General features: G+C 46.6%; 43 protein-coding genes (2 of these 43 running past the window's edge). 36 read left to right on the forward strand and 7 right to left on the reverse strand.

All coding sequences use genetic code 11. From position 1 onward, the window contains the following. Positions 1-1,165 carry the 3' portion of a VWA domain-containing protein gene (locus MHI55_RS05280; protein WP_339189638.1) on the forward strand. It extends 524 nt beyond the left edge of the window, so only the last 1,165 of its 1,689 coding nucleotides appear in the window; its start codon lies off the left edge, out of view; it ends in the stop codon at positions 1,163-1,165. Positions 1,166-1,184: 19 nt separating this feature from the next. After that, entirely contained in the window at positions 1,185-2,324 is a 1,140-nt protein-coding gene (locus MHI55_RS05285; protein ID WP_047841746.1) for a toxic anion resistance protein, read from the forward strand. 121 nt (positions 2,325-2,445) lie between these two features. Here MHI55_RS05285 and MHI55_RS05290 read toward each other — a convergent pair whose 3' ends face one another. Then, positions 2,446-2,985: a hypothetical protein gene (locus tag MHI55_RS05290; RefSeq protein WP_101314634.1), complete on the reverse strand. Its 540-nt coding sequence runs from the start codon at positions 2,983-2,985 to the stop codon at positions 2,446-2,448. Positions 2,986-3,142: 157 nt separating this feature from the next. After that, on the reverse strand, positions 3,143-3,736 hold the full coding sequence (locus MHI55_RS05295) for a TetR/AcrR family transcriptional regulator (RefSeq protein ID WP_340389189.1): 594 nt from the start codon (positions 3,734-3,736) through the stop codon (positions 3,143-3,145). Between the two features lie 411 nt (positions 3,737-4,147). Here MHI55_RS05295 and MHI55_RS05300 point away from each other — a divergent pair, with 411 nt between their 5' ends. Next, positions 4,148-4,906 (forward strand): SDR family oxidoreductase, encoded by a 759-nt coding sequence (locus MHI55_RS05300; protein WP_340389191.1) that lies wholly within the window; start codon positions 4,148-4,150, stop codon positions 4,904-4,906. Positions 4,907-5,078: 172 nt separating this feature from the next. Here MHI55_RS05300 and MHI55_RS05305 read toward each other — a convergent pair whose 3' ends face one another. After that, positions 5,079-6,113, reverse strand: coding sequence for a LacI family DNA-binding transcriptional regulator (locus tag MHI55_RS05305; protein WP_340389193.1), 1,035 nt, complete (start codon positions 6,111-6,113; stop codon positions 5,079-5,081). 446 nt (positions 6,114-6,559) lie between these two features. Here MHI55_RS05305 and MHI55_RS05310 point away from each other — a divergent pair, with 446 nt between their 5' ends. The 4 genes from MHI55_RS05310 (at position 6,560) to MHI55_RS05325 (ending at position 11,768) form a co-directional block, all read left to right on the forward strand. Further along, the gene (locus MHI55_RS05310; RefSeq protein WP_340389195.1) at positions 6,560-7,846 is read left to right on the forward strand and encodes a maltose ABC transporter substrate-binding protein; all 1,287 of its coding nucleotides are present in this window, start codon (positions 6,560-6,562) and stop codon (positions 7,844-7,846) included. Positions 7,847-8,094: 248 nt separating this feature from the next. Then, complete coding sequence (locus MHI55_RS05315; RefSeq protein WP_047841752.1) at positions 8,095-9,450, forward strand: sugar ABC transporter permease; 1,356 nt, start codon at positions 8,095-8,097, stop codon at positions 9,448-9,450. Then, the gene (locus MHI55_RS05320) at positions 9,447-10,283 is read left to right on the forward strand and encodes a sugar ABC transporter permease (RefSeq protein WP_036672604.1); all 837 of its coding nucleotides are present in this window, start codon (positions 9,447-9,449) and stop codon (positions 10,281-10,283) included. The genes MHI55_RS05315 and MHI55_RS05320 overlap by 4 nt, the downstream gene beginning before the upstream one ends. Positions 10,284-10,481: 198 nt before the next feature. Next, positions 10,482-11,768, forward strand: a complete 1,287-nt coding sequence (locus tag MHI55_RS05325) for an MFS transporter (RefSeq protein WP_340389197.1) — start codon at positions 10,482-10,484, stop codon at positions 11,766-11,768. A gap of 148 nt (positions 11,769-11,916) precedes the next feature. Here MHI55_RS05325 and MHI55_RS05330 read toward each other — a convergent pair whose 3' ends face one another. Next, positions 11,917-14,073, reverse strand: a complete 2,157-nt coding sequence (locus MHI55_RS05330) for an alpha-amylase family glycosyl hydrolase (protein ID WP_340389199.1) — start codon at positions 14,071-14,073, stop codon at positions 11,917-11,919. A gap of 446 nt (positions 14,074-14,519) precedes the next feature. Here MHI55_RS05330 and MHI55_RS05335 point away from each other — a divergent pair, with 446 nt between their 5' ends. Genes MHI55_RS05335 through MHI55_RS05345 form a run of 3 tightly spaced genes read left to right on the forward strand, consistent with a single transcriptional unit; the run spans position 14,520 to position 18,687 of the window. After that, on the forward strand, positions 14,520-15,899 hold the full coding sequence (locus MHI55_RS05335) for an alpha/beta hydrolase-fold protein (RefSeq protein WP_340389201.1): 1,380 nt from the start codon (positions 14,520-14,522) through the stop codon (positions 15,897-15,899). Beyond that, the gene (locus MHI55_RS05340) at positions 15,896-17,314 is read left to right on the forward strand and encodes a hypothetical protein (RefSeq protein WP_340389204.1); all 1,419 of its coding nucleotides are present in this window, start codon (positions 15,896-15,898) and stop codon (positions 17,312-17,314) included. Before MHI55_RS05335 ends, MHI55_RS05340 begins: the two co-directional genes overlap by 4 nt. Beyond that, positions 17,308-18,687 (forward strand): fatty acid--CoA ligase family protein, encoded by a 1,380-nt coding sequence (locus MHI55_RS05345; protein WP_340389206.1) that lies wholly within the window; start codon positions 17,308-17,310, stop codon positions 18,685-18,687. Before MHI55_RS05340 ends, MHI55_RS05345 begins: the two co-directional genes overlap by 7 nt. A 394-nt stretch (positions 18,688-19,081) precedes the next feature. Here MHI55_RS05345 and MHI55_RS05350 read toward each other — a convergent pair whose 3' ends face one another. Both MHI55_RS05350 and MHI55_RS05355 read right to left on the reverse strand, forming a co-directional pair. Continuing rightward, positions 19,082-20,854: an alpha-glycosidase gene (locus MHI55_RS05350; protein ID WP_340389208.1), complete on the reverse strand. Its 1,773-nt coding sequence runs from the start codon at positions 20,852-20,854 to the stop codon at positions 19,082-19,084. Positions 20,855-21,076: 222 nt separating this feature from the next. Next, complete coding sequence (locus MHI55_RS05355) at positions 21,077-21,658, reverse strand: hypothetical protein (RefSeq protein ID WP_340019343.1); 582 nt, start codon at positions 21,656-21,658, stop codon at positions 21,077-21,079. 425 nt (positions 21,659-22,083) lie between these two features. Between MHI55_RS05355 and MHI55_RS05360 the strand changes: the two genes are divergently transcribed. The 23 genes from MHI55_RS05360 (at position 22,084) to MHI55_RS05470 (ending at position 54,610) form a co-directional block, all read left to right on the forward strand. Continuing rightward, the gene (locus MHI55_RS05360) at positions 22,084-23,097 is read left to right on the forward strand and encodes an iron-siderophore ABC transporter substrate-binding protein (RefSeq protein WP_036672595.1); all 1,014 of its coding nucleotides are present in this window, start codon (positions 22,084-22,086) and stop codon (positions 23,095-23,097) included. Positions 23,098-23,194: 97 nt separating this feature from the next. Next, positions 23,195-24,208 (forward strand): iron ABC transporter permease, encoded by a 1,014-nt coding sequence (locus MHI55_RS05365; protein ID WP_340389210.1) that lies wholly within the window; start codon positions 23,195-23,197, stop codon positions 24,206-24,208. Further along, on the forward strand, positions 24,205-25,248 hold the full coding sequence (locus MHI55_RS05370; RefSeq protein ID WP_340389212.1) for an iron ABC transporter permease: 1,044 nt from the start codon (positions 24,205-24,207) through the stop codon (positions 25,246-25,248). Before MHI55_RS05365 ends, MHI55_RS05370 begins: the two co-directional genes overlap by 4 nt. 13 nt (positions 25,249-25,261) lie before the next feature. Further along, entirely contained in the window at positions 25,262-26,083 is an 822-nt protein-coding gene (locus MHI55_RS05375) for an ABC transporter ATP-binding protein (RefSeq protein ID WP_076329382.1), read from the forward strand. Between the two features lie 542 nt (positions 26,084-26,625). Then, positions 26,626-27,648 (forward strand): hypothetical protein, encoded by a 1,023-nt coding sequence (locus MHI55_RS05380; protein ID WP_340389214.1) that lies wholly within the window; start codon positions 26,626-26,628, stop codon positions 27,646-27,648. A 166-nt stretch (positions 27,649-27,814) separates the two neighbouring features. Beyond that, a complete protein-coding gene (locus MHI55_RS05385) occupies positions 27,815-29,170 on the forward strand; it encodes a diaminobutyrate--2-oxoglutarate transaminase (RefSeq protein ID WP_340389216.1) in 1,356 nt (451 codons plus the stop codon). Between the two features lie 11 nt (positions 29,171-29,181). Next, a complete protein-coding gene (locus tag MHI55_RS05390) occupies positions 29,182-30,597 on the forward strand; it encodes an MFS transporter (RefSeq protein WP_340389218.1) in 1,416 nt (471 codons plus the stop codon). Beyond that, positions 30,575-32,362 carry an IucA/IucC family protein gene (locus MHI55_RS05395; protein ID WP_340390575.1) on the forward strand — a complete coding sequence of 596 codons (1,788 nt, stop codon included), beginning with the start codon at positions 30,575-30,577 and terminating at the stop codon, positions 32,360-32,362. Before MHI55_RS05390 ends, MHI55_RS05395 begins: the two co-directional genes overlap by 23 nt. Beyond that, positions 32,337-34,349 carry an IucA/IucC family protein gene (locus MHI55_RS05400; protein WP_340389220.1) on the forward strand — a complete coding sequence of 671 codons (2,013 nt, stop codon included), beginning with the start codon at positions 32,337-32,339 and terminating at the stop codon, positions 34,347-34,349. The genes MHI55_RS05395 and MHI55_RS05400 overlap by 26 nt, the downstream gene beginning before the upstream one ends. Further along, positions 34,346-35,122, forward strand: coding sequence for an aldolase/citrate lyase family protein (locus MHI55_RS05405; RefSeq protein ID WP_340389222.1), 777 nt, complete (start codon positions 34,346-34,348; stop codon positions 35,120-35,122). Before MHI55_RS05400 ends, MHI55_RS05405 begins: the two co-directional genes overlap by 4 nt. Continuing rightward, on the forward strand, positions 35,119-36,546 hold the full coding sequence (locus MHI55_RS05410) for a type III PLP-dependent enzyme (protein ID WP_051446969.1): 1,428 nt from the start codon (positions 35,119-35,121) through the stop codon (positions 36,544-36,546). The genes MHI55_RS05405 and MHI55_RS05410 overlap by 4 nt, the downstream gene beginning before the upstream one ends. After that, positions 36,506-38,353 (forward strand): IucA/IucC family protein, encoded by a 1,848-nt coding sequence (locus MHI55_RS05415; RefSeq protein WP_036606216.1) that lies wholly within the window; start codon positions 36,506-36,508, stop codon positions 38,351-38,353. The genes MHI55_RS05410 and MHI55_RS05415 overlap by 41 nt, the downstream gene beginning before the upstream one ends. A 210-nt stretch (positions 38,354-38,563) precedes the next feature. Beyond that, positions 38,564-39,571: a restriction endonuclease gene (locus MHI55_RS05420; protein WP_036606217.1), complete on the forward strand. Its 1,008-nt coding sequence runs from the start codon at positions 38,564-38,566 to the stop codon at positions 39,569-39,571. 256 nt (positions 39,572-39,827) lie between these two features. Continuing rightward, positions 39,828-43,310 carry a glycoside hydrolase family 2 TIM barrel-domain containing protein gene (locus MHI55_RS05425; RefSeq protein WP_036606218.1) on the forward strand — a complete coding sequence of 1,161 codons (3,483 nt, stop codon included), beginning with the start codon at positions 39,828-39,830 and terminating at the stop codon, positions 43,308-43,310. Between the two features lie 200 nt (positions 43,311-43,510). Next, positions 43,511-43,984 carry a DUF4362 domain-containing protein gene (locus MHI55_RS05430; protein WP_051446970.1) on the forward strand — a complete coding sequence of 158 codons (474 nt, stop codon included), beginning with the start codon at positions 43,511-43,513 and terminating at the stop codon, positions 43,982-43,984. Positions 43,985-44,422: 438 nt separating this feature from the next. After that, a complete protein-coding gene (locus MHI55_RS05435; RefSeq protein ID WP_036606219.1) occupies positions 44,423-44,803 on the forward strand; it encodes a hypothetical protein in 381 nt (126 codons plus the stop codon). A 407-nt stretch (positions 44,804-45,210) separates the two neighbouring features. After that, positions 45,211-46,149, forward strand: coding sequence for a DUF4183 domain-containing protein (locus MHI55_RS05440; RefSeq protein WP_162158946.1), 939 nt, complete (start codon positions 45,211-45,213; stop codon positions 46,147-46,149). 82 nt (positions 46,150-46,231) lie between these two features. Then, entirely contained in the window at positions 46,232-46,516 is a 285-nt protein-coding gene (locus tag MHI55_RS05445) for a DUF4183 domain-containing protein (RefSeq protein ID WP_036606220.1), read from the forward strand. A gap of 256 nt (positions 46,517-46,772) precedes the next feature. Further along, positions 46,773-47,948 carry a WXG100 family type VII secretion target gene (locus MHI55_RS05450; RefSeq protein ID WP_051446972.1) on the forward strand — a complete coding sequence of 392 codons (1,176 nt, stop codon included), beginning with the start codon at positions 46,773-46,775 and terminating at the stop codon, positions 47,946-47,948. A gap of 15 nt (positions 47,949-47,963) precedes the next feature. Further along, positions 47,964-48,443 (forward strand): hypothetical protein, encoded by a 480-nt coding sequence (locus MHI55_RS05455; RefSeq protein ID WP_036606221.1) that lies wholly within the window; start codon positions 47,964-47,966, stop codon positions 48,441-48,443. Between the two features lie 257 nt (positions 48,444-48,700). Beyond that, positions 48,701-51,838 carry a DUF3427 domain-containing protein gene (locus MHI55_RS05460; RefSeq protein ID WP_340389224.1) on the forward strand — a complete coding sequence of 1,046 codons (3,138 nt, stop codon included), beginning with the start codon at positions 48,701-48,703 and terminating at the stop codon, positions 51,836-51,838. Positions 51,839-51,891: 53 nt separating this feature from the next. After that, the gene (locus tag MHI55_RS05465) at positions 51,892-52,713 is read left to right on the forward strand and encodes a hypothetical protein (RefSeq protein ID WP_036606223.1); all 822 of its coding nucleotides are present in this window, start codon (positions 51,892-51,894) and stop codon (positions 52,711-52,713) included. Positions 52,714-52,750: 37 nt separating this feature from the next. After that, positions 52,751-54,610: a DUF2075 domain-containing protein gene (locus MHI55_RS05470; RefSeq protein ID WP_036606224.1), complete on the forward strand. Its 1,860-nt coding sequence runs from the start codon at positions 52,751-52,753 to the stop codon at positions 54,608-54,610. Between the two features lie 72 nt (positions 54,611-54,682). On the opposite strand, the gene MHI55_RS05475 is transcribed toward MHI55_RS05470, so the two are convergent. Continuing rightward, the gene (locus MHI55_RS05475) at positions 54,683-55,024 is read right to left on the reverse strand and encodes a helix-turn-helix transcriptional regulator (protein WP_036606225.1); all 342 of its coding nucleotides are present in this window, start codon (positions 55,022-55,024) and stop codon (positions 54,683-54,685) included. Between the two features lie 141 nt (positions 55,025-55,165). Here MHI55_RS05475 and MHI55_RS05480 point away from each other — a divergent pair, with 141 nt between their 5' ends. The 3 genes from MHI55_RS05480 to MHI55_RS05490 all read left to right on the forward strand — a co-directional run. Continuing rightward, entirely contained in the window at positions 55,166-55,681 is a 516-nt protein-coding gene (locus tag MHI55_RS05480) for a hypothetical protein (protein ID WP_051446973.1), read from the forward strand. Between the two features lie 578 nt (positions 55,682-56,259). Beyond that, entirely contained in the window at positions 56,260-57,384 is a 1,125-nt protein-coding gene (locus tag MHI55_RS05485; protein ID WP_051446974.1) for a WXG100 family type VII secretion target, read from the forward strand. Positions 57,385-57,412: 28 nt separating this feature from the next. Then, positions 57,413-57,671: the 5' portion of a hypothetical protein gene (locus MHI55_RS05490; RefSeq protein WP_143781108.1), read on the forward strand. It continues 191 nt past the right edge of the window; only the first 259 of its 450 coding nucleotides appear in the window; it begins with the start codon at positions 57,413-57,415; the stop codon falls past the right edge of the window.

The raw sequence follows: 57,671 nt of genomic DNA on the forward strand, positions 1-57,671 counted from the left end.
GACAGAGATGGTATCCGAGCGATTGGTCGGGAACGTTCCGGGTATTGTTATTTCCAAAGCGAAATATGATGCACTGGTTGATACGTACGGCTCCGTTAATGTAAAAACCGTAACCGAAGCCATTGCTAACAATGAACTCGCGATGGGATATACCGATCCATTTGCCAGCTCCACAGGACTGAATTTCCTGGTGACTGCACTGAATACGTATGACAGCGCCAACCCGCTTGGCGAGAAGGCTATTGAAGGGTTCGAAAAGTTCCAGACGAATGTACCGTTTACAGCGTCAACAACGATTCAGATGCGGGAAGCTGCCAAGTCAGGCAGACTGGATGCCTTTGTACTCGAATACCAGACGTATGTGAATACCGCTGATCTGAAGAGTGGATACGTCTTTACACCGTTTGGTGTGAGACATGATAGCCCGCTGTATGCATTGGGACAATTGCCACAGAACAAACAGGAAATCATCCAAAAGTTTGCGGAATTCGTAACCCAGGCGAAGTACCAACAATCGGCGGAGGAGTTCGGTTTCAACGGGCTACAGGATTACAAATCCGAACTGGCTACCGTGGATGGCGGCACGTTGCTGTCCGCACAGAAAGTATGGAAAGAGAAGAAGAACGGCAGCAAACCCATTGCCGCCGTGTTCGTGACAGACGTGTCCGGAAGCATGGACGGCGAACCGCTTAACCGACTGAAGGAATCCCTGCGCAAAGGTCAGAAGTATCTGGGCACAGACAACAGTATTGGCCTGGTCTCTTACTCCAGCGGGGTAACCGTGAATCTGCCGATTGCCAAGTATGATACGAACCAGCAGTCCATGTTTGTCGGAACAGTTGATAGTCTGCAAGCTGGCGGTGGTACGGCGACCTTTGACGGGATCGTGGTGGCGATGAAGATGCTGGAAGATTATATGGCTGCTGATCCAAACGTGAAGCCGCTGATCTTTGTCCTGAGTGATGGCGAGACCAACGAAGGCCATACCCTGAAGGATATTCGTGATCTGGTCGAAACGTACAAAGTGCCAATCTATACGATTGGATACAACGCGGACATCAAGGCTTTGGAGAGCATCTCCAGCATTAACGAGGCTGCAAGCATCAATGCCGATACTGACGATGTCGTGTACAAGATCGGAAACCTGTTTAACGTACAGATGTAATCAAAAGGGGGAACTGTAGATGTCATTTTCAATGGAAATACCGAGCCAGAAGGAAATTCAGAAGGTGATCGAAGAAGAGGTGAAACCCGTGCCCGCCGAGGTCGCGGAGCTTCAACAAGTGGCAAATGCCAACGTAGAGATGATCATGACACTGGATCTCGAATCCCTGGAGAAGCGCAAAGAGATTTTGCAATCCATTGACGGCTTTGGCATGAACACGATGAGATCCTCTTCTGAGAAAAACGCCTTGCTTCAAGTCTCCGTTGGACATCTGTCCAAGACAGGAGACGAGGGCGGTCAGGTCGCCAAAGGCTTGACCGAGCTGCATATGCAACTGAAGGATCTCGACCCGAGTGTGGTCGACTTTGCCAAGACCGGTTTCCTTGGGAAATTGTTCAATCCGCTTCGCGCCTATTTCCTGAAATACCAGAAGGCTGACGCAGTCATCGCTGACATCGTAACCTCTTTGGATAAAGGCAGATCCACCCTGCGTAACGATAATACAACGCTGGAGATCGAACAACAGAACCTGCGAGAACTCACAAAGCGATTGCAAAAGGAAATCCAGCTTGGCATGCTCATGGATGAGTCCATCGACGCGCAGATTGAAGCCGCCAAGGTCCGTAATGAAGACCCTGAGAAAGTCCGCTTTATTACGGAAGAAGTGCTGTTTCCGCTCCGTCAGCGGGTGATGGATCTGCAGCAGATGTTAGTCGTGAACCAGCAGGGTATCATGGCGATTGAAGTAGTCATCCGCAATAATAAGGAACTGATCCGAGGCGTAGACCGTGCGAAGAATGTAACCATCTCTGCATTGAAAATTGCCGTAACTGTAGCGAGTGCTTTGTATAATCAGAAGATTGTATTGCAGAAAATTGAGTTGCTGAACCAGACGACCAATGATCTGATCGCCGGAACATCCAAGATGCTCAAGGATCAGGGGATTGCCATCCAGAAGCAGGCGTATGAAGCCAGCATCTCCGTGGATACGATGAAACAGGCGTTCACCGATGTGTTGTCAGCACTGGATTCGATCAGTCTTTATAAGCAGGAAGCTCTGCCAAGAATGCGCGAGACGATTAACCAGTTCCGTGAACTTGCGGATACCGGAGAGCAGCAGATTCAGCGGTTGGAGAAAGGGCAGAAGCTGGGGCTGTGATCAGAAGAGTGCAATAAATTTTACGTATTAGATTGTTATCATAATTCATAATTAGAAAAAGCGACCGTTCCTCATTAAATATGAGGAACGGTCGCTTTTTGGGCTTCTATGAAGATTGGTACTAACTGTCATACCCCAAGCTTCTTGCATAGGCGTATAACTGTTGTTCGCATTGATCCATTAGAACACTAGCGGTGTTTACTTTGGCATTACCCTGTTTTAGTAACGTGTAATTCACTTTGTTCTTGGATACTGCCTTTTGGTACAACAGGTACCCTTCGAGCTGAGTGTAACTTGCCTTGATAAATGTGGCGTGGATTTTCTTGATTTGCGGGTTGGCAGGCTTGATTTGTTTTGCCTTGGATACCAATTTCGTATAATTGGGGATCACCGTATTCGTAAGTTTAAGGTACATGGACTTGCGATTGGTTGAAGTTACCTGGGTGTCGATACTTTCCAAAGCGGTAAAGGCTTTGGCCTCATAAGTTTCAAGAGCAAATAACTGATTAGTGTACTCTTTAAATTCTGCATAACTCTGATCTGAATCTGAATATGTAGAGTTTACTACTTTGGCTGTATCAGCAGAAGCGGGTGGAGAAAGAAGCATCCCACCAAGCAAAACAAAACTGGTAATCAATGATATAATCCACGACTTCTTCAAATGTAATCTCATCCTCCTTTTGTTTGTATTCCATTGGATAACCTAACATATCATTACCAGAAATTACAGGAATACATTTACATAATTTTGGTGGGAAGCTTTCTTGAAATTAATCTCAATCACCCTACTAAAGGGAAGTAAGACGATTCAAAAAATCTCAGTTTTTTAACACGACATTATCCGGCTTGTAATGGATGATCTTGAACAACTCCTCGGCCATGTAGGCGGGGCTATGATTGAAATCCTGTCTGATCCACTCCATGATCATGCCAAATATCGCATGAGATTGGTAGCTTGCCAATATTTCATGGTTGATGTGCGGAGGGAAGATATGATTCAGATCCTGTAAAGCGAGATCCCGAAGAACATCACAGATCATGCGCTGGAAGTTGGAGGAGGCCTCAGATTTCACAACCAGTGTGTAGAATTGTGCGTGTTGGTGTACATGCTCAAATATAGTGATCGCCGAAGAGGGCATCAGATTGACTTCGAACTCTTCCTCATCCTGATAAGGTTTGCGGAAAGAAGTTACCAGATCCTGAATCACATCATCGATAATTTCGTTGAACAGGTCTTCTTTGTACTGATAATGCCTGTAGAAAGTTCCCCGATTCAGGTCGGCTCGCTGCACAATATCCGTAATCGATATTTCTTTAAAGGGATGTTTTTGCATCAAATGGATGAGTGCATCCTTCAGTGCAACCTTTGATTTCTTGATTCTTCGGTCCATCGAATTCATAGTTTCAGACATCTATTTCCTCCTCGCTATATAAGTTGAACTAAAGAATATTTACACTGGCCACTTCGATGACAGAACAACCTTCCGATCGCTGTTATCCCCAGATTTTTTGATTCCTATTATAAATGGTAAATCCGGGGATAGCATATGCTTCCGATGCAGCTTTCTTCCAGAAAGCTTTTAGGCGAACGCTTACGCTTCTTCAGGTTATTTCTGTCCTCTCCGTTTTGTGTAAATGTTTAGTTCAATTTATATCGTTCACTTTAAAGTACATTCGGGCTTATAAGTGTTGTTTAACGTACAACTGGACAAGCTTTTACTGATTGAAGTGAAACGCTATGACTTATTATACTAAGGATAGGAGTTAATGAACATTTGTTTGTTAACTTATTGTAAACGAATACACAAAGGAGGATACATGGAATGAAACTTCAAGATAAAGTTGCAGTTGTTACAGGTGCTGGTTCAGGTATGGGGAAAGCAATTGCCACGTTGTATGCTCAAGAAGGCGCGAAAGTCGTTGTATCGGATATTAACGAAGAATCGGCACAAGCGGTAGTGAATGATATTAAGGCACAGGGCGGAGAAGCGATTGTCGTTCTGGCCAATGTAGCCAAAGAAGAAGATGTGCAAAATCTGATCGATACGACGGTGAGCACATACGGTACAGTAGATATTCTAATTAACAATGCGGGAATTATGGATGGCATGGAGCCTGCAGCTGATATAACGGATGAGAAGTGGGAGAGATTGTTTGCTGTGAACACAACCAGTGTGATGCGGACAACACGTAAAGTATTGCCGATTTTCCTGGAAAAACAAAAAGGTGTCATCGTGAACATTGCTTCGGCAGGTGGATTGCACGGTGGACGTGCGGGAGCAGCTTATACGGCGTCCAAACATGCGGTCGTGGGCTTCACCAAAAATACAGGGTATATGTATGCTGAGCAAGGCATTCGCTGTAACGCGATCGCTCCAGGCGCTGTGGCAACCAATATCAGCTCCTCCATGGCAGGTATTAGCCATTTCGGTGCAGGGCGGCAACAGCTTGGGATGACAATCAACCCACGCATTGGAACGAGTGAAGAGATTGCCAAAGTGGCTCTGTTCCTCGGATCTGACGAGTCCAGCTTCGTGAACGGAACTGTCGTTACAGCTGATGCAGGCTGGAGCTCTTATTAATCCATTGAAGTGCAGCCAAGCATGGAGTACGGAAATAGTGTGTGAATTAAGGAAGCCGCATGAGTATATGCGGCTTCTTTTTTTGCACCTATGCACCTACGTACAGTGGATAACAGCATCATATTCCGGGTAGGACAAACGTTTGCATTACTACACGGATACCCGAAATGAATCAATCTGAGGATGGCTTTGGCTTGGAAAAGAGTGAGGATTCACGCACGATCAGACGATGGGGGATAATGACCGGATTATGAAGCTGTGGTTCCCCACTAAGAATTTTTAACAATACCTGAACGGCTGTATAACCAAGCTGATAAGTCCCGATGTCGATAGAGCTTAGGGGTGGAGAAGCCAGTTCCGATAATGCAATATTGTTAAAACTGACCACACTGATATCTTCAGGCACCAGATAATGAAGCTCGGCAAGAGCTCTCAATACCCCAAAGGCCACGTTGTCATCGATGACAACAATTGCGGTGGGTCTGTCCGGCAAGGACATGAACAGCGACATCGCTCTGAATCCACTTTCCTGCAGAAATTCACCTTCCACAATCCAATCACTATCCGCATCCAGCCCGGCTTGGGCAAGCGCTTTTTGGTATCCTAACATGCGATCATGCGATAACGTAATGTCCGGAGGACCGCTGACAAATCCGATTCGAGTATGTCCCTGGGCGATCAGATGATGCGTCGCATCATAAGCGGTCTGCACATTATCGTTATCCACCATGGGGGCATTTGGATGAGCTTCACTGCGACCGATTAACACAAAAGGAAACTTTTCCGCTTCCAAAAATGAAATGATGGGATCATCTCGTTTGGACCCAAGCAACAGAATACCATCAACTCTACGGCCATGCACAAGGCGGGATATCGCATGCAGTTCATTGTCTGATGATGTTTCGGTTGTTAGCAGCAATTCATAATTCATACGGGTGGCATGTGTAATAATACCTCGCAGCAGTTCCCCGAAAAAGTAATTCTGAAACAACTCTTCTGCAGGACGCGGAAGCATAATCCCAAGGGTATGTGTTGTTTTGGAAACCAGGCTCTTCGCGATGATGTTGGGATGGTAGTTCAGTTCTTTCATGATTTGCTTCACTTTGAGAGACGTCTTGGTGCTGATTCTGGGATGGTTGGAAATCACCCGTGACACTGTAGAAGGGGAAACACCCGCCAATTTGGCAATATCCTTGATCGTAATCATGTGAAAAAATCCCTTCTGAACAATCGTATAAATATTCTCCTATGGTAATCCAAAGGATACGAGAAATCAATTGCTAACTGCCGAGTAAGGGATGCACGCGAAGTGAAATTAAGGAAGAAAGAGTCAGAACAAGGAAACAGGAAATTACTGTAGGTAGAAGAACGAAATTGGATAAAATTGAGCAAATATGGCTTGTGCAAACGTTTGTGCAAATAAAGATCGTTATTGTATGATGTGATTGTTATTATAGCGCTTACATCATTGGATTTACATACTTCTTGACTTGTTTACCCCTACATATTGAACGGAGAGGTCATCTTGTCTCTCATTTGAGCAAACGTTTGTACAAATGAGGATATGGGATGCAAAACCTGACAACATACGCAGACAAAAGGGTGAAAAGCGCGAACTTTGTTGGACCAAGCAGAGGGAAGGGGACATTTTACATGAGAAAATGGCAAGGGGCAACATTGTCCGTCATGATGGCTTTTACACTGGCTGCGTGCTCTACGGGAGGCGGAAGTCCATCTCCAACTACGGCAGGTGAGAATCCGGAGGAAGTTGTAGAGCTGACATCCGAGAACCTTCAACCGGAAGAAGGGGCAACGCTGGTGATCTGGGAGGATAAAAATCAAAGCAGCTTTATTGAGCAAAGAGCCAAAAAATTCGAAGAAAAATATGGGGTAACGGTCAAAATGGAGGAATTACCTCCAACCGATCAGGTAACCAAGCTGACGACGGATGGCCCAGCGGGTCTGGCGGCAGATGTGGTTGTTTTCCCGCATGATAAGATTGGTAGCGCTTCAGAGGCGGGACTTATTCTGCCCAATGACATATTCGAAGCAGAGACCGCGGAGAACACCAGCGACAACGCACTGAAGGCAGTAACGTTCAAGGATATCCTGTACGGCTATCCGTACAGCGTGGAGACCTACGCCCTTTTCTATAACAAGGCACTCTATCCAGAAGCTCCGAAAAACTTTGATGAGATTATCAGTTTCGCCAAGACGTTCAATAATGTGAAGTCCAATCAGTATGCGCTGATGTGGGAATTGCAGCAATTTTACTATAACTATGCATTCCTGGCTTCACAGGGCGGTTATATTTTTGGAGACAACGGGATGGATAGCGCGGATCTCGGTCTGAATAACGAAGGTGCGCAGAAGGGTGGACAGTTCTTACAGACGCTGAAGTCGGAAGTGCTACCGCTCAAGATGGGTGATGTGAACTATGATATCAAAAAAGGATTATTCTCCAGCGGCAAGCTGGCTATGGACATTAACGGTCCGTGGACCATTGCCGATTATCGCAATGCAGGTATTGATTTTGGCGTTGCTCCGCTTCCAGCAATCGATGGCAAACCGATGACCTCCTTCTCAGGTGTTAAGGCCTATTATGTGAATGCATTTACGCAGTACCCGAATGCATCGAAGCTCTTGGCAGCTTTCCTTTCCAATGAAGAAGCTCAGATGGAGAACTTTGACCTGAACGGTACACTTCCTGCGAACAAAAACGTGGCTGCTGATCCGAAGTTGCAGGAGGACCCGATCAATAAGGCGTTCCTGGAACAGTTCAATAACTCAACACCGATGCCTTCGCTTCCTGCCATGGACAGCGTATGGGGACCAATCACTTCGGCCATTACGGATATATGGGATACCGATAAGGACGTGAAGGCATCGCTGGACAATGCCGTGAAACAGATCCAGGAAAGCCTTGCAACCGTCCAATAAGAACGAACGACGAATTCGAAGATTTGCATAAGAGCTGCATAAATTGAACTTCATATTTACACCAAAACGGAGAGGACAGAAGGAAGCTGAAGAAGTGAAACTAAAAGCTTTCTGAAAGAAAGCTACTTCGGAAGCATAGGCTCGCCTTTATCACCGATCGGAAGCTTGTTCTGTCATCGGAGTGGTCAGTGTAAGTACACTTTTGTTCAATGTATACAGGTTAGCAATAGGCGGGGAGGAGAGAGCGAATGCAACAGCAGCATGTCCCGGTGCCTGTTGGACCGAACAGGGAAAGACAGCACCGGATGACAGCGGCCATATGTTCCATCATACTGCAAGGTCTTGGACAGCTGTACAATCGACAATGGATTAAGGGAATTTGTCTACTGTTACTGGAGGGAGCGGGGCTTGCGTACCTGCTTCCTCGCCTGTCACAGGCCGTATGGGGCATATGGACACTGGGGGAAAATACACAGCGTTTTGTCAAAGTGAATGGATCCACCGTACTTCAAAGGGGAGACCATTCCATCTTTTTGCTGCTTGATGGCATTATCGTACTGCTGGTGTTTTTTGTGTTTATTCTGATCTACATCCTGAATATTCGGGATGCGTACGTCACGGGACTTGCGAGGGAAGAAGGCAAGCAGACTTTGGGCGCAGCGGCTTCGCTTCGAAACATGATGGACAAAAACTTCCCGTATCTGTTCCTGTCCATCCCGGCGCTGGGCATTCTTTTCTTCACCGTTATGCCCATCCTGTTTACGATCACGATCGCGTTTACCAACTATTCGGCTCCAGATCATATTCCGCCAGCCAAACTCGTGGACTGGGTAGGCTTCAAGACGTTCAGTGATCTGATCCAGCTGAAATCCTGGAGCCAGACATTCTACGGTGTGCTGACCTGGACAGTCATCTGGGCCATTCTGGCTACAGTCACCACCTATTTTGGCGGCGTGTTAGTAGCACTGTTGATTGAACAGCGGGGCATACGCTTCAAGAAGCTGTGGCGGACCATTTTTATTCTGCCTTATGCCATCCCGCAGATCATCTCCTTGCTGCTCATGCGTAATCTGTTCAATGGTCAGTTTGGTCCAATCAATACGTACATGAGAGCGTTTGGACTGGAGGGATTACCCTGGCTGACAGATCCGTTCTGGGCCAAGGTTACCGTCATTGTTGTCAACATGTGGATCGGTATTCCGGTCAGTATGGTGCTGATTCTGGGTGTACTGACGGCCATCCCTCGTGATCTCTACGAGGCTGCCGAAGTGGACGGAGCATCTGCGTTTCAAAAATTCAGGATCATTACGATGCCGTTCATTCTTTTTGCCACAACCCCGGTACTCATCATGCAGTTCGCCGGAAACTTCAACAACTTCAATGTCATCTTCCTGCTGACCAACGGAAATCCATTGCGGGGAGACTACCAGTACGCAGGGGCAACGGACCTGCTGGTGACCTGGCTCTACAAGCTCACACTCGACAATAACAAATTCAATATGGCTTCAGCGGTAGGTATCATCATTTTCCTCATTATCGCTTCATTCTCTATCTGGAACTTCCGCCGCTCCAAATCATTCAAGGAGGAGGACATGATTCAATGAAGACACGTAATAATCCGCTGCGTCTGGCTCTGAGTTATGTGCTGTTGCTGATCATCGCCGTTGTCTCCATCTATCCGGTGCTCTGGATCGTTCTCTCTTCCCTGAGACCCGGCGCGGCATTGTTCAGTGAACGGTTATGGCCGGAAGCATTCACGTTGACCCATTACGGGGAGCTGTTCAATAACCCGTCTTTTATGTACGGCAGATGGTATATGAATACGCTGAAAATTGCCTTTTTCACGATGATCTTCTCCACGTTGATGGTGACACTTGGGATGTATGCCTTGTCCCGTTTCCGCTTCCGTGGACGTAAAACGATCCTCTCCACCATGCTGATCCTCGGGATGTTCCCGAGTTTCATGAGCATGATTGCAATCTATATCATTTTGCTGCAAATTAAATTGCTCGACACCCATGCTGCGCTCATCCTGGTCTATTCTTCAGGGGCGGTACTGGGCGGATTTATCGTCAAAGGTTTCTTTGATACGATTCCCCGCAGTCTGGACGAAGCAGCCCGCATGGATGGTGCAAGTCACCTGCGTGTATTCACCAGCATCATCCTGCCTTTATCCAAGCCGATGCTGACTTATGTGGCACTAACCAGTTTCACCGGTGCGTGGATGGACTTTATCTTCGCCCGGCTGGTGCTGCGGACGAAAGAGAACTGGACGCTTGCGGTGGGTATGTGGGATCTGGTCAACCGTTATCAGGACAGTAACTTTACGATGTTTGCTGCGGGGGCGGTACTGATCGCTATTCCAATTACACTGCTGTTTGTTTTCCTGCAACGATTCCTGGTTCAGGGTCTGACAGCAGGAGCTTCCAAAGGGTAAACGCAGACTCAGCAAGAAACATTATAGGTCTAGAAACAATATCATCAGCTAAGCTAACGACGGCATGATTAATCTCGATAGCGTAACACTCACTTAACTCAGGCACTTCCGTGATGTCATGTCTTTGTCGACTGACAGAGCTACGGAAGTGCCTGATTCTGCATGGGCTCTAATGATGATAAGGGAGGAACGTGATGTATGGGCATGAACTCGTCCAGTGAGCCCGAGATTATCGGATACCAAGATGGACAAGCTGCATTGCATAATACTAAAGCTCCGCCAACACTTTGGCGTAATGTTACCTTTCGCAGGATATTGTACGGCTACGGCATCTCGGTCTTTGGGGATTGCTTCAATGGGATTGCGATTAGCCTGTGGGTGTTACAGACCACAGGCAGTGCAAAGAGCATGGCGGCTGTACAGATCTGCAATATGGCCGTCAGTTTTCTATTTGGATCGGTGGCGGGTACGGTTGCAGACCGATTGGATCGCAGGAAGCTGATGCTGGCCTCGGATGTATTCCGCGGTGTGATGGCTGTGCTGATTGCGATTAGCCTGTTCGGCTGGCATGCTCCGTTTCCGGTAGTGCTGCTGTTGCTCTCACTCTCCATGTTTTCAAGTCTGTTTCAGGCCCCTGCATTCCACGCCTCTGTAGCAAGTATGGTCGGCAGAGAACATATTCAACAAGCGACGGGAACCATTCATATGGTGGATAATCTTGCCCGAATCAGTGGACTAGCCGCTGCGGGAGTGGCTGTTGCTGCATTTGGCGGATTTGTTGCCATATTAATTACAGGGGCAACCTTCCTGTTGTCCGCAGTCTGTGTGCTGATGGCGGGCCGCTTTCCTGAGGTACAGCGATCCGTTAGTCAGCAGACCACGTTTGCTCAGGAATGGCGTAGTTCGTTTGCCTACATCTATCGGAATCGTCTGATCCGTTCCATCGTATTGCTCAATCCCGTACTGATATTATTTTTCATGTCAGCCATGATGCTGGTTCAAGTGATGGCGGTCAAGGTATGGGAGGCGAATCCGGTGCAGTTTGGATTAATTGAAACCTGTATTCCACTCGGATACATGATTGGCTCTGCATTGTTGATTGCTTCGGGAAAACGATTGAAGCGAAGAGGGAGATGGGTGTTTATCGGTCTGATTGTATTAGGTCCGATTTATATTTTTTTGGCGAATGTATCCTCTCCAATCATGGTGTTGCCGTTCATCGTGGGCGGAGGTGCGATGTTCGCCTGCTGCACAATGCTCACCCAAATTATGCTGAGGACGGCGGTTCCGGACGAGCTGCAAGGAAGGGTCTATGGTGTGGTTGGAACAATCACCAGTACAGCGCCTATTCTGGGATTGACGGTTGTCTCCGTATTGGCTGATCAGTGGGGGGCAGCTTCTGTGCTGCAAGGCGTGGGCATATTACTGCTGGCGACAGGTATTCTGGCCGCTACAACATTGAAGTCGATTCGAACCTATCATTAGAAATGTGAGATATAGATCCAATCTATGTTAGTTGAACTATAAACATTTACACGATCATTTGTTCAATTTATATAGCATAATCCAATAGCAAAACCCGGAGCATACGCTGCGTTAGCGTAACTCCGGGTTACCTTGTGGACTGAATGTTCTATTGCCAGTTTACATTGACTGTGGCTGTACCGCTGGTTGGTGTGGTGAACGTGTGGTTGGAACCACCTTCCCATGTAATGGTTGCACCATTTTTCTTGAAGAATTTGAACTCCAGTTGTTTCCCGGCTGGCACGCTCACATCATAGTACCAAGTTGGGTAGGCGTGGATGACCTGATTGAAAGCAGGGCCAATAGCTGTTGTACCCGTGCTCCAGTTGCCCAGTTCTGCCATGTTACCTGTCAGATAGATGTTCTGACCCAGTGTGGTGGAAGCATTATTAATGACAAATCGTACAGTGACCTGATCACCCGTAAGGATGGTGAAGTTGTTATACGCATTGCTGTTAACTCCGTTCGCAGCTACTTTCACAGCATAATTGCCTGCGGCAACAGCTGGGATCGTCACTTTGATCTGTGTATCTTCCCACGATGTGATCGCAGCACCGGTAACGGCTGTTGTACCGAAGTATACGGTACCTTTGGTGGCACCGAATCCACGTCCGCTAATGGTAACGACATTACCCGGTTTGCCCATGACAGGACCTACATGTCCGACCGTTGGTGTTGTTTCGCTCGTTGTATACTGCCAGACCGCGGTTGCTCCGGCTGCCAGTGTGAAGGAAGAGACGTTGCCATTGGTGGAAGTGATGTTATTACCATTCAGTGCGCCGCCCAATACATCGGTGTAGTTGCCTGTTGGCAGTGAAGTGCTTAGATTCGCAATGCTTGCTGGTGTGGAGAGATTACGGTTCACCGCAACAACAGCTACACTTTTGCCAAATTTGCGTTCATAAACGTACACATCATTATTGATCCAGCGTTGCTGAGTAGAGCCATAGGCGATTGCTGGATTGGATTTGCGCAGAGGGGCCAGTTTGCTGATCACGTTGAAAGCAGTGGTTGTTTTGGAGAAGGAAGGCATTTTGGCCCGATTATCAGGGTCTCCGTTACCCGTCAGATACTGCTCGGTACCATAATAGATGGCAGGTACGCCGCGGGAAGTCAGCGTGAAGGCCAGCGCTTGTTCCAGACGACGGTTGTTCACGGCACTTGTTTTGAACCGATCCATATCATGGTTGTCGATGAACGTGACTTGGTCATTCACCTGATTGTAATCTGCCGCTGTGCCTGTAATCATCGAATCCAGAGCATACATGTTGGATGTGTTATCCCGGAAGACGTCACGCACGGCAGAGTTAAAGCGAAAATCGAGCAGGCTCATCCCGGATTCATTGGCAAATTCCGTGTTATCCGCATCCGATGCAGCGGATCCCAGGAACCATTCACCAAAGGTGAATACAGGTTTATGTGCATAGATGGAAGACATCCAGCTCTTTTGCCAGCCGAGAGGCATATGTTTCACCGCATCAACACGAATGCCATCCACGCCCATATCGAGCCATAGCTTGATTGCATCTTTGAAATATTGATCAATGGTACTGTTATTGTGATTCAGGTCAGCGAGGTCATAGAGGTTTTTGTAGATACCATTCTCCAGGGAGGAAAAATCGGAGCCGCCGTTGTGATGGAAATATCCATTTGTATCATTTGTGTATCCGCCAACAAGATTACCGTTATCGTACAACTTGCCATTCTCAGCAAAGGATGTATCGGTTTCCATGGCAGGAGACGTATGGTTCGGTGCAAAGTCAATGACGATCTTGATGCCTTTGGCATGAGCGGTTGTAATCAGATTTTGAAAGTCAGCCATCGTTCCGAAATACGGATTGGTCTTCTTGAAATCACGTGCCCAGTAACCATGATACGCTGTGTTGATCACGCCGCCGTAGTTGATGGTAGCGAAGATATTTTCGACCGGTTGGGAGATCCACAATGCCGTAACGCCCAGATCGCTAAAATAGTTATCGTTGATTTTGTTGATCAAACCCTGCCAGTCGCCTCCGCAATACAACTTCAGGTTGCTACAAGTGGCATCGTAGGCAGCTCCGGTAGGATTGTTGGAAGGATTGCCGTCCAGGAATCGGTCCGTAAAGATCTGATAGATGACGTCTGTACTAAAGTTCTGCTTGTTGGTAACCGCGGTATCCGCATCGGCATAGATCGCTGAAGCAGGCAGATAGGGAAGTGCGCCCCCTGCAAGTAAACTGAGTGTCAGTGTTGTGCTGAGGAGTACACGTTTGGCCATTTGAAACATAGTAATCCACCCTTCTCGTGAATGTAGTAGTTTAGATAAACAACCAACCCGACTCTTAAATAATAGCGCTTTCAATACAGCGAAGTGTTACCAGTGGATTGAAGACGTCCCTCCTTTTGACACGCCAACAACCCCGGCATCTCCTTCGGGAGTTACCGGGGTTGTCCTAAACCGCTCAGGTTTAAAAGCATGGCCCTCGAGTTATGATCACAACGTTATCGTAAGAAATATTGGATCTTATGTCAATAACTTTTTTGGGAGCATTTATTTTCTATTTTTATGTTTACAAAAGCACGTCCGGGGATTTAAACTATTCGCAGATTCACAATATAAGGGCTATGTATCCCGGGACACTTACGTGTTTTCTAGGACAACCCCGTCTCTTCTGAGGCGGGGTTATTTGTATTATGCAGTCGAATTGGGAGAAGAGAGGCGGTTGATGATCGTTGAGTACCCATTCTGTCATCGAATGTTTGGAAGGCATTCAGGCGTCGCGGCTGGGCAATATCCGCAACATTTATGTGTACCTCCCGCCCGGTTACCATGAGCAGGCAACTCGGCATTATCCGGTTCTGTACGTTCATGCGGGGCAGCGGGCTTTTGGTCCATCCGGGCCAGGCAGTGAAACATGGAATATGGACCAGGCAGCAGACGGTCTTATTTCCTCCGGGCAGATTGAATCACTGATTATTGTCGGCATTACGCATGTCCGTCCAGTCACGCACAACGAATTCTATCACTTCGACGCTCCGGAGAGAGAGGCCGTGAGTGTGGGGTGCTCAGGCATCGCCTATGAACATTTCATCATTCATGAGCTCAAACCGCTCATTGATCATCGTTATCGGACGTTCCCGGACAAGCATAATACCGGGCTGTTAGGTTCATCTGCCGCGGCGCTTTGTACATTGCACATGGGGATGCGAAATCCGGATGTTTTCGGAAAACTGATCATGATGTCGCCATTTTATGTGGATGTGCAGCTGGACGAAACATCGGAGAGCGGGCTGTTGGAAGAAAACATGTATCACTTGCCAGAGGAGGTACCCGCCGTTCGAATATGGATGGATATTGGAGATACGGAAGGTCTGTTTCTGCCTTCTCAGGTCAGAAGGGTAGCTCATCAATTACTTGAACGCGGAGTAGGATCGTGTGAGGAATTGGCATTTCTGGAACAGCAGGGTGCCTGCCATCAGGAAGGTGACTGGGGAGCACGCGTTCACCTCCCGTTACTGTACATGTTCGGCCACGTGGGTAAGCCCTCCTCGCTCGAACTGCTTGGAAGGGATGTCATCGGACTAGAGGGTGGAATGACCGTGTGTATCAATGCACAAATGCACTACGAGAGTGGGTTGGTTCAGAGTCTGCTGCATGGGAATTATACTTCGAGTGACCCGAATGTGCTTCAGGTTCATGCGAGTGGAGAGTTGGTTCCTGTCGGTATTGGAAGTGCATCCATCACGCTGACTGTGGGGGAACTGTCTGCTACACGCATCTATACCGTCGTTTCTGAATTGTCAACTCACGTAGAGGTCTGCATTCGTGCAGAGGTAGCTCCCGACGAAGACTCGGAGGAAACGATATATGGTGGGATGGGTATGAAGCTTGTCCGTTCTGGTAAAGGTCGATATGAAGGTAGTTACCGAGTCCCGCGAGATAGTGGGTTCTCCTTCCGGTTTACACGTGGTTTCCGCCGTTTCGAGACCGATGTGGATGGCAAACCTATTGCCAATCGGGTATTTCGAGCGACAGATGATATGTCTGTGCATTACCTAATCCAATCCTGGGGCAGTACGTCAGCCAAAACGGGAACAGGAGGCCCAAAATGATCATTCCTTCATTCGCTCCAGTGCTGGACATTCCTTATTATTATCCCTGCAATTTTCCTCTGATTCATGAAGTGCTCCATCGACAAGGATCCATCACAAGTCTTGCACTGCTGGCGGCAAGTCGGTTGTACAGCCTTCCTTCGTGCGGGGATAACGGACTGGTGAAGCCTTATTTTCACAAACTGGATTATGTAGAGCCGATCTGGGAGATGTATGGTCAGCGACAGCTGGACAGCTTCGAGGAAGGCAAGACGCAGATCCGGCAGCATATTGGCGAAGGTGGGCTTTTTTTGGCTACAGGAACCAGTTATCATCTGCCTTACTGTGAGGATTATCAGAATCCCGAGTACATTCGCAAACATGTGAAGCAGGGCTCCCGACTACATCTGGTAGACCATTGGATTGCCGTATATGGTTTGGAAGATGAGCATGTTCACGTCTACGATCCCGTGCCCTCCAAGTATAAGGGAAAGGTTACTCAAAGGGCCTTTCATGACTTCTGGAAAGGTAACCAAAGTATACCTGAGCTTGCGCAGGCCAAACGCAAAGAAGAACTCCGAACGTATGGAACCATGGACATTCGGGCGACTGTGAAGCTGGACTCAGACGGTTCCCGAGACATGTTGATCCAGGCGTTAACAACGCAGATTGAAGAATTTCTGACAGGCCGGACGATTACACAAGGAGAGCGCAATTATCATTTTGGACATGCGGTGTCTCTGCGACTCTTAGATGCACTGCATGGGGCGAATGAAGGGGATCAGGCCAATGAAATGTTAATATCGAGTCTGCTGTTTGATATGCGATGGAGTCGATATTTTCTTCGAGATCTTCTTCAGGAGTCTGCCTTATGGCTCGGTTTTCCACTTGATCAATATGCGAGAGAATTCAGCGAGATCATTGTACGTTGGGAGAAGGCCTACAATATGCTTCAGGTCAGTCGGATAAAGCAGCGTGAGCAGTGGAAAGTACAGCTAACAAGTGTAATTAAAATGTTGGTCACGGATGAATGGCAATGGTATGAGTCACTTCGACAGTCCATACCTCAGGTAGATTGCTTCCCGCGCCAGGCTGTGTCGATGATTGGACAAGAACACAGGGAGGATTTGCTCCGTATCGTATTGGATAGTTGCCGGGAGTTAAACGCGTACCATAATACAACGATTTCACTTGGTGAGGGTGGTAACGCTCCACTGTACGGACGAAGTGGGCAACTGGATTCGCTGGAACTCGTGTCATTGCTTGCAGTGGTAGAGCAGGGAATCGAAGATCGATGGGGAACGGGGATGGGAGCCGCACTGGCGGAGATGGCTGCTGCTTCCATGCCGGAAAGCCCATATCAGACCGTGGGTTCACTTGTTGATTATCTCGCACAGCAATGGGCGTCTGCCGGTGAGGAGGATGCAAGATGTTGAACCAATTCTTGCTTGAACGATTCGCGGAACAGGGACAGCAACCTGCGCTGATCTGGAAAGATCAGGAGTACAGCTATCAGTGGCTGCTGAAACAGGTTGGCATCATGAGTAAGTGGATTACAGCAGAAGGGCTGACTGGGCAACTTGTAACGCTGGAGGAAGATTATTCTCCCTATGCAGCGGCAGCATTGGTTGCTTTGCTCGGACAAGGGTGTATCGTGCTCCCCATGGATAGGAACCTGGTTGAAGCCAAACGAGAGGAATATATCCAGCTGGCACAGGTGAAGTGGCGTTTGGACGTTGAAGGAGGCAAGTTGTGTATTCGGCAAACGTGTGAATCCTCCGGAGAGGTTCCTGTGTTGTTATCCTCGCTGGCCCAGGAGGGCGTAGGCGGACTGGTACTCTTTTCATCTGGATCAACCGGAGTAAGCAAAGCGACTGTCCATCGTGCAGATCGGCTGTTACATCATTTTCGGCGGCAGGTTCGGCCCTTGCGGACGATTCCTTTCATGATGTTTGATCATATTGGCGGTGTGAATACCATGTTGCAATCTCTGTCCAGTGGGGGTTGTCTCTGTATCATTGCGGATCGATCTCCCGAAGAAGTGTGCCGAACGATTGAGAAGTTTCGTGTGCAGGCGTTGCCTGTCTCTCCAACATTCATGAATCTGTTGCTGCTGGGTAGAAATGATGAGGGGTATGATCTGTCGAGTCTCGAAGTTGTATCATACGGATCGGAAGTGATGCCCGAATCCGTACTGGCAGCCTGGAACCGGAGATTTCCACAACTAAGGACAATACAAGCCTATGGCATGTCTGAACTTGGCATTCTGCCAACCCGCTCCAAAGAGCCAGGCTCGTTGCTGTTTTCCATTCAAGATGAAGGGGTCAAGTACCGGGTGGTGGAAGGAGAATTGCAGATCCATACCGAAACTGCGATGATCGGATATTTGAATGCACCTTCACCTTTTACAGAGGACGGGTGGCTACGTACTGGGGATGAAGCTGTGCTGGAGCAGGGTTACATTCGTATTCTGGGACGTCGTTCCGAGATCATTAACGTAGGGGGACGGAAAGTGTATCCTGCCGAGGTCGAGGGTGTTCTGGAAGAGATGGAATGTATTGAAGCGGCCGTAGTTTCGGGAGAACAGAGTGGTATCACGGGTCAGAGGGTGAAGGTGACTATCCGGCTGGCTACAGAATGTACTCTCACCGATCTGCGGCGATCCATCTGGGAGTATTGTCAGGACAAGCTGCCTTCATACAAGATTCCGCAGAAAATCGTAATTACACAGGGAGCGCTTGTAAGCTCAAGAATGAAGAAAATACGAAAACCGATGACTTCGACACCCTTCGCCTCGGCTGGAAAATAGGTCGCTGCTTCGAAGAGTTTCACCTTGCTTGAATCGGTATCGCTAACGAACCTCAAACATCGTATTGAGGGGATAATCAAGAAAAGTAAAACCTAACGAATCTCAGTAACGTTAATGCTTCAAAAATACGGCCTCTACTTGCGAAAATCGACGTATTGGACGAAATAAGATCTCTCTGATTCGTTAGGTATTTAGCCCGCGTATAATGAAGCAAATAACGTGTGCTGGGTTCGTTAGGATATGACGTATAAGATACAGAAGAGGTTGTCCTTGGTCTGAAATGCTACCCATACAGTAACAGGATTTTATTATTTTATCTGTCTACTTTATGGGGAGCATATCACCTAGGGGACAGCCTCTTTGAAGTTATTTTCCCTTGTTAGCTGTATTTATCTCAGGCCTCAGCTGGCTGTTTAACCTCAAGTTGCATCAGGGAGAATCCGTATGCTTCCAGATCGAGGGTCAGTTTATTTTGCCGAGCTTCCACGGTGTTTGATGTGAACAGATTTCGCCAGATGTTACGATCTCCCAAGGGGAGTTCAAGGGTGCATGGTTCATCACCCGCATTAAGAACAAGAAGCATACGCTCTCCCGCCTGCGAATCCAATCGTTCGATGGCAAGACAAGGGTCTCCGGCTTTTGCATATACAATCTTCAGTTCTGTGCTGCGCAGGGCAGGGTGCTGTTTGCGAAGGGCAATCGTACGGGTGAAGAATTCCAGAAGCTCGCGATTCTGCTTGGTCTCATCCCACTCCATACACTTGCGGCAACCCGGATCATATCCTCCATCAAGTCCCACTTCGTCTCCATAATAGATACATGGCACACCTGGATACGTAAGCAGTAACGTAACGGCAAGTTTCATCTTGCGCTCGTCTCCATCACATAAGGTCAGCAGTCTGGGGGTATCATGACTTCCGAGCAGATTGAAGGACGCTTCGGTCACAGGCTGTGAATAGGCTGCGAGCAGTTTGCCGATCTCATTGGCAAATGCGAGTCCGTCGAGCTTGCCGTGCACCGTATAGTCCAATACCGAGTTGGTAAACGGATAATTCATCACGGCATCGAACTGGTCTCCCTGAAGCCACATGAGCGAATCATGCCAGATCTCACCGAGCAGATAGGCGTCAGGCTTAATGGCTTTTACCGTCTGACGGAATTCGCGCCAGAACTGATGATCCACCTCATTCGCCACATCAAGCCTCCAGCCGTCAATGTCCATCTCCTCAATCCAGAAACGTCCTACCTCTAATAGGTATGCCTTCACTTCAGGGTGTTCCGTGTTCAGTTTCGGCATGAGCGGTTCAAAAGCAAAGGTATCATAAGTTGGTATGCCATCCTCCACACGCGGCGGCCAGTCCTTGATATAGAACCAATCTGCGTAGGGGGAAGAGGGACCATTCTTCATGACATCGACAAAAGGAGGGAACTCTCTGCCGGAATGATTGAATACCGCATCCAGAACAACGCGTATGCCGCGCTGATGACAGGCGTCCACGAACGCCTTGAACTGTTCATTGGTTCCAAAGTGAGGATCAACCTTCATGTAATCGCCTGTATTGTATTTGTGATTCGTCGTGGCTTCGAACAGCGGACAGAAGTAGATGGCATTGATGCCAAGCTGACTTATATGATCCAGATGATCAAGCACACCTTGGAGATCGCCGCCGAAGAAGTTCACCGGTGTAGGTTCTCCTCCCCAGGGTTCAGCATTTTTGGGGCTGAGGGATGGATCGCCATTGGCATAACGTTCAGGGAAAATCTGATAAAACACAGCGTCCTTAACCCAGGCAGGCGGTTCAAAAATGTCGACTGGATTCATAAATGGAAAATCAAAGAATTCGAGCGGATGATCAGGCAGGGCCTGCTCGAATCCACGCTCCGTCATCCAGACCGATTCCTCTCCCTGAATCAGTTGGAAACCATACCGTAATCGGCGATAGGGAGGTGAAGTCTCGGCTTCCCAATAATCGAACATTTCATCCCGGGCAAAGATGTGCATAGGGATGTGTGTGATCGTCCGATCCCAGGCATATTTGTCTCCCGTAATGGCAATCACCGCATCCAGGTCCCCGCGTTTGGACCGAAGTCGCAGGTGCATGGTCGAACGGTCATAAGCATAGGACCAATTGAGTTTGGGGCGATGATAAACGGCTTCAAGAATCATGTAAATCACTCCTCGTCAGATGATGAAATTCAGATAAAAGTGGCCATTAAACGCAAAAAAAGGCACAACCTCAATTGTTCACGAGGTTGTACCTTTCGGCAGCATAGCCTTTTGATTATAGTGCTATTATACGAACTAACTCAGCAAAAGAAAACACTTTTTTCCTTAAATTTCAAATTGTTTTATTCGAAATGTAGGACGCGTATCTGCAATTACTGTTTTTTATAAATCAAATCCAAGTTTATTGGCGTATGCAGAGAATTCTTTGTGAAACTTCTCGATATTTTTCTTCCCGGCAGCAATTTTGGCATTGGATTGTTTCAGGACAGCACTGTTTACCGTTGTTTTGGAGACCGCTTTTTTAGCGAGTTGGAATCCTTCCAGCTGTGTATAGCTACCTTTGATCAAGTTGGCATGGATTTTTTGCAATTCCGCATTTTGCGGTTTGATCATCTTCAGCTTGGATACATATTTGGTGTAGTTAGGAATCGCTGTATTGGTCAGTTTCAGGAAAACGGACTTGCGATTGGATGATGTGATGTAAAATCCACCTCCCAAAGCATTGAAGGCTCTCTCCTCATATACCGATGCCATATCCAACTGATCAAGGTAGCCCAGGAAATCTTCTTCTTCGACTGTAGGGATCGGTTCTTGTTCTGACGTGTCAATTTCTTCATAGTATTCGTCTTCCGAATATGTAGTGGTTGAGTCATCCGCAGCAGCGGCATAGGACCCTACAGGTGCGAACACCCCGCCGAGCAAGACAAAACTCATAATGATTGATAGTACCCATGATTTCTTCACGTGTTAATATCCCCTATCTATAGATGTGATTTTATTCCAATGGATAATCTAACATAGTACGACAAGAAATTACAGGAATTGTTTTACAATAAATTCATCAGTCAGGCACATATGAATGAATAATGATTCACCAGCAAAAAGGACATGTATTAGATGAAGCTAAAAGTAAGAAGAGAGATTTGTATATTTAGCAGGTAAGAAAAAAATTACATATATGGTTTATGTGGAGGCGTATTGTATCGATATATATTGTATTGGTTTAGTTAATTTATCTTTATTTAATGTTGTTTTATGAAGTTACAGAGTTCGACAGGGAGTGAGAAGTTTTTCCAAATAAAATGCTTGTATAATGATTTCATCTCCATTACAATACAATTGATAATGAGATTCAATATCATTTAGATAAAAAAGGGGAGACGGATTTCATGTATAAAGTAAAGAAAAATCTATACATTTATGCAGCACTTATTCTGATGATTTCATTACTTGCTGGTTGTGCTTCGGGTGGAAGTGCCGAGACAACGAATACGTCCAGCCAAGCTGCAAGCAGCAATGAGAGCAATAATGAAAGTGATACAACTGCCAGTGCGACTGAAGATCAGACCCGAGTGATCAAACATGCCATGGGCGAAACCACAATCAAGGGAACCCCGCAAAAGATCGTGACACTGTTCCAGGGTGCGAATGATGTCGTTGTTGCACTTGGCGTGAAACCGACAGGCGTGGTGGAATCCTGGGTTCAGCAGCCAGTCTATGAATATCTGAGAGCAGATCTGGACGGAGTTCCACAAGTAGGACAGGAATCGCAACCCAATCTGGAAGAGATCAACAAGTTGAAACCCGACTTGATTATTGCTACGAAGATCAGACATGAAGAGATCTATGAGCAACTGTCGCAGATCGCACCAACGGTAGTGACGGAGACGCTTTTTGACTGGAAAGAAACGGTGAAAACTGTTGGGGAAGCGATGAATAGGGTTGAGCAATCGGATAAATTGTTGTCTGATTGGGATGGCCGTGTAGCTGATTTCAAAGAGAAAATGGGGGATCGTCTGCCAATTGAAGCAACCATCACGAACTTTAGAGCCGATCAGGTTCGTATCTTCTACATGGGATATGCAGGTAAGATTCTGAATGAACTTGGGTTCACCAGACCTGCTGGACATGATGCAGACACATGGGGAGTTGAATTGACTTCCAAAGAAAACATTCCGGATATGAATGCAGACATGATCTTCAACTTCAATTCAGGCACAGAAACAGATGCCATTCAGAAAAATTATGATGATTGGACCAGCAGTCCACTGTGGAAAAACCTTGATGCAGTCAAGAACAACCAACTGGTTCAGGTCGATGAAGTGGCCTGGAACATGGCAGGCGGATACACATCGGCCAACATGATGCTGGACGATCTATATAAGCAGTTCAACCTGAATTAACTAACAGGAGCAGGACCTGCCATGCACCAGAACATTCGTTAACGAAGTGTATGGGCAGGCAGGTCTTTTATCATTTTACAGATGAAAGAGTGAGAGTATGTTTCCCCTTTTTACAAAGGCAAGCACCAAGAGCTATGGACTGGTTGGTTTATTCATATTACTTCTACTTGCTTGCCTAGCCAGTATGATTCTGGGACGTACGCATATCACGTTTCAGATGGTATGGGAAGCACTGCAATTCTATGACGAAAGTTCTGTGGAACATGTGGTTCTGCTGACGGAACGGTTGCCACGTACGGTTATTGCTGCTGTTGTAGGAGCAAGTTTGGCCGTGGCGGGTGGGCTGATGCAGGCATTGACACGTAACCCGCTGGCATCACCAAGTGTGTTCGGGATCAATTCTGGTGCGATCTTTTTTATTGTTATTGCCATTGTTGTATTGTCCGTATCTTCGCTCACTACCATGATGTGGTTTGGTTTTGCAGGGGCTGCTGTAGCCGCGGCAATTGTATATGGGCTAGGTTCCCTCGGTCGTGATGGCCTGACACCGATCAAAATTGTACTGGCGGGTACGGCAATCTCCGCGTTATTTGCCTCGTTCACACAGGCCATTCTGGTGCTGGATGGAACCGGATTGCAGGATGTACTGTTCTGGCTTGCCGGTTCAGTAAGTGGTCGGACATTGGATATGTTATATCCTGTTCTGCCGTACATGACAGCCGCAGCTATTGTCTCTTTGTTCATGGGCAGAGCCATCAATCTGCTCTTGACGGGTGATGATATCGCCAAAGGCATGGGACAGAATGTACTTCTAGTCAAGGTGCTCATGGGAATTGTTACGGTATTGCTGGCGGGTGGTTCGGTTGCAGTAGCCGGTTCGATCGGTCTCGTCGGTCTGGTTGTCCCGCATATCATGCGTGCACTTGTAGGAAACGATTACCGCTGGCTCGTTCCTTACTCTATTGTGGGGGGAGCGATTCTGCTGTTGTCTGCGGATGTGGTGGCAAGGCTGGTGATTATGCCGCAGGAAGTTCCACTTGGTGTCATGACTGCACTGATTGGCGGACCCTTCTTCGTGTACATTGCCCGTAAGGGGGTGACGAAGATATGAGGAAACTGTTGACTTTCCGCAACAAAAAAGACACCGTTTCGGTGCAAATGGAACGAAAATCATTGGTTTTCATCGGCATATGTATCCTGCTGTTCCTGGTGGCAGGGGTTGTTGGTACCAGTGTAGGCAGTGACTTTATTTCTCCGCTGGATGTGCTTCGAACGATATTTGGTCTGAATGCAGGGGAGCATGACTTCGTCGTGCTGACCTTAAGACTGCCACGGGTGTTATTATCTCTGCTCGTAGGAGCAGCCCTCGGTATGTCAGGCGCACTTTTGCAAGGCATTATCCGTAATCCGCTGGCCTCACCGGATGTCATCGGCATCACCGGCGGCGCGGCCGTTGCAGCTGTAGGTTTTGTTACGCTGTTAGGTGGAGCGGTAAGTATCAAGTTGTTGCCATTGTTCGCCATCGCTGGTGCAATTGTGACGGCTTTGATAATCTACGTGCTTGCCTGGAAAAAGGGAGTCAGTCCGATCCGTCTGGTGCTGATCGGGATTGGAGTGTCAGCCATTACCGGAGCTGGAACGACCTTTATGCTGATCCTGAGTCCGTTCTACACGGCAGGTCAAGCCTATATCTGGCTGACAGGAAGTATATACGGAGCATCGTGGACCGATGTCCAAACGATTTTGCCAGTTATCGTAATTGTTATACCGCTGGCGATCTGGTTCGCCCGTAGCCTGAATGCACAGGAGTTCGGGGATGATCTGGCCACAGGGCTGGGTGTAACTGTACAGCGACATCGTTCAGCGTTGTTGTTATGCAGTGTACTGCTGGCGGGAATCGCCGTTGCGGTTGCCGGAACCATTGGTTTTGTAGGCCTGATCGCTCCACATATTGCCCGAAAGCTGGTTGGACGGATGTTTGGCAGTATGCTGATTGTGTCTGGACTGGTTGGTGCTCTGCTTGTATTTGCGGCAGATCTGATTGCCCGCACTGCCTTTCTACCGCTGGATGTTCCCGCAGGGGTATTCACCGCAGGCGTAGGCGCACCGTTTTTCCTGTATCTATTGTTCAAGAATCGAAATCAGTTTTGAGGAGGAGAGAGCTGTGAGTATTCTGGAAGCCAAGGAGCTTACGATCTCCTATGGAGCAGATCCCATTATTGAAAATTTAAACCTGACCATTCCCAAGGGACAGATTACCGTCCTGATTGGCAGCAACGGCTGTGGTAAATCTACGCTGCTGCGTACGATGGCCCGGTTGCTGAAATCCAGCTCCGGTTCGGTGCTACTGGATGGCGAAGAGATTGCAAAGTTGCCGACCAAGGAAATTTCAAGACGCATGTCCATCCTGCCACAGGGCCCGACCGCTCCGGAAGGCTTGACGGTGAACCAACTGGTTAAGCAAGGACGTTATCCACATCAAACATGGCTGAAGCAATGGTCTCGTGAGGATGAGCGTATGGTCAAGCTGGCACTGGAGTCCACACATCTGACAGAACTCGCGGATCGGCCTGTGGATGCACTGTCTGGTGGACAGCGTCAGCGTGCCTGGATTGCAATGACGCTCGCGCAGGGTACCGAAACGCTGCTTCTGGATGAACCTACTACCTATCTGGATATGACACATCAGATTGATATCCTCGATCTGTTGTTTGAGTTGAACGAACGGGAAGGACGCACGATTGTTATGGTACTTCATGATCTGAATCTGGCATGTCGTTATGCGCATCACATTGTGGCTGTTCACAACAAGTCCATCTACGCAGAAGGTAAACCGGAAGATATTGTTACACAGGAGATGGTCCGTAAAGTCTTCCAGATGGAGTGTGAGATTTCGGTTGATCCACTGTTCGGCACACCAACCTGTATCCCGCATGGAAGGGGAAGGAAGCTGAATGGAGAACAGCGTTATACACAACTGGCTTGAGGATCAAAAAGTCCGTTTTTGATTCGATTAATAGTTATTCAATACTCCACATCAACTCCATTGTATGATTATGCAGATGACAAATTAGGCAAGCCATTGGTAAAACCATGTCCCAGGCTTGCCCGGTTTGTTGTGCCTATTATTCGATAAAAGCATACCTGCATCGACTTAAACCCACACTAAATTCAATCTTATTTTTCCTTAAAAGTTTATTATTGACAATATAACTCGAATTGCCATAAAATAGATTTTATATGATATTGATAATCATTATCAATATTAAACTACAATAAAAATTGATGAACGTATGAGCAATATAAGTTGAATTAATCATTTACATGCAACGGAGAGGACAGAAAAAACCTGAAAAAGCGAAGCGTTCGCCTTTATCCCCGGATTTTTCCCTTGAGAAAAGGGAATCAAAAAAATCTGGGGATAACAGCGATTGGAAGGTTGTTCTGTCATCGTAGTGTCAGCGTAAATAATCTTTAATTCAACTTATATAGGAGCGAGTACCTTCATTCGATCGAGGAGGATTTTCAGTGTTTCCGAAAGGGATTCATAATCTGCAAAACCGACTCATTATAAGCAAAGCGAGAGAAATGGGCATCACCTGTGAGCCACTTCTTGAGGGATGCGAAGATTTTCTGAAGCTGTCTGTAGGGGACAAAGAGATCATCATTAACAAAACCAGATCTCATCGTCTGCCGTTAATCGCTGGACTGCTCGCCAAGAACAAGCAGGCATGTAATATGTTATTGCATGAACAGGGAATGCCTGTACCGTCATTTATCGTGATCCCGGAGATGGGAAGCGAAGCAATAGCTTTTCTGAATAGATACGGCTCTATTGTAGTGAAACCACTGGATGCGAGCAGTAGCATGGGCGTGACGCTGGATGTGCGTACTGAAGAAGAACTGGAGACAGCCATTCATCTTGCGAGTGTCCACGGCAGCAGCATTATGATACAGCAATATGTGACCGGGATCGATTACAGAGTGCTGATCATTAACGGTGAAGTGGCGGCTGTGAACCAGTATCGACCTGTCTATGTCGAGGGAGACGGAACTTCAACTGTTGGGGCATTGATCGAGCAGTTGAATCAGGAACGAATCGAGATGACGCACATTGGGGAGTATGAAGCATTTCCCGAGGTTAATGCAGAAACGGAACGACTGCTGGAGGTATTACATGCACAAGGGACAACACTGGATGAAGTTCCTGCCGCGGGAAAAGAAATCGAGTTATACAATCTCCGCAATTCTGCCGCCGGAAAAATCAGTGAATTCTACAAGGATTGTACCGGAATCATTCATCCCGAAAATGCCCGAATGATCATTCAGGCGGCAAAGACTCTTCAGATCGATGTAGCAGGAGTCGATGTTCGTTGTCGTGATATCCGCACCCCGATCTCCAGAGATCAGGGAGGCATCCTGGAAGTGAACGCCTTGCCAGATCTGACACACCACGTCTTTCCCCATGGTGGAACAACTCGTGATGTGGTTCGGTTATACCTGGAATACCTGTGTCAGGAGCAACTTGAATATAAGATATATAGCTTATAACAACGTATAGATGACAATATATGACGGATGACAGATAACGGATACCATCATTTAATTCGGACCTCACCATGATTTTGAACCAATACCAGGTCATATGCAAAATGTAGAACAAGAATCACAGGCAGCAGGTTCAGCCTGAATCGATTATAAGGAGCGTTAGAGGGCTATGTCAGTAGAGGTGCAGACGGAATATCTGAAGATGCAAAATGAGAAGGAATCCAATGCAAGATCGTACCCGAGACATTTCCCACTTGTCATTAACAAGGCCCATGGGGTGAAGATTACCGATACGGAAGGCCGCGTATTCTACGACTGCCTGGCTGGGGCAGGAACATTGGCGCTGGGGCATAACCATGACACGGTGGTCAACGCCATTCGTGATGTCCTGGATCAGCAGATTCCGCTTCATACACTGGATTTGGCAACACCGCTGAAGCTTGCATATATGCAAGAACTGTTCTCCATTCTTCCGGCAGAGATGCGAGATAAAGCCAAAATCCAGTTCTGTGGTCCAACCGGAGCGGATGCAGTAGAAGCAGCCATTAAGCTGGTCAAACATGCCACAGGTGGCAAGTCTATTCTTGCCTTTCAGGGAGGTTATCACGGTTCAACCCAAGCGACAATGTCGATGAGTGGCAACCTGAGCAAGAAACAACATCTGCAAAGCCTGTTACCCGATGTTCATTTCCTGCCTTTCCCTTATGAATACCGCTGCCCATTTGGTGTTGGTGAGGGCATGACGGCCCGGTTAAGTTCACAGTATATCGAGAACTTGCTCGATGATTGCGAGAGCGGTATTGCCGCACCGTGTGGGGTCATTGTGGAAACGGTGCAGGGTGAAGGTGGAGCCATTCCTGCAGATATCGAATGGCTGAGGGAGCTGCGCCGAATTACGGCAGAGCGGAGCATTCCGCTCATCATCGACGAAGTGCAGACAGGCATTGGACGGACAGGGCGAATGTTTTCATTTGAACATGCCGGAATCATACCTGATGTAATTATCTGCTCCAAAGCAGTTGGCGGAAGTCTTCCCATGTCTGTCGTCATCTACAAAGAAGAGCTGGATCAATGGCAGCCCGGAGCGCACACAGGCACGTTCCGTGGCAATCAACTCGCCATGGCTGCGGGACTTGCGACACTTCGTTATATTCGGGAGCAGGATGTTCTGCACAACGTGCATCTGCGCAGCGAGCAGTTCATGAATCAACTGAATGCATTAAAAGAGCGATATGCAGAGATTGGTGATGTACGAGGCAGAGGGTTGATGATTGGCGTTGAGGTGGTTGATCCAACAGGACGCAAGGATCGTCTGGGACATTATCTGCCAAACGGAGTGCTGGCCGAGTCTATTCAACGTGAATGCTTTAAGAATGGCTTGATTGTAGAACTGGGTGGGCGTCATTCAGCTGTTGTTCGTTTTCTGCCGCCATTGAATATTACAGAGCAGGAATCGAGCGCGATCCTGGCGATCTTTGAGAAATCAATAGCTGAAGCCATTGCCTTAGCAACGGCGGCATGTTGAAGCTGTCACTAATGAAGAGGCATGCAGTATTATTCGCGATTCTGCTCGGTGCCTTTTCGCTGGTACTGACCAACAGTGCATTTAACCTGCTGCTGCCTTATTTTGTGCAATATTATCAGATCTCTACGACAGCAGGCGGGTGGATTATCGCGCTGTACATGCTGGCTATGACGTTAACGATGCCGCTGGCTTCCCTGATTGTGGACCGACTGGGGCGTAAGCAGACGTATATGTTGGGGATCAGTATCTATGGACTGTTCTCGGTAGCAGGTGCGTTGTTTTATCACTCTATTGAGGTACTGTTGCTGGTTCGTTTCATGCATGGCGTTGCCGCGGGGCTGATGATTCCGTTATCACTTGTGTTGCTGTTTGATGTATACGGACCGGAGGTACGAGGGCGAATTACCGGAGCGTGGGGCTTGCTGCTTATGTTGGCTCCGGCTGCCGGGCCTACGCTGGGTGGATTCATCATTCAGTATGGACGGCTTGAAATGCTGTTCTGGCTCAATGTGCCACTGGCTATATTCTCGTTGATTGGCTGCGGTCGAGTCATTCAGACCTATATCCCTGCCCGCAGGAAAAAATGGCATCCAACCAGTGTCATGCTGCTCATCTGCGCGGTAGGTGCCCTTAGTCTGGGGGTACAGTTGTACGCAAGTCCTGTCGTGGCAGTATGGGTACCATGGATGCTGATTGCGCTCGGTGTGTTGCTGCTCATTCGTTTTGTCCAGACCGAGAACGGTCGCAAGGAACCACTGATCCGGTACCAGTTGCTGCGGCGTAATGCCGTCTTTCCGCTGACTGTACTGATCTCGACGATTCAGGATTGTGTCATGTTTGGCGTGATCTTTGCATTGCCGTTATTGTTCCAGGACGTCTTCCACCTGTCGCCGGCCTTGTCCGGTGCGTTGTTCATTCCCTTGTCGATCTGTACAAGTCTGTTCATGTGGATTGGCGGCAGCTTGCTGGATCGCGGTCGGTCCATACATTTTATCGCATGGGGGACGTTGCTGGTGTCCATATCGATCTTGTCGTTTGCAGTTCTGCCCATGGGAGCATCGATCTGGATCATCGGTATACTCATGGCTTGTCGTGGAATTGGCGTTGGTCTGTCAGGCATGAGTATCTCTGCAATTGGCCTGCAAGCATTACCGGACGAAGACATGCACGAAGGGTCGGTGTTATCAACCACAATTGAGCGGCTGGCTTCTTCGTTTGCGGTGATGGGAATGACCCTGTATTACGATATGCGTTGGCAATGGCTTGCCGGGGCAGGAACGTCCATGGAGATGGCAAAATGGGGAGCACTCAAAGAGATCTGTATCGGACTTGGCTGCGCCATACTGCTTACACTTCCCCTGGTCTTACTTATAACCCGAAAGAAGGTTGGCATCATTGTTCGAGATGGAAAACAAGCTCCGGTCTGAAGCTGAGCAGCAGGCTCATGAACATTCGTGCAAGCTGCTGTTGAACTGTTACATCCGTGAGCTTGCGCTAGAGAAGGAAAGCGATATTTGGATCAATCCAAATACGCTGACGTACACTGTTACTTTTCAAGCTAGTAGGGTGAAGGTGACAGGACACTTGTCTTATTACTCTGCCATAGGGGAGCATGAATACCTCAGCATGGAATCTGGCGGGGAAGCGGTGCATTATAGCGATCTGGTTCATTGGATCACATCTGAGCTAAGCGGGAATGGGGAACAGGGGGCGAGTTCGGATCAACATGGAATGAAGAAAAGTGTGATGGAAATGAAGCGTTCACTTGAGGTGGATATTGCACATCCAAAGGGCGAGAATACGAATCGTGTAGATGCGACGTATGCCAAAGATTTTGCACAAAAGGTAGATAACAGTGTCGGTAACCTTACGTTGTATATCGAACAAGCAGCCGGTCTCGACATCCATGACTATCGCACATCTGAACAGTCACTGTTGTATGGTCATCCGTTCCATCCGTTTCCGAAGAACTCCAAAGGCTTCAGCGAGGATGATGTGCAGAAGTACAGTCCGGAGTTACGGACATCATTTCAACTCTGTTATATCGCCGTGAGGCAGGATGTCTACGTGCAGGAATGGGTCGATGACGAGGCGGCAATGGATTTGCAGGACCTCCTGTGGAGCCATGTGGAGCCTATTTTAAAAGAAAAGAGTGAAATGTATGGGCTGCTGCCTGTCCATCCATGGCAATACGCATACATATCACGATTGTCCGAGGTACAGCACTATATTCGAGATGAAAAATTAATCCTACTCGGTAGTGCGGGGCCTATCGTCTATCCAACTTCTTCGGTCCGTACGGTCTATGTTCCCGAATGGAACTGTAATATCAAGCTGTCACTGAATATGCAGATCACGAACATGATTCGCACCAACAGTGCTGAGCAGATGCACAGAACATTAGATGCCTCCAGATACGTCAGGCAGCATGACTGCTTCGGTGCTGAACCGAACACACATATTGCGTATGAGACGGGTGTAGCGACTTGTGCTTTTGAAGATGAAGAGTTAACCAGTCTGTTTACGATAGCTTATCGGCCCATTGAGTTTGATGTTGAGAATACGTATGTCTTATCCAGTCTGGTTGAAGCACCACTTCCCGGGATGCGATCTAGGTTGATGACGATGCTGGGTGGTGGACGTGACATTGCCGAGCGTTGGCTGGAACGATATCTGGCATGTTCGCTGCTGCCGATTGTAAGGGCGGCGGGAGAGAAAGGTATTCATTTTGAAGCCCATTTGCAGAATACCCTTGTGACCTTAAAGGATGGGTTGCCTGTGGATTTTATCGTCCGCGATCTGGAAGGGGTCAGTGTGGATGAGGAACTTATCCGTGAGCAGGATGGTGCTGCGTCCGATTTATTATTTTATTCGCGAGAGAAAGCCTGGGCGCGGACATCGTATTATTTTATCGTCAATCATCTGGGGTCTCTGATTCATGCAATGGCGCGAGATGTGAACGTCCCGGAGGAGCATTTCTGGAAGCAGGTACGTGAGGTCCTTGTGGAGGAACTGGAGCGAACGGGCAATGCATATGTGCAATATCTGCTGACAACGGATGCATTTCTGGCCAAACAAAACTTGGTGAGTTGTCTAAGGGGGATCAGCCAGACCCCGGCCTACGTGCCGGTGAGCAATGTAATGAAACGAATGGGGAGTGAAGTGCGTGGGAGTCGTGGGATACAGGGCTGAAGCAGGCGGCAGGACAGAAGCAGTTTACGTGGCTGTACAGGAACGGATCATGCGGCAGACGCTGGAGGCGATGTGGTTCGAAGGCATTCTAGACAGTCATGTAATTGGGAGCGAATGGCGAACCGAGGGACTTACATCTTCCGGTCATTCTGTGGCGTACACGTGTGAAGCGGAGCGAAAGTTTTCGTTCGGCCGGGTGAAGGTGAAGAAGGATTCGATTCAAAGAGAGGGCGTATCCTGCACCGATCTGGATCTGTTTTTGGAGGAGATCGTACTGAACGCGTTGAAGGGTGCAAACGTCACGGCTTTTATCCAGGAACTACTCGAAACGATGGCAAAGGACAGCCAGTGCCAAGCTATATTGCCCTTGAACATTCCAAATGAAGATCGGCATTATGATGCGCTCGAAAGTCACATGACCGACGGTCATCTGTACCACCCGAGTTATAAGTCGAGGCTGGGATTTTCTTTGAAAGACAATCTGGCCTATGGCCCTGAATTTAACTCGGAGGTTTCATTAGTCTGGGTTGCTGTGAAAAAAGATTTGGCTCAGACCGCTGTATCCGTAGGGTATAGCTCGGAAGAACTGGTGGGACAACATCTGACCGCAGTGGACGTACAGCGACTTCAACAGATCCTGCAACAACAAGGTTTTACGGACACGGGTGAGAACGTCAACGCATATGCGGCGAGTGCAGATCAGCTTGGGAGCAGTGCCGAAGTTGGTGAGAGCGTTGGAGAGACAATCCAAGCGAAGCTTCATGGGGGAGTTCGTGAAAAAGGCGAAACAGTCCGTAGCTCGGGTAGGGAAGACGGCAAGGTTGGCATAGGAATAGGTTCTGACATTGGTGATCGATATGTATTCATTCCGGTTCATCCATGGCAGTGGGAGCACCAGTTGGAATCGGTATATGCCCGTCAACTGATGGATGGAGACATCGTGTATCTTGGTCCATCGTCTTCGCCCTATCGTGCGCAGCAGTCGATCCGTTCGCTGTCGAATCGGGTGAATCCGGAAGCCCCTTACATCAAGCTGGCACTTAGCATCACCAACACGTCGAGCACACGTATTCTGGCACAGCATACGACCCAGAACGCGCCACTGATCAGCGATTGGCTGGATGAACTTGTTCGTGAAGATGAATTGTTGCAGCAGGTGCAGTTTGGCATTTTGAAAGAAATTATGGGACTGTCGTTCCGTTATGAACAGTTGCCTGCAACCCAGTATGGACGGGCCTACGGTACACTTGGTGCCATCTGGCGAGAGAATGTATCGGTTCACCTGAAGCAAGGTGAGACGGCATGGCCGCTGAATGCATTGATGTTGGTGCAGCCGGATGGTGTTCCATTTATCCAGGATGCTGTAGAACGACATAGGGTGGAAAAGTGGAGCGAGGCCCTTGTTCGCACGGTTACATTGCCGATTATCCATCTGCTCTATGCATACGGAATTGCGCTGGAATCACATGCTCAGAATATCATTTTGGTACTGGAAGATGATCTACCGAAACGAATCATTATCAAGGATCTGCATGATGGTGTTCGTTATGTACCGGATCAACTGATGTATCCGGAACGGGCACCGAAGCTGAATCCCGAGCCGGAAACTCATCGCAAGTTCAATCGGTATTCCTTCATCTATGCGGGAGATGTGTCGGAAGTCCGGGACTATACGTATGATGCGTTCTTTTTTATATGCATGACGGATATTGCGCTGGCTTTGGAGAAGTTTGGTCTGTCGGAGGAAGCGTTCTGGCAGCTGTGCGCAGGTGTAATTGTGGATTATCAGCGAGAGCACCCGGAGTACACGGATCGATTCGTTGCATTTGACCTTTTTGCCGAAGATGCACTGATCGAAGAGATGACCAAGCGCCGTCTGTATGGGGATGGAGAGTTATATTTCCGCAAAGCGAGCAATCCGCTCAAGATATCAAAGGATGTACTTGAATCAAAGAGAACGCCCGAATTAAAGGGAATCGTCGAATGAGAATTAACACGCTGAAGGAAAAAATTGCACGCAAACAGCCCGTATACGGCCTTTTTGTATCCATACCACACCCGGTGATCGTCGAGATGATCGGACATGCGGAATATGATTTTGTCATTATTGATCTGGAACATGCCGCAACATCGATGGAATCGGTGGAAGAGTTGATCAGGGCGGCGGAACTGGTCGGCCTAACCCCGTTGGTACGTATCTCGAAGGTGGAGCGAGCGGAGATTCTTAAAGTGCTGGACTGTGGCGCACAAGGCATCGTCATTCCGCATGTCGAGCAACTGGAGCAGGTGGAAGAAGCGGTTCATCACGCCTACTACCATCCGGTTGGCACGCGGAGCTTGAATAGTGGTCGTCCCAGTGTATTTGGGAAATATCCGCTCACAGGATACATTGAAGAAGCGAACCAACAGGTGATGGTTGTACCCATGATCGAAAGTGTGGAGGGCGTGCGGCAAAGTGAACAGATTCTGTCTCACCCACAGGTGAGTTTTGTATTGGAAGGAGCGGCTGATCTGTCGCAATCCCTCGGCGTGCCATGGCAGACAGAGCACCCGGACGTGAGACGTGCGCTGGATGAATTGCATGCTAGTGCCCAGCAGTGCGAAGTACCTTATGCAACGGTCACCAGAGGTGTGGAGGATATGTCTCTCTGGGCTGAGCGGGGAGTACATATATACGTGCTTGGTGATGATCGGAATACGGCGTTTCGGGCGTATGCCCAAAAACGGAATGACTACAAGAATGCGGGTGGGCAGATATGAAAGCTAGTGTATGGCATGCGATAGATGAACTGCAACGAGGGATGGAAGATCCGGTATGTGCGTATGTATACGATCTGGCTGGCATTCAGCAACAGGTACGTCAGATGTTAGGCTGTATGCCCGGAAACACAGGATTGTTCTACGCCATCAAGGCGAATCCAGATCTGCGCATCATTGAGGCGTTGCTTCCATTGGTGAAGGGATTTGAAGTGGCTTCGATTGGAGAGCTACTCAAGGTTAGAGCGGTAAGTCGCGAGGTTCCGATTCTGTTTGGAGGTCCGGGTAAAAAGGAGAGCGAACTGAGGCTAGCCATCGAGAATGGCGTGAGTTACATTCATGTGGAAAGTTTGCTGGAGCTGCGGCGCATTATTGCGATTGCGAAAGAGAGAGCGATGGAGCAGGAGCAGGTGCAGGGGAGCAGGCAGAAGCAAGAGTGGGAACTGAAGCCGGAGCAGAGATATACGCAAGCATACGGCGAGGAACTGATGCAAGAGCAGAAGCAAAAACAGGATCAAGGACAGAAGCAGGAACATGAGCCGAAACATAAACAACAACAGGGTCTAGCGCAGGAGGTTCGCATTCTTCTTCGAATCAATCTGCGGAGCAGTACGTTACCTCGGACGAAGATTGTCATGGGCGGTGGGCCGAGTCCTTTTGGAATCGATGAAGAGGTGGTGGAAGAAGCCATTGAACTCATTCGTGTGGAAGGCGCGGGTGTGGTTCGGTTAAGCGGGTTCCATTTTCACTCCTTGTCCAACAATATGGATGCAAGGCTGCACGCCGAGATGATCGAGTTGTATTTGCAAAAGGTGGAACAGTGGCAGCAACAGTATGATCTTCCTGTGGAAGTGGTGAATGCAGGAGGTGGGTTCGGTGTTACGTATGATGGCAGCCCCGGATTTGACTGGCCATTATTCACTTCCCTGTTGGAGCAAAGTGAAGCCAGACAGCGCCTTGTTTCACGCGGAGGCCAGCTGTATTTTGAATCGGGTCGACTGCTGGTGGCAGACCACGGGTATTACGCAGCAGAGGTTACGGATATCAAAACTTCTCATGATCAGTATTTTGCCGTGTTAAGGGGAGGTACGCACCACAATCGTCTGCCTGCTTCATGGGGGCATAACCACCCGTTTCAGATTATGGCAACGGATCGTTGGAAACACTCGTTTGCCCGGCCAGAGGTAAGAGATCGTCGAGTCCATATCGTAGGTGAGCTATGCACACCCAAGGATCGCATGCATTCTGATGCGGAGGTAGCACTGCTGCGCGTGGGAGATATTGTTTTGTTTGAAAAGTCAGGGGCTTATTGCTGGACCATCTCGCATCATGATTTTCTGGGGCATCCGCACCCGGCATTCCATTATCTAACGGAGGACAATAATCATGTCAACAATGATGAAGCGTTCCAGTCTGCAAGCCGCTGAACGCCGGATTATGGCGGATCTGATGAATTCTTTCTTGGCGGAGCAATTGCTTCCAATGAAGGATCACCCATTCATTGATTTTGCCGAAGCACCTGCACCGTTCCGTCGATTGTACAAGGGATATGACAGCGAAGAGCATAATCAGAATGTAGCTTCTCGCTATAGATTGCACACTCAAGGCGTGCTGTGTCTGGTTGAAACAGGAGTAAGACAGGGGACTCAGTGGGTTCAGGGTTCACCGATCTACGAGGAGAAAACTGATGGAAGCTGGGTTCTCCTTGATACTCCGACAGAAGTTGGACGTGCGGTGTTACAGAGGGCTTTGTCGGATAAGGCCTATGCGCAGCCTGGGGTGGCGGAATTCCTGGTTAGTCTGGACATTGCTGTGGAGCAGTATGCTTTGGGCTGGGAACAAGTCCAGTATCTGTCCGCTAATGTCCCGGCTTCTGCGTATGAATGGTTTATCAAAGGTGAGCGCGTTGCGGCATTGCGGGATCGTCCATTTCACCCATCGTCCAAAGCCAAGGTGGGATTCAACGCAGAAGATGTAACTCGGTATGCAGCAGAATTCGGGAAGGCGATTTCGCTGCGCTGGGTGGCTATACGGCTGGATGCCGTGCAGCAAGGGTGTGAAGATGGATTGTCCATTTTGGATGTGTTAGACGATGTTCAGCGCGGAGTGATGGAAGCCGAGTTTGCCCGAAAAGGGATTACGTTGTACGAATATCTGCCGATGCCTGTTCATCCATGGCAATTGCAGCATGTGATTCTGCCTCGCTTCACGGGAGAGATCGAAGAGGGTAGCATTATCGTATTGGACATAGAAGTGGGCGACGTACAGGCCACATCCTCTCTGCGCTCGATGGCTCCGTCAACTGAATCCACCCTAATGCTCAAGCTACCGGTTAGTGTGCTGTCGTTGGGGGCTGCTCGTTATCTTCCGGTGGTCAAACTTCTGAATGGTCTTGCTGGTGAACGGATGCTACGACAGGCCGTTGCTTGTGACGAGACGTTGAAGGACAAGGTGTATATGTGCGAAGAGCAGAACTGGTGGGGCTTCATGCCGGAATCCATGGGACTGTTCGATGATCATCCCCGCCATCTGGCTGCACAGATTCGTGTGTATCCCACTGAATTGCTTAATGAAGCCTACAGAGTCATTCCAATGGCCGCACTCGGTGTGAATCTGGAAGGGCATCATCTATTAAAGGACATTCTGGGGGATCATCTGAGCAGCACGAATGTTCTCGACTTTTATGCCGGCATAGCTACGACGTTTTATGACATCGTGATGCGTCTGTTCAAGGTGGGCGTTGTACCCGAGATTCATGGTCAGAACTGCTGTCTGGTGTTGAAGGATAATGAGGTAAAAGGTCTATTGTTCCGCGATCATGATTCGGTGCGTTTGCATCAGCCTTATCTGGACAAACATGGCATTGCAGACCCTGCCTACCAGATTCGACCTGGCTACTCGAACAGCCTGTATAACGAGACGATCCAGAAGCTGATCTTTTATGTGCAGTCTTTGGGGACGCAGGTGAATCTGGCTGCGATCATGGATGCACTTAGCGAGGTGTATCACATTCCCGAAACGAAGTTATGGGAGATCACGGAGCAGGCTTGGAAGGAAGCGCTGCAACATGTGCAGCTTCCCGAATCCGACCGGGCCGCGCTCGCTCATGCGATATTCGAGAGCAGGGAGTGGCCCGTGAAGTTAGTTGTCCGTCCGCTGCTTGAAGCAGACGGAGTGCCTGGCGCGATGCCATCGGGCAAAGGCATAGGGTGGAACCCTTTTTACAAGGGATAGAGATTTAGGTGAGTTTAAAGGTGCATAAGACATATTCAAAGAAGAGGTGACTTGAGATAATTCAAGTCACCTTTTAGATTTGGTTAACAATAATCATGCAGTTCGAAGTGTAATAAATTACTGAACTATATACAGTCTTCATGCAGGGAATGTCATTTCCATGCCGAAACTTCTAATTAAGTTAGAAATAAGCAAGTTATGGAGGAACTTATGAGTAAAAATAATTGGTTCATTAGAGCCGGTGAGAGTGCCTACCTCTTTGAAGAGTTTAAAGAAACACAAGTGATAGCTATTGGTTGGAATGAAGTAGGTTCATTGACACAAGTAAGACATACCGACGATGTAAAGAAAAGACTTCGTAACGAGTATCCTGATTATAAGGATGGTAAAGTAAATATTACAGCAGGTCAGTTATTCAGATTTGCTAATGATATGAAAGTAGGAGATCTGGTAGTTACATATGACCCTCAAACACGCGAGTATCTAATTGGAGAAATCATTTCCGATTATCAGTACGGTGAAGGTATGATCTCAGACAAAAAACATTATAGAAAGGTGACGTGGACGGGACAAGTAGATCGGGATGTTTTAACTGCAAATACACGCAGTACCTTAGGATCGAAGATTACACTTTTTGCATTACAGCCTGAAACAGTGAAGGAACTTACTCACTTTTTGAAATCCAAAAGATCTGAACCCCTTGATCTACATCCAGAAGAAACAGAAAAAGAGCAGGCGGAACTAGACGCGATTAAAGAGGATGTAATTGAGAGAGCACATGAATTTATAAAGGACAAATTCAATCATTTAGATTGGGAAGAAATGCAGAGTCTGGTAGCTGGTGTCTTAAGAGGCATGGGATACAAAACAAGAATATCTGTAAAAGGACCTGATCGCGGAAGAGATATTATTGCATCACCAGATGGTTTGGGGCTGCAACAGCCTAGAATTATGGTGGAAGTTAAACATAGGAAAAACGCGATGGGATCCAATGAGATTCGAAGTTTTATCGGAGGGTTAAGACCCGGTGATCAAGGAGTTTATGTTTCAACTGGGGGATTCACCAGAGAGGCTAAGTATGAAGCAGAACGTTCTAACATTCCAGTTTCTTTGGTAGATGCAGATCTTCTGGTAGAGCTGATTAATCAGCATTATGATGCATTTGATTCAGAGGCTAAATCATTAATGCCCCTAAAGAAGATATATTGGCCTTTATAGAACAGAGAAGGTGACCCGGTTGACGGGTTGCCTTTTTGGCTTGTTGTCATCGAAAGTTACAATGCTTGGAGGGAATAAAACGTTCATCATTATGGCTAAAAATCTTATGAAAAGGAGTTACAGGAAAGAGACTGATGGTATAATCGGGTTATGTGTTATAGTCATACTTGTGTATTACCGAAAAGGTTTTCGGAGAAAGCGACATTTACTGTTGTAATCGCAATCATAATTTACTTCAAGAAAGTGAGAAACTAACATGAATCAGAAGAGACTATTTAATGATGGATGGCAATTTGCGAAAAGCAAGCTGGACGTTACGGAACCTGAGGGTCTGGTGTATGAACCTGTGGAGCTTCCCCATGATTGGCTGATATATAATACGCTTGAACTGTATGAGGACAGCATTGGATGGTACCGCAAGACGTTCCATTACACGAAGGATGAGCAGCAACTTTTGCTTTGTTTTGATGGCGTATACATGGACTCTTCGGTGTATGTGAACGGGCAGCTGGTTGGGGAGTGGAAGTATGGATATTCTGCTTTTGAACATGAGATCACGAATGCACTGGTGGAAGGCGACAATGAGATTGTGGTCAAAGTGGTGCATCAGAGCCCGAACAGCAGATGGTATTCCGGGGCCGGAATCTATCGCCATGTGTGGCTGAAAAAAAGAGACCGCAACCATATTGTTACGGATGGGATCTATGTATCCATCAAGCAACAGACGGATGGCTGGCAGGTGGAAGTGGATACGGAGCTGAACCTGGAACAGAATCAGCAAGCAGAACTGATGCATACGATCCGGTATGAAGGTCAGGTGGTGGCATCCAGCCAAGCGAATGTTACGGCTTCGGTGGATGAGAATGCGGCCGCATCGACAGATAGCCAACAGATCATAGTGGAGAATCCAAACCTGTGGAGCCCAGATGCACCGCATCTGTATGAACTGGTGACAGAGTTGCGATTGATCTCGGATGATCAGGAACATAGGACAGTTGAATCGGTATCACAGGGTATTGGATTCCGGGATATCAAGCTGGATGCCAATGAAGGGTTCCACCTGAACGGGGTCAAGATGAAGCTGAACGGTGTGTGTGAACACCATGATCTCGGGGCGCTGGGGGCTGCGTTTAACCTGACGGCACTGCGCAGAAGATTCGTTTTGCTCAAAGAAATGGGCGTTAACGCTATCCGCACCGCGCATAATATGCCTGCCAAAGAGTTCATGGAACTCGCGGATGAGATGGGTATGCTGGTTGTGTCTGAAGCCTTTGATATGTGGGAACGTGCCAAAACGCCATACGATTATGCGAGATTTTTCCCGGAGTGGGTGCATACGGATGTGAAGAGTTGGGTGAAGCGTGACCGTAACCATGCCAGTCTGATCATGTGGAGTATCGGGAACGAAATTTACGATACCCATGCGGATGAGCGTGGACAGGAAGTAACTCGCATGTTAATGGACTATGTGCTGGAATTTGATCCAAAAGGTAATGCTGGCGTGACGATTGGTTCGAACTATATGCCTTGGGAAAATGCACAAAAATGCGCAGATATCGTGAAACTGGCAGGTTACAACTACGCGGAAAAATATTACGACAAACATCATGAAGAACATCCGGACTGGATCATCTATGGTAGTGAGACGTCTTCTGTGGTGCAGAGTCGGGGCATTTATCACTTCCCGTTCGAACAGCCGATTCTGGCAGATGACGACGAGCAGTGCTCGGCTTTGGGTAACAGTACGACCAGCTGGGGCGCGAAGTCGGCAGAATACTGCATCTTGGCAGAACGGGATACACCGTATTCACTGGGACAGTTCCTGTGGACTGGATTCGATTATATTGGAGAACCGACACCGTATCATACGAAGAATTCGTATTTTGGACAGTTGGATACGGCAACGTTCCCGAAAGACTCTTATTATATCTACCAAGCGGCTTGGACGGATTATAAGAAAAGTCCGATGGTTCACCTGTTCCCTTACTGGGATTTCAGCCCGGGGCAAATCATTGATGTACGCGTGTGCAGCAACGCGCCGAAGATTGAGCTGCAACTTAATGGTAAAACCATTGGTACGTACGATATTGATCATGCCAATGGAACACAGTTGTCGGGCTGGTGGAAAGTGCCTTATGAAGAGGGCGAGCTGAAAGCGATCGCTTACGATGAGAACGGTCAAATCATTGCAACCGATGCACAAAGATCCTATACGGATGCGAAGAAAATTCGTCTTCAAGCGGATCGGGAGCAGTTACAAGCGAATGGCACAGACCTGATTTTTGTAGAAATTGATGTTGAAGATGAAACGGGTAATCCAGTTCACAATGCAAACAACCGCGTACAAGTTCAGGTGACGGGTGCAGGAAGATTGCTGGGTCTGGATAACGGGGACAGCACGGACTATGATCCATACAAAGGATTGAGCAGAAGACTGTTCAGCGGTAAACTGATGGCCATCATCGGAGCGACAAATGAAGCTGGAACGGTACGGATTGAAGTTTCTTCCGAAGGGTTGGAAGGAGCAACGGCTGAATTTGAATCTCTAGTTGTGACGGCTGAACTTAATGACGTGAAACAAGTACAACCTGTCTTCATGAACAATGAAGAACGTCCGGTGCTTACGGGAAATGCTCAGGAGATTCCTTTGCGGAAAATCGAGATCATCAGTAGTGCAGGACAGTTGCTCGATCCGTCCAACCCGGAGCTGGTCGTAACCGCCAAGCTGTATCCGGAGAACACCTCCTACCGCGACATAGAGTGGGCTGTTGTGAACGATGCAGGAATTGAATCCAACATTGCCAAAGTGGAAGCTGTTCAAGCAGAAACGGGCGATAACGGTGAGCATCAACATGCGGTGAAGGTATCGGCTATAGGTGACGGGGAGTTCCGGCTTCGCGCAACCAGTACCAATGGTACGGATAAAACGAAACTCATCTCCCAGCTGGAGTTCAAGGCGGACGGTCTCGGCACAGCCTACAAAGATCCATACGGCTTCATCACGGGCGGACTGTACGATTACACCAAAGGTGAGGTAGGTAACGGTAATGAGCGCGGGGTAGCGACAAGTCGGGATGGAGAGACGCATGTAGGCTTCCGTAATATTGACTTCGGACCGTACGGCTCCGATACCATAACGATTCCTATTTTCACGCTATCCACTGAGGACTACTTCATTCAGATCTGGGAAGGTATGCCGGATGAAGAAGGAAGTACGATGATCGCAGATGTGGTTTATGACAAAGAGTCCATTTGGAATGTGTACCAGGAAGAGACGTACCAATTATCCAAACGTCTTAGCGGGATCACGTCGATCTGTTTTGTGCTGAAGCAGAAGATTCATATTAAAGGATTTTCCTTCGAACGTCAGAGTCGGGCCTTTGAACAGAATGCGGCTGCATCCTGTGATCATCTCTACGGAGATACGTTCAAAATTGAGGGCGACAGAGTAGAAGGTATCGGGAACAATGTATCGCTGGAGTTTGAAAACATGGACTTTACGGCAGAAGGCACATCCAAGCTCGTGATCTACGGTCATTCGCCGATTGATAAAAATACCATTCATATTCGTTTTGCAGGTGCGGACGGACAGAGCAACCAGTTGGTTGAGTTCACCCAGTCGGGTGGATATGAGGAGCGGGTGTTTGAGCTTGAACAGGTGAAAGGTGAGCAGAAAGTAAGCTTTATCTTCCTGCCAGGCAGTCAGTTTGACTTTGGCTGGTTCCGATTCGAGAAATAAATGTGATGGAAATATAAAACCCTTCAAGCAGGCATCGGTTCATGGGAACGTGGATCTGAATCGCTTGCGTGAAGGGTTTTTCTTGTATGTAGGTGTGAGAGTACGTTCGGGACAACGAGGGAGTTACAGATAAATGACAAATTAAGCATAATCATGCAACAAAGGATAAGATTGAAGCGTTTCATACATGAGGTGATGGAATGAGAAAAAGTATGCTTATCCTATCGTTAGCTTTAATGCTGTTAACTGCCTGTCAGGCAAATGATCCAACAACGGATTCTCCAGTAATCACGAAATCATTCCCAGAAATTATTGAGCCTCATAATCCAGAGCAAGCGGAGCAAAGCGGCGATGTGGTTGTGCTTCATGGAGGCATACGGAACGAAGATAAGTGGGACACATTTATGAAAAATGTGAAGAAAAAACAGCAGGATCAGGTTCGTGTAACGATGTATACCATTGAAGGTGGGCCCATTATCCAGGAATTGATCTATGATGGTACAGCTATTCAATCGACTTACGATAACTCAAGGGATGCCTATGGCTCCAAACAGGGAATGAAGACAGACACCTGCAAAGGGATCGGTACGATGAAGAGTGAGCAGGGACATATTTTTTACGTGTTAACCGGGTGTGAGAAGGAAGAGAACCCCTTTTGGTTGCCTAAGTTGTAAATGAGATGTATCCACATGCAAATTCTTAATAAAAACTGTGAAGCCGAGGCTGGCTATGCAGGTTTTTGTTGCTATTTGAAAGGTGAAAAATCGAGATTTTATCTGTACAAAGCATTGACTGTCCACCACCCTGAATCTCATAACCCAAGTGCACTTCATGATCTGTATAGGTTAGTTTGCATTACGCAGTGAGATGGTAAGCTCATCTACGGTTTTGGTTTGAAGTGGGATGTTAGAATCGGGAAGTGTGGATTCTTCTTTATTAGTTACAGAAAAATAAAGCACAAGTTGAAGTATCAATATGATAAGAGCAATAATGATAAAGATGATGATATTCCTTTTGTTCAATGTGCATCTTCCTTTCAGCGAATAGATTTTTTAATGAAGTGAATTTAATAGTTAATAACCAATTATATCATATTTTGGGTGGTTATATAAATGAAGAGGCTTTGGGTGTTATGTATTTTGATACTCCTATTAACAGGATGTAGTCAGAACAATAGAGAGAAGGCCATTGATTATCTAACGCAAAATCAACGAAATGATGCATCACTCATTGTATTTACCGACCGACCTTCGGAGCGACCATTTATTGTTGAGTTACAGACGCAATTAAATGAAGTGAATAACGAGAATTTGAGGGCAGAAGGCCCAATAACTAACGTAACCTTTTATAATTTCCGTGATGAGAATAAGTTTAATTATGAGAAGATTTTTGGTCTGAAATCATATCCGTACATGATCCTATTCGAGAAAGGCCAGATTACATTGGAGACGCAGGAACCGAAAGAGATCGTTCAGCATTTTAAGGAGAGGTAAGAGTCTACTGAAAAAAAGTTTGATCCTGATGGATCGTCTGAGTTAAACATAAAATATGATCTGTGAGGTCCTACTGAGGAGACAATGAAGCCGTGCTGGCAAGGCAAAGGACAACTATAGCAGGACTCTTGTCTTTTTTATTGGGCTTCCCTCATAGTTATTCGCACACTCTCCGAATGTGCTAAGGACATAGTATAGGGCATATATACTGTGTGCCTTGGCCTAAGGAGATGACCATTTTGAAGTATCTGAACAAGAGGACAGCCACCCTCAACAAATTAAGGCCCAGTCGTTCTACGTCGAAATGCAGAAACAAACACTTGGGAAAACGAAAGAGATGCCATATTATCCGTAGGTCTTATCGGAAAAAGCGCTGCTCACCGAAGCGTCCATTAAGATCACAGAAAATGGCCCGTGACAAAAAAGTCATTGCATTACCGAGAGGGGGAGGCAGCAACCCGGTATGTTGTGAGCCCGGCCCCCTGCTCGCTCCGTTGAGACAACATGAATTGGGGACTGTGAGTCTCCCTGGAACGCAAGGTGTGGCAGGTGTCCAAGGCCCCGCCGGATCTCACGGCGAGCCGGGTCAAACGGGGGTTCCCGGAGCGCAAGGCCCGGTTGGTCCTCAGGGTGAACCGGGTCAAGTGGGGCTTCCCGGAGCGCAGGGTCCTGCAGGCCCTCAGGGTGAGCTGGGTCAATCGGGGGTTCCCGGAGCGCAGGGTCCTGTTGGTCCTCACGGCGGGCTGGGTCAACCGGGAGTTCGGGGAGCGCAAGGCCCGGCAGGTCCTCAGGGTGAATCGGGTCAACGGGGAGTTCCCGGAGCGCAAGGCCCCGCAGGCCCTCAAGGTGAATCGGGTCAACCCGGAGTTCCCGGGGCGCAAGGTCCCGCAGGGCCTCAAGGTGAACCGGGTCAAGCAGGACTTCCCGGAGCGCAGGGTCCCGCAGGTCCTCAGGGTGAGCCAGGTCAACCGGGAACTCCCGGAGTCCAAGGACCAACGGGTCCCCCAGGCGAGCAAGGTCCGCCGGGCACCGTACCCGGAATTGAAATCATTCCTACGGCAAACCGTTACTTCTATTTTCCGGACACCGATCTGGATTTGTCGGCATCGGTTGTAATTCCTGCCACAGAATTCACAAATGACGATGGCGACAGCATAACCGAATTTGCCGGGGTTGGACTTACTAGTTTCAACAATCTTTATATAAACGGGATTGTCCAACCAGGAAACTCATACAGTGTAAGTGCAGAGAGGTTGTTTTTTTCGTCACAAAACGGTGTGATCTTTGCAGGGACACCTATCACTATCGAGATAATTATAATAACAGCCAATATTATAAATGGTTAAAATTGGATTTAGTTGCTGGTTCCTTTGCCTTCACTACTCCCAAACCTACCACATATACTATGTTAGGTAGGAGGTGAGAAACATGCCACTTGTGACACCATTTCAGAACAGTTTAAGATTTGTTGCAACCATTGGTGATGGGACCGGCACTGGGGCAACGTTTGCCATTGCTGCGACTGCTTTTACAAACGACGCTGGTGTAGCTGCAACCGCATTTCCAGGCACCTACAACTACTACAATCTTTATATTAATGGCCTTATGCAAACAGCAGATACATCCTCGGCTACGACGACTACAATTACAATTCCCGGAGGAGATGCATTAAATGATGGGACTCCAATTGTCGTACAATTTGTAGTGTCTTAAAGAAGATTTAATCATGCTGTATTGTTATCTTGTGCGACTTCTATCTGTAATAGAAGTCGTTCTTTTTGTACAAGATACCCAGTCGACTCAACGGCATTCATCCATGCATTAATGTGCAAAAATAGTTACCCAAGGATGTTGCCCAACTACCGGATAACCTCTGAGGAAATGATCCTTCCGTTTGATTCCAATCTTCCTTCCCACTTGTTAAAATTTAGGTACATAAACTAAGGTCAGGTTGGCGGGTGATAAGGAAATGCAGCGAATCGAGGTACATCCCGATCTATTAGAGGAAAAGGCCCGGTTGGTCCAACAGAAGAAACAGGAACTGGAGCGAATGGTCTGGGAACTGGAAAAATCGATCTATATGTTGCAGTCCGATTGGTCTGGTGTGACAGGAGAGCGATTCTTTTGGGATTTTATGCAGGTGAAAGAAGTGTTCCCGACTACACTCGGACTGTTGGACGAAATCCAGAAAGAGTTTACGTTTATAGCAATGAACTTCAGAACAACAGACGGCTCAGGTGAGGTTGCACTGTACATTCCAGAAGAACTAAAGCGAAATTTCGCTGTAGGGCTGCTTGATAAATCAGTAGGAGAAACAGTAACGGGAATGGGCCAGACGGCAGAAGCTCTCTTCGATAACCCGTTCAGTACATTAAGCAGTGTGGCATATGCCATGACAGTGGGCAAAGTTGTAGACGTTGGGCGTGGCATTCAGTTTGCATGGGATACCGCTTGGGGTACGGGAACGGCGAGGTCAGATATAGAGCAATTTGTAGAAGAACAGAAGAAGCAGATCGATGAGAATGGTGCAGGGTATTACGGTGGGGCGATGACGGGACAGGCCCTGGCGTATGTTTTGTTTGGCAAAGCATTTCGTTCAAAGGACGACATTGGGTCGGGCGGAGGCAAGCCTGAGTCGAATAAGGAGAAAGGAAACGACAGGACGGGTAGAACTCATTATTTAGAATCTGTTAATAAGTTTGAGGATCAAATTCGAAATAAACCCTTGGAACACGGGCAATTTTTTGATAAGAATGGTAATTTAATAGGAGAAACGGTTGTTGGTACTGAAAAGTCTATAAATATAAGTAACCATAAAGATGTAGCTAAAGATACGGTATTTACTCATAACCATCCAACTAACGGGCCTTTCAGTCTTGAAGATATAGCCACTGCAATAGATTTTAATATGGCTGAGATAAGAGCTGTTTCTCCAAATGGTACTAATTTGAGTATGAAACGAGGGGCAGAAGGTTGGAAAGAAAATGCAGAAGACATAGGAATTATATTCGCTAATATTCAAAAAGAGCTAAGAAGTGATCTAAAAGCACAAGAATATTTCAAAACTGGTAATAAAGATGCAGTGTGGGATATGCTATTTGACAGAGTTGCTAAAAAAATAGGTGGGGAATATAAAAAACATTAAAAGGTAGGTTAAACAATGAATAAAGATTTTCTTTACACTAAGCCCTATGTTCCCGGGATAATAGACGATACACCAGTGGACCTCGAATCGTGGTTTCTAGATGATTCAAGAGAGAGGATGGAAGAGAAATTAAGAAATATTTCTCTGAATGACCTAATCATTGAGTTAATTAATATATTTAAAGACGGAGACCCGAATTATCAAGTTCTCTTAGGGTTATTAGGAGAAAAAGTGGTTAAGGAGGCTAGAGAAGACAAGATTGTCTATTGTCTAGGTGATATTTTGCGTGCTGATGACGATATAAAGAGAATTGAGATTGAAACTGATGATGAGGGTCTGAATATAAAGAAAATGAACATTTTTGTTATTCCAGCCGCGCTTTTGGTACTTCAAAAGGAGATAACTAGCCTTTGTGCTGATATTCAAACTCAAAAAACAAGCGATTACTTATCAATCTTTATTAAAGATAAGATGATAACCTTATTTTCAATTTAAGAGAGAAGACTGTCATACTAACTTATAATTCTAAGTGATACAGTGAAAAGATGATATGAGTTGCGCACATCTATGCACGATTTAAAGTCATATCATTAAGCACTTCTACCAGACCACAGGTAAAGGTGCTTTTTCCTATGAAATCAAACAACTAATGAAATCTTCCACAGATTGGTCGATAATATAGAAGAAGCAACTTTCAGCTAACATATACATAGAGAACTATCCACAAATCCTAACTCTCGCGAGGTACATTCATGAAACAAGGCATATATGAACAGCTTATCAACACCATCACCAGACAGGAGATTTCGGCGCTGGACCCGGATGTGTATAACATTGGGACCGAGAAGTTGAATGCAGAGGAAGCGCGCAAGCTGCTGTCCACGTATTTGGCGGCGGTAACCCGGCGAGCGCTCAAGATTGTGCGGGAACAGACGGAAGATAAAACGGCAGTATTGGCGCAGATTCGAACGTGTAATGAGATTATTGCTACCTTGAAAGGTACGCTGGGGGAAGAAGAGTACAATGAATTGCAACTGGATGAGCAGGGGGAAGTGTTGACCCATGTGTATTCCAAGCTGAACAGCATTCGTGCAGTCCGGGATACCAAAATCGTTCGTCCAGATACGCCCATCTCCCAAAGTTCTTTATTCACAGGTGCAAAGTCCGAGCCGAGTATGTTATTGGAGTTGCAAAAGGAGATCGTGACAGCCGATCGGATCGACTGGTTGGTGTCATTTATCAAATTCAGCGGACTTCGCCTGCTGCTGGAACAGCTTCAACAGTTCACGGCTAGTGGCGGGAAGCTGCGGATCATCACGACCACCTATATGGAGGCAACCGACCTAAAGGCCATCACTGAACTCAGCAAATTACCTAACACAGAGATCCAGATTTCGTATGATACCAAAGTGACCCGGCTGCACGCCAAAACGTATATTTTCCACCGCGATACCGGGTTCACAACAGCCTATGTCGGCTCCTCTAACCTATCCAACCCAGCGCTGACCAGTGGTATGGAGTGGAACCTCAAGGTGACGGAGAAAGATTCACTCGATGTGCTGCGCAAGATTGAAGCGACCTTCGAGAGTTACTGGAATGACCGTGAATTCACGCGATATGTAGCTGAGGATGAAGGGCATGAGGCACAGTTGAAGGCGGCTCTGAATCGTAAAAAAGATCAGTCCAACCACTTTCACCTCGACATCCAGCCTTACGATTACCAAAAAGAAGTGCTGGAACAGCTGAACGCCGAGCGTACGTTGTATGGACGAACCCGCAACCTGATCGTCGCCGCCACAGGCGTTGGCAAAACGGTCATCTCTGCCTTCGACTACAAGCGATTCCGGGCAAGCCATACGGGAGCAAAGCTGCTTTTTGTTGCCCATCGGGAAGAAATCTTGAAGCAAAGTCGGGACACGTTCCGGTATATCCTGAAGGATATGAACCTTGGTGAGCTGCATGTCGGGAATTACCGAGCAGAGGCGCTGGATCACTTGTTTGTTAGTATTCAGAGTCTTAACTCCATGAAGCTGACGGAGATCACTAGCCCAGACTATTACGATTACATCATTGTGGATGAATTCCATCATGCGGCTGCACCTTCATACCAGAAGCTGTTGTCCCATTACGAACCGAAGATTTTGCTGGGACTCACCGCGACGCCTGAACGGATGGATGGCAAAGACATTACCGCCTACTTCGATCATACGATTGCCGCCGAGATCCGTCTAACCGATGCAATTGACCGCAAGCTCCTGAGCCCTTTTCAATATTTTGGCGTCACCGATACTGTCGATCTATCTCAGGTGAAGTGGTCGCGTAAAGGCTACGATCTGAACGAACTGGAGAAGCTCTACACTCATAACAAAATCCGTGCCAACCAGATCATCCAAAGTCTGAACAAATACGTAACCGATCTGGACGATGTGAAGGGGCTTGGTTTCTGCGTAGGGGTGGATCATGCAATGTATATGGCAAAAATATTTAACGAAGCCGGCATTCCATCCATGGCCCTGCATGGCGGGTCGAGCGAACAGGAACGTCATTCTGCGAAAGGACAGCTGGTGAACGGGGAACTGCGCATGATCTTTGTCGTTGATCTGTACAATGAGGGCGTGGATATCCCTGAGGTGAACACCATCCTGTTCCTGCGTCCTACCGAGAGTCTGACCGTATTCCTGCAACAGTTGGGACGTGGACTACGGATGGCGGATGGTAAAGAGTGCCTGACCGTGCTCGACTTCATCGGGCAAGCGCATCAGGAGTACAGGTTCCAGGATAAATTCCGCGCCCTGATTGGCGCTACCAAACATTCCATCTCGTACTACGTCGAGAACGGCTTTTCGAACCTGCCTCGCGGCACGTTCATTCAATTGGAAAAACAAGCGAAGGAATACGTCATGCGCAACCTCAAGCAGATGAGTCGTAATCGCAGAGCGTTGATCCAGAAGCTGCAAACGTTCCAGCAAGACACCGGACTACCGCTGACCTTGGCTCATTTTGTTGAACATCACGGGATGACACTAGTTGAATTGTATGGTGGACGTACGGGCAAAAGGTATTTCCGCGGCATGTTGGCCGAAGCCGGATTAACAGCACCCATCGAAGATGAATACGAGGAGTACATCCGCAGACTGCCGTCTGTGCTTACGATTAACTCCCGAAGCTGGCTGACGTTCCTGATCGACTTTATTGAAAAAGGCAAAGAAGCAACCACCGCCGATGAACGGCGCATGTTGATTATGTTCTATTACACCTTCCATCGAGCTGCGCCCGAGAAGCTAGGACTGACCAGCATCGAAGAGGGTGTGCAGCGTGTGCTGTCTTGTGAAGCATACCGAGCAGAACTTGTGGATATTTTTAAATATAATCTGGCTCATCTGCGATTTGTGGATAAAAGCAATTCGTTCCCGTACACTTGTCCACTGGATATCCACTGTCTGTACTCTATTGACCAAGTACTTGCCGCCTTCGGTTACTGGAATGCCCAGCAATCACCTGCCTTCCGTGAAGGCGTGAAGTATTTTGCAGATGAACAGACCGATATTTTCTTCATTACGTTGAACAAATCGGACAAAGATTTCTCACCCTCCACATTGTACGAGGATTATGCGATTAACGAGCGTCTATTCCACTGGCAGACACAGAGCAGGGTGTCGGAGCATACAGCTACCGCGCAGCGGTATATTCATCACCGCCAGACAGGCCACCGGATCGTGCTGTTCGTGCGGGAGTATAAGGAGGAGCATAACTATACCTCTCCATTTGTTTTCCTGGGCGAAGCAGATTATGTGAGTCATGAGGGGAACAAACCGATGAGCTTTGTATGGCGACTGCGGGAAGAGATGCCTGCGAAGATGGTGGCGGTGGCGAATAAGTGTATTGTTTGAAGATTATTTGAAAATATAAGTTATATTATAAGTTGGAATGGAGCTGTAAGAAAGTGTGGAGTCAAATTGCGGAATGGTCAATAATATCAAAAATTAGTGGTCTGGGCAGTATAATTGTTTTCATTGGAACTTTAGTTGCTTTTATAAGAAAAAATCAAATAATAACTACTGTAACGTCTACTAAAATCGAGCAATTATTCTTCACTAAAGAAAAGAAGTTATATGTTAGAATGTTTAAATTTTTCATGAATTTTATTTTTTCTGTTTTGTGTAGTTGCCTTATAATTATTTTCTTTTACGAAATTAAAATTAGTTCGTCCATTGTCTACTATATTCTATGGGGAACTATTACTAGTTATGTTGTTCTAATTTATGTATCTTATTTTAAGATAGATGTTTTTGATAGATTACTTCCAAAAGCCAATAAATTTATTGTGGTATCCATAATCTTTATTTTTCATATTGGATGTTTGTTCTCATTTATACCTGGTTTTTTAGTTGCGACAATTTTAGAAAGTCAATTATCTATAAACTTTAATATAATTGAACAGTTGTTAGGTTCTATTATAGCTATTCTTTTAACCATTACCTTCGTGAATATTTGTTTTGTTGCTTTGACAATTCAGACAGCAACGCAACTATTGAAGAAATACAATAAATACTCTGAGGAGTGTTTTTACATTAAGGCTAAGGACAATATAAAATGGTATATCTATTATCCTATTGATAATGAGTATTTTTTACTTGGTAATGAGTTACATATTGAGGAAGCGACAGTATTCCGCACAAAACAACGATCAGAGATACTCTCTGAAAAAATTTATTTTTTAAGATTATTGAGAAACGGAGAAGAATCAATAGATTATCACATATAAAAATCAGATGAATTAATTCAATTACAGGCGGCGCATCATGATTATCTACAGCAGTAACGCATTAGCTTTCCGGGAATCAGTTGATAACAACCAAATTACAGTTCAGATTGAAGAAGCATTCATTAAAGGCATGGGAAAAAGACCTAATCAAGGGGAAGTACGAGCTTGGAACAACTCTATGCAGTTTATGGAGAAAATTATCCGTAATTCGAAGGTAGCAGATGACTGCGGAATATTGATTGAATATAATATTCCTTCTACAAGTAAGCGGATAGATTTTATCATTGCAGGTCAGGATGAACAGAAGAATGATAACTTTGTGATCGTTGAGTTAAAACAATGGGATTCAGTAGAGGCTATGGATCGAGAAGATGTAGTAAGGGCTTTTATAGGAGGTAGGACAAGAGAGACACCGCATCCTTCGTATCAAGCTTGGTCATACAAACAATATTTGAGTGATATGAATGAGGCTGTATACTCTAAAGATATTAACGGATACTCATGTGCATATCTACATAATTACAGAAAAGTTCAGCCTGACCCTCTCCAATATAATCAATATCAGGATATCATCCGTGAAGCTCCTTTGTTTCTAGCTGATGATGCATCTAAACTTCAAGATTTTCTGAAAAGGCATGTAGGTGAAGGAAATGGAGTTAATTTACTTTATTTAATTGAGAACGGTAAGATTCGTCCTTCCAAGAAGCTAATCGATCATATCGATGGATTATTTCAAGGGAACTCTGATTTTGTTTTACTTGATGAGCAGAAGGTTGCATACGAGGCCATTATGAGCCTTGCCAAGCAAACAGATGTAAAACGCACAATCATTGTGCAAGGTGGGCCTGGAACAGGTAAATCAGTGATATCTATGAATGCCCTTGGTGGATTACTTAAAAATAAGTTGAATGTTAAATTCATTGCCCCGAATGCTTCATTCCGGACGGTTATGGTAGAGACCTTGACTCAGCGACAAGCTAGAAACAAAACTAGGACAAAGATGTTATTTACGGGATCAAGTCAGTTTTACAAAGAGCCAGCTGATATGTTCGACGTACTTGTAGTGGATGAGGCGCATCGTTTAAAAGGTAAAGGAGCATATCAATATCTTGGGGAGAATCAGATCGAGGATATCATAAAAGCATCTAAAGTGAATGTGTTTTTCATAGATGACTTTCAACGTATTCGTCCTGAAGATATAGGTTCTATAGACGAGATTAAACGTTTAGCTGCCCTATATGATTCGGAAGTGCATGAATATTCACTAGCAGCACAGTTCCGTTGTTCTGGAGCAGAAGGATTTTTGAATTGGGTTGATGATGCTTTACAGATTCGTCCCACCGCTAATTTCGATGGTTGGGATCAAGATTCTTTTGAATTCAAATTAGTAGATACGCCTAACGAAGTATACGATCTAATCAAAAGTAAAAACGATCAGGGATATAAGGCGAGGATGTTAGCAGGATTTGCTTGGAATTGGACAGCTGATAAAGAAGGTAATCGCAATGGGGAAATTCCGGATGTCACTATTGAAGAACATCGTTTTGCTATGCCTTGGAATGCACGTTCTATATCAAGCACCTGGGCAATTCATGAGAGTGGTATAGATCAGATCGGGTGCGTTCATACATCTCAAGGTCTTGAATTTGATTATGTAGGCGTAATTATAGGGAATGATCTTAAATTCGATTCGGAGAAAATGGAACTTTATTCAGATTATGATGAGTACAAAGATAGAATGGGAAAACGAGGGCTTAAATTTAAGAATGAGGAACTAACAAAACTTATCAAAAATATTTATAAAATTTTGATGTCTCGGGGTATGAAAGGTTGTTATGTTTACTGTCGGGATCAAGAATTGATGAATTATTTATGTAGCAGAGCAAATTCAAAATGATGTGTACCATGGACTGTGCAAAGTAGAGAGAAACCCTATCCGTCCATAAATGGACGGATAGGGTTCGTGCTTTCACATCAATATTCCTTTAATAACATTTTTGGCTACTCGAATATTATCAGGAGAAGAATCTCTTAGCAGTTGTACAATTTCTTTGATTTGTTTCTCATCTTCAGTTACTTCAAACTCTTCTTCTATATAAGCAAATAATTGAATCAAATTAACATCCAAAGATTCAGCGATCTTTGCGAGGTTTACCAAAGAAACATTCTTTTCTCCACGTTCGATCTGTCCTATGTATGAAAAATGAAATCCACCTTTTTCTCCGAGGGATTCCTGTGAATACCCTCTTTCTTTGCGTAGTGCGCGAATTCTGGCTCCGACCAGCTTCAGAACTTCTCTGTCCTCGTTCATGGTATTCACCTCTCTATGTTCAAAAGTGTAGACAAGTTTCCTCAAGGTAAACACCAAACGAAGAATACAAATAATCTAATTGATTACTATATGTATCATTTTATTGTATAATACTGGTATTAACTCTTTGGAGGGATGACAATGGCAAGAAATTGGTCCATAACCGTAGCACATTGTAATCACCAAGTAGATTTTACCCCACGTTTGCAAGACCATGATATCTCCACACAACCTAGTTCCAAACATACTCCTGCTTACCACATGCTACGTACCACAATAATGGCCTACCACCAACATGCTAAGTATCATCTCAAACTTTCCGCCATCATGTGTAATCACAATCAGTTTAAAGCCTGCCTAATTCTATGTGATTGGGCTCTAGCTTCCATGATTAAGGCGCTTTATATCCATAAGTATCATTCAGTTCATCCCCCCAAAGAACTCACCATGAATGAAATCTTGCCTTTAGTGCATACGGACACTGAACTCGGATTGGATATTGCATTGTTCATCGGCACGATGCAACATATGTCATCTTTGGAGGATTGTCCACACGATCAACCACTAAAACTAAACAACATCGAAAGTCTTATTCAACGAACGGAAGAGATATTGGATGATCTATCTGCACGTTTGATGAAGGATTCATCAGAGTAAGATGTTTTTTTAATTGATCATTTGGGTTAAATGTTTGATTTATCTATGTTACGCTTACAAGATGACATCATCCAAATAAAGGATATATGATGCAGAGAATACAAAGGATGCTCTTTGCTTTGCGTCTAGAAAGTAGGTGTACATTTTGAAAAGAGTGATTGCTATCGTGTTTTTCATATTATCTATATTGGAATTGGTTACTCTAATCCTAATTGGTAAAAGCATGATGACTGGATACATGGAACCGAGTACGTTTAGAGGGATAATTTCATTCCCACTAGGCGCTACGTACCTCTCGATCTGGATGTTCTTTTCACGGCAAGAGTTTACCGGAGGACGAGTCGCGGCACAGATCAGTTTTACAGCGGCATTGTTAACGGCGTGCCCGTTGGTGTGTTTGTTAATTATTTTCTGTTAAATCAAGAGATTAAGAAGATTTCCTTTGAATTAGGACCTACGAAGTACGTTGTTGGAAATATTGTTATGGTGAGAAAGGAAAGATTAGGATGTTAGAAGGATGTATATACATCAAGCTTCTGCTAACATGGTAAAATCCTATTTCAAACGCGGAGAATGATATGAGTACAATTAAAGTGACACCAGAGCAACTGTTGTATGTATCCAGACAGATCGAGCAGGGTAGGCAGCAGTTGGAGGGTATACGTAATGACCTGACCGCACGGATCGGATTCATCCAGTCTCAGTGGGCGGGAGCAACACAAGAACGATTTTTCTATGATTTTCAGCAGTCACGTTCAGTACTTGATCGAGCACTGGAAAGTATGGTTAAGTCATCCCAAGATCTGTTCGCGATTGCTGAGAGATTCGAACAAGCAGATCAGGAACAGGTGAGCTTGGGAGCCGTTGCTGGACAGATTGCTGTCCATACAATGATGAACCATAATATAAGTAACACAGAAGAACAACGACGAATGGTATATAACCCTTTGTTTGGAGTTAACATGCCTGCCAGTGAAGCAGAGGATGGGATGCCAGGGCAAAAGGAGTTTGTTAAGTATTGGGAACAGGGTGGTACCTATGAGGAAATGAGGGCTGGGCCTAAGCAACCGGTGTCTAGTGGGGGAGATATATATGATGAACAGATCAGCGCATTTAAGGAAGGTCATCATCCCGTAACTGGAGAATCCATACCTGCATGGCAAGCAGCAGTTTCTATTGGAGGTTTACAGACTGCTAAGCTCGTGTTGGCTTTTACAGGAACGTATAATAGGGGTTATAAGGTTCCGAAAGATGGATCAGTTCTATCAAAATCTAGGTTAGATGGTGTGAGAGAGAGGACTTCTTCTAATAAAAGTCCCACGCCTGAACATGGAACTAAATTAACCAAGGAATCGACTACTGTAATAGGGAATTCGGCGGTTCTAAATACGATGGAATCGAAGTCGAAATTTTACAAAAAAGAGCTAGCGTACGATTGTTCGGAAATTGCAGATGATTTAGCTCATGCGGCAGGTGGGAGAGGCGAGATTTTCACGATTAAATCGAGGACAGAATTAAAGGATATCCAAGTTAAAGAGTATGGGGAGATGAAATCATACGTTTACCATACTGTATATTCTGATGGCAAATATATATATGATCCTCGTCTGACTAGTGATCCCGTTCCTGTAAAGGAATACATGGATACAGTGAGTAGACAGAACAATGGTGATATTGTAGTAAGTAAACGTACTCTCAAATGAGGTGGATAAAGTGTCAAAAAGTATTTACATGAAAAGTAAAGAAGAGGTGCTTATGCCGGAACTTATGGCGTATACCTTGGCCAAATTAGGTTCGTATGAATGGAATAGAACAGAGATGTATAATCCGAATCGGATATATGAGAAACCTGCGGGTTTTTATTTTAGATTCCATAACGCTGATCAGCTTTACGAGGAATTAAAGCATTGTATTCAGCACTTTAAGGGAAACCTTGAGTGGATGATCTATGTAAGTCCTTTAACCAAAAATCAAAATTATGTCATTGAGC

Source organism: Paenibacillus sp. FSL E2-0151 (assembly GCF_037993015.1).
In the GTDB taxonomy this organism is placed as follows: Bacteria; Bacillota; Bacilli; order Paenibacillales; family Paenibacillaceae; genus Paenibacillus; species Paenibacillus amylolyticus.

What these genes read in the sequence shown, in the direction of transcription:
- MHI55_RS05385 (WP_340389216.1), top strand. Translation starts at nt 27,815, where the DNA reads ATGTCAGTAGAGGTGCAGACGGAATATCTGAAGATGCAAAATGAGAAG.
- MHI55_RS05460 (WP_340389224.1), top strand. Translation starts at nt 48,701, where the DNA reads ATGAAACAAGGCATATATGAACAGCTTATCAACACCATCACCAGACAG.
- MHI55_RS05315 (WP_047841752.1), top strand. Translation starts at nt 8,095, where the DNA reads ATGCAACAGCAGCATGTCCCGGTGCCTGTTGGACCGAACAGGGAAAGA.
- MHI55_RS05470 (WP_036606224.1), top strand. Translation starts at nt 52,751, where the DNA reads ATGATTATCTACAGCAGTAACGCATTAGCTTTCCGGGAATCAGTTGAT.
- MHI55_RS05310 (WP_340389195.1), top strand. Translation starts at nt 6,560, where the DNA reads ATGAGAAAATGGCAAGGGGCAACATTGTCCGTCATGATGGCTTTTACA.
- MHI55_RS05320 (WP_036672604.1), top strand. Translation starts at nt 9,447, where the DNA reads ATGAAGACACGTAATAATCCGCTGCGTCTGGCTCTGAGTTATGTGCTG.
- MHI55_RS05345 (WP_340389206.1), top strand. Translation starts at nt 17,308, where the DNA reads ATGTTGAACCAATTCTTGCTTGAACGATTCGCGGAACAGGGACAGCAA.
- MHI55_RS05420 (WP_036606217.1), top strand. Translation starts at nt 38,564, where the DNA reads ATGAGTAAAAATAATTGGTTCATTAGAGCCGGTGAGAGTGCCTACCTC.
- MHI55_RS05395 (WP_340390575.1), top strand. Translation starts at nt 30,575, where the DNA reads ATGGAAAACAAGCTCCGGTCTGAAGCTGAGCAGCAGGCTCATGAACAT.
- MHI55_RS05340 (WP_340389204.1), top strand. Translation starts at nt 15,896, where the DNA reads ATGATCATTCCTTCATTCGCTCCAGTGCTGGACATTCCTTATTATTAT.
- MHI55_RS05410 (WP_051446969.1), top strand. Translation starts at nt 35,119, where the DNA reads ATGAAAGCTAGTGTATGGCATGCGATAGATGAACTGCAACGAGGGATG.
- MHI55_RS05455 (WP_036606221.1), top strand. Translation starts at nt 47,964, where the DNA reads ATGAATAAAGATTTTCTTTACACTAAGCCCTATGTTCCCGGGATAATA.
- MHI55_RS05330 (WP_340389199.1), bottom strand. Translation starts at nt 14,073, where the DNA reads ATGTTTCAAATGGCCAAACGTGTACTCCTCAGCACAACACTGACACTC.
- MHI55_RS05415 (WP_036606216.1), top strand. Translation starts at nt 36,506, where the DNA reads ATGTCAACAATGATGAAGCGTTCCAGTCTGCAAGCCGCTGAACGCCGG.
- MHI55_RS05305 (WP_340389193.1), bottom strand. Translation starts at nt 6,113, where the DNA reads ATGATTACGATCAAGGATATTGCCAAATTGGCGGGTGTTTCCCCTTCT.
- MHI55_RS05450 (WP_051446972.1), top strand. Translation starts at nt 46,773, where the DNA reads ATGCAGCGAATCGAGGTACATCCCGATCTATTAGAGGAAAAGGCCCGG.
- MHI55_RS05480 (WP_051446973.1), top strand. Translation starts at nt 55,166, where the DNA reads ATGGCAAGAAATTGGTCCATAACCGTAGCACATTGTAATCACCAAGTA.
- MHI55_RS05350 (WP_340389208.1), bottom strand. Translation starts at nt 20,854, where the DNA reads ATGATTCTTGAAGCCGTTTATCATCGCCCCAAACTCAATTGGTCCTAT.
- MHI55_RS05485 (WP_051446974.1), top strand. Translation starts at nt 56,260, where the DNA reads ATGAGTACAATTAAAGTGACACCAGAGCAACTGTTGTATGTATCCAGA.
- MHI55_RS05435 (WP_036606219.1), top strand. Translation starts at nt 44,423, where the DNA reads ATGAAGAGGCTTTGGGTGTTATGTATTTTGATACTCCTATTAACAGGA.
- MHI55_RS05360 (WP_036672595.1), top strand. Translation starts at nt 22,084, where the DNA reads ATGTATAAAGTAAAGAAAAATCTATACATTTATGCAGCACTTATTCTG.
- MHI55_RS05475 (WP_036606225.1), bottom strand. Translation starts at nt 55,024, where the DNA reads ATGAACGAGGACAGAGAAGTTCTGAAGCTGGTCGGAGCCAGAATTCGC.
- MHI55_RS05285 (WP_047841746.1), top strand. Translation starts at nt 1,185, where the DNA reads ATGTCATTTTCAATGGAAATACCGAGCCAGAAGGAAATTCAGAAGGTG.
- MHI55_RS05300 (WP_340389191.1), top strand. Translation starts at nt 4,148, where the DNA reads ATGAAACTTCAAGATAAAGTTGCAGTTGTTACAGGTGCTGGTTCAGGT.
- MHI55_RS05440 (WP_162158946.1), top strand. Translation starts at nt 45,211, where the DNA reads ATGGCCCGTGACAAAAAAGTCATTGCATTACCGAGAGGGGGAGGCAGC.
- MHI55_RS05405 (WP_340389222.1), top strand. Translation starts at nt 34,346, where the DNA reads ATGAGAATTAACACGCTGAAGGAAAAAATTGCACGCAAACAGCCCGTA.
- MHI55_RS05425 (WP_036606218.1), top strand. Translation starts at nt 39,828, where the DNA reads ATGAATCAGAAGAGACTATTTAATGATGGATGGCAATTTGCGAAAAGC.
- MHI55_RS05390 (WP_340389218.1), top strand. Translation starts at nt 29,182, where the DNA reads ATGAAGAGGCATGCAGTATTATTCGCGATTCTGCTCGGTGCCTTTTCG.
- MHI55_RS05295 (WP_340389189.1), bottom strand. Translation starts at nt 3,736, where the DNA reads ATGTCTGAAACTATGAATTCGATGGACCGAAGAATCAAGAAATCAAAG.
- MHI55_RS05370 (WP_340389212.1), top strand. Translation starts at nt 24,205, where the DNA reads ATGAGGAAACTGTTGACTTTCCGCAACAAAAAAGACACCGTTTCGGTG.
- MHI55_RS05325 (WP_340389197.1), top strand. Translation starts at nt 10,482, where the DNA reads ATGGGCATGAACTCGTCCAGTGAGCCCGAGATTATCGGATACCAAGAT.
- MHI55_RS05430 (WP_051446970.1), top strand. Translation starts at nt 43,511, where the DNA reads ATGAGAAAAAGTATGCTTATCCTATCGTTAGCTTTAATGCTGTTAACT.
- MHI55_RS05365 (WP_340389210.1), top strand. Translation starts at nt 23,195, where the DNA reads ATGTTTCCCCTTTTTACAAAGGCAAGCACCAAGAGCTATGGACTGGTT.
- MHI55_RS05445 (WP_036606220.1), top strand. Translation starts at nt 46,232, where the DNA reads ATGCCACTTGTGACACCATTTCAGAACAGTTTAAGATTTGTTGCAACC.